Origin of the sequence: Streptacidiphilus alkalitolerans (genome assembly GCF_042511045.1) — a bacterium.
Lineage (GTDB): Bacteria > Actinomycetota > Actinomycetes > Streptomycetales > Streptomycetaceae > Streptacidiphilus > Streptacidiphilus alkalitolerans.
Map to the genome: position 1 here is coordinate 1 of NZ_JBHEZX010000010.1, position 56527 is coordinate 56527.

The 56527-nt window shown below is 73.6% G+C and carries 48 protein-coding genes and 2 tRNA genes (1 of these 50 cut by a window edge); 30 read left to right on the top strand and 20 right to left on the bottom strand.

The genetic code is table 11. The features are described from left to right. Positions 1–6: 6 nt before the first annotated feature. A complete protein-coding gene (locus ACEZDG_RS22370) occupies positions 7–2241 on the bottom strand; it encodes a DEAD/DEAH box helicase (RefSeq protein ID WP_380512376.1) in 2235 nt (744 codons plus the stop codon). Positions 2242–2613: 372 nt separating this feature from the next. Here ACEZDG_RS22370 and ACEZDG_RS22375 point away from each other — a divergent pair, with 372 nt between their 5' ends. Further along, positions 2614–3333: a ferritin-like fold-containing protein gene (locus ACEZDG_RS22375; protein ID WP_380512378.1), complete on the top strand. Its 720-nt coding sequence runs from the start codon at positions 2614–2616 to the stop codon at positions 3331–3333. Between the two features lie 2 nt (positions 3334–3335). Here the strand turns inward: ACEZDG_RS22375 and ACEZDG_RS22380 are convergent, their stop codons facing one another. From ACEZDG_RS22380 to ACEZDG_RS22390, 3 genes are all read right to left on the bottom strand, one after another. Then, positions 3336–3614, bottom strand: a complete 279-nt coding sequence (locus ACEZDG_RS22380; protein ID WP_380512380.1) for a hypothetical protein — start codon at positions 3612–3614, stop codon at positions 3336–3338. Positions 3615–3855: 241 nt separating this feature from the next. Continuing rightward, positions 3856–4083: a DUF3107 domain-containing protein gene (locus ACEZDG_RS22385; RefSeq protein WP_380512382.1), complete on the bottom strand. Its 228-nt coding sequence runs from the start codon at positions 4081–4083 to the stop codon at positions 3856–3858. Between the two features lie 107 nt (positions 4084–4190). Further along, positions 4191–4850 carry a TetR/AcrR family transcriptional regulator gene (locus tag ACEZDG_RS22390; RefSeq protein ID WP_380512384.1) on the bottom strand — a complete coding sequence of 220 codons (660 nt, stop codon included), beginning with the start codon at positions 4848–4850 and terminating at the stop codon, positions 4191–4193. 231 nt (positions 4851–5081) lie between these two features. On the opposite strand from ACEZDG_RS22390, the gene ACEZDG_RS22395 reads away from it, so the two are divergent. Further along, complete coding sequence (locus ACEZDG_RS22395; RefSeq protein WP_380512386.1) at positions 5082–6044, top strand: alpha/beta fold hydrolase; 963 nt, start codon at positions 5082–5084, stop codon at positions 6042–6044. Here the strand turns inward: ACEZDG_RS22395 and ACEZDG_RS22400 are convergent. After that, on the bottom strand, positions 6035–6496 hold the full coding sequence (locus tag ACEZDG_RS22400) for a hypothetical protein (RefSeq protein WP_380512388.1): 462 nt from the start codon (positions 6494–6496) through the stop codon (positions 6035–6037). The two genes, ACEZDG_RS22395 and ACEZDG_RS22400, sit on opposite strands and share 10 nt — an antisense overlap. A gap of 313 nt (positions 6497–6809) precedes the next feature. On the opposite strand from ACEZDG_RS22400, the gene ACEZDG_RS22405 reads away from it, so the two are divergent. The 4 genes from ACEZDG_RS22405 (at position 6810) to moeZ (ending at position 12056) form a co-directional block, all read left to right on the top strand. Continuing rightward, complete coding sequence (locus tag ACEZDG_RS22405; RefSeq protein ID WP_380512390.1) at positions 6810–8648, top strand: DUF3492 domain-containing protein; 1839 nt, start codon at positions 6810–6812, stop codon at positions 8646–8648. Next, positions 8645–9724 carry a hypothetical protein gene (locus ACEZDG_RS22410; RefSeq protein WP_380512392.1) on the top strand — a complete coding sequence of 360 codons (1080 nt, stop codon included), beginning with the start codon at positions 8645–8647 and terminating at the stop codon, positions 9722–9724. The genes ACEZDG_RS22405 and ACEZDG_RS22410 overlap by 4 nt, the downstream gene beginning before the upstream one ends. A gap of 98 nt (positions 9725–9822) precedes the next feature. Continuing rightward, positions 9823–10737, top strand: coding sequence for an NAD-dependent epimerase/dehydratase family protein (locus ACEZDG_RS22415; RefSeq protein ID WP_380512394.1), 915 nt, complete (start codon positions 9823–9825; stop codon positions 10735–10737). A 140-nt stretch (positions 10738–10877) separates the two neighbouring features. Beyond that, the gene (gene moeZ, locus ACEZDG_RS22420; protein ID WP_380512395.1) at positions 10878–12056 is read left to right on the top strand and encodes an adenylyltransferase/sulfurtransferase MoeZ; all 1179 of its coding nucleotides are present in this window, start codon (positions 10878–10880) and stop codon (positions 12054–12056) included. Between the two features lie 55 nt (positions 12057–12111). On the opposite strand, the gene ACEZDG_RS22425 is transcribed toward moeZ, so the two are convergent. Continuing rightward, the gene (locus ACEZDG_RS22425; protein ID WP_380512397.1) at positions 12112–14757 is read right to left on the bottom strand and encodes a flippase-like domain-containing protein; all 2646 of its coding nucleotides are present in this window, start codon (positions 14755–14757) and stop codon (positions 12112–12114) included. 238 nt (positions 14758–14995) lie between these two features. Here ACEZDG_RS22425 and ACEZDG_RS22430 point away from each other — a divergent pair, with 238 nt between their 5' ends. The 4 genes from ACEZDG_RS22430 (at position 14996) to ACEZDG_RS22445 (ending at position 23743) form a co-directional block, all read left to right on the top strand. Further along, positions 14996–15379 (top strand): MGMT family protein, encoded by a 384-nt coding sequence (locus ACEZDG_RS22430; protein WP_380512399.1) that lies wholly within the window; start codon positions 14996–14998, stop codon positions 15377–15379. 135 nt (positions 15380–15514) lie between these two features. Then, complete coding sequence (locus ACEZDG_RS22435) at positions 15515–18928, top strand: ATP-dependent helicase (RefSeq protein WP_380512400.1); 3414 nt, start codon at positions 15515–15517, stop codon at positions 18926–18928. Positions 18929–18990: 62 nt separating this feature from the next. Beyond that, positions 18991–22371, top strand: coding sequence for a UvrD-helicase domain-containing protein (locus ACEZDG_RS22440; protein ID WP_380512402.1), 3381 nt, complete (start codon positions 18991–18993; stop codon positions 22369–22371). 187 nt (positions 22372–22558) lie between these two features. Next, entirely contained in the window at positions 22559–23743 is a 1185-nt protein-coding gene (locus tag ACEZDG_RS22445; RefSeq protein WP_380512404.1) for a PP2C family protein-serine/threonine phosphatase, read from the top strand. A gap of 22 nt (positions 23744–23765) precedes the next feature. Here the strand turns inward: ACEZDG_RS22445 and ACEZDG_RS22450 are convergent, their stop codons facing one another. Beyond that, the gene (locus ACEZDG_RS22450; protein WP_380512405.1) at positions 23766–24782 is read right to left on the bottom strand and encodes an endonuclease/exonuclease/phosphatase family protein; all 1017 of its coding nucleotides are present in this window, start codon (positions 24780–24782) and stop codon (positions 23766–23768) included. 89 nt (positions 24783–24871) lie between these two features. Between ACEZDG_RS22450 and ACEZDG_RS22455 the strand changes: the two genes are divergently transcribed. The 5 genes from ACEZDG_RS22455 (at position 24872) to nudC (ending at position 31534) form a co-directional block, all read left to right on the top strand. After that, entirely contained in the window at positions 24872–25468 is a 597-nt protein-coding gene (locus ACEZDG_RS22455) for a PadR family transcriptional regulator (RefSeq protein WP_380512407.1), read from the top strand. Continuing rightward, positions 25468–26229: an ABC transporter ATP-binding protein gene (locus ACEZDG_RS22460; protein ID WP_380512410.1), complete on the top strand. Its 762-nt coding sequence runs from the start codon at positions 25468–25470 to the stop codon at positions 26227–26229. Before ACEZDG_RS22455 ends, ACEZDG_RS22460 begins: the two co-directional genes overlap by 1 nt. Then, on the top strand, positions 26226–29075 hold the full coding sequence (locus ACEZDG_RS22465) for an FtsX-like permease family protein (RefSeq protein WP_380512412.1): 2850 nt from the start codon (positions 26226–26228) through the stop codon (positions 29073–29075). The genes ACEZDG_RS22460 and ACEZDG_RS22465 overlap by 4 nt, the downstream gene beginning before the upstream one ends. Before the next feature lie 72 nt (positions 29076–29147). Beyond that, on the top strand, positions 29148–30569 hold the full coding sequence (locus ACEZDG_RS22470) for a dipeptidase (protein WP_380512414.1): 1422 nt from the start codon (positions 29148–29150) through the stop codon (positions 30567–30569). A 2-nt stretch (positions 30570–30571) separates the two neighbouring features. Continuing rightward, on the top strand, positions 30572–31534 hold the full coding sequence (gene nudC, locus ACEZDG_RS22475; protein WP_380512823.1) for an NAD(+) diphosphatase: 963 nt from the start codon (positions 30572–30574) through the stop codon (positions 31532–31534). A gap of 63 nt (positions 31535–31597) precedes the next feature. Here nudC and ACEZDG_RS22480 read toward each other — a convergent pair whose 3' ends face one another. Beyond that, positions 31598–32104, bottom strand: coding sequence for an ATP-binding protein (locus ACEZDG_RS22480; protein ID WP_380512416.1), 507 nt, complete (start codon positions 32102–32104; stop codon positions 31598–31600). A gap of 204 nt (positions 32105–32308) precedes the next feature. Between ACEZDG_RS22480 and ACEZDG_RS22485 the strand changes: the two genes are divergently transcribed. Next, on the top strand, positions 32309–33091 hold the full coding sequence (locus ACEZDG_RS22485; protein ID WP_380512418.1) for a GntR family transcriptional regulator: 783 nt from the start codon (positions 32309–32311) through the stop codon (positions 33089–33091). Between the two features lie 74 nt (positions 33092–33165). On the opposite strand, the gene ACEZDG_RS22490 is transcribed toward ACEZDG_RS22485, so the two are convergent. Next, on the bottom strand, positions 33166–33420 hold the full coding sequence (locus ACEZDG_RS22490; protein WP_380512419.1) for a mycoredoxin: 255 nt from the start codon (positions 33418–33420) through the stop codon (positions 33166–33168). A 176-nt stretch (positions 33421–33596) separates the two neighbouring features. Between ACEZDG_RS22490 and ACEZDG_RS22495 the strand changes: the two genes are divergently transcribed. The 4 genes from ACEZDG_RS22495 (at position 33597) to ACEZDG_RS22510 (ending at position 37210) form a co-directional block, all read left to right on the top strand. Further along, a complete protein-coding gene (locus ACEZDG_RS22495) occupies positions 33597–35867 on the top strand; it encodes an ATP-dependent DNA helicase UvrD2 (RefSeq protein ID WP_380512421.1) in 2271 nt (756 codons plus the stop codon). A gap of 165 nt (positions 35868–36032) precedes the next feature. Then, on the top strand, positions 36033–36365 hold the full coding sequence (locus ACEZDG_RS22500; RefSeq protein WP_380512423.1) for a hypothetical protein: 333 nt from the start codon (positions 36033–36035) through the stop codon (positions 36363–36365). 135 nt (positions 36366–36500) lie between these two features. After that, entirely contained in the window at positions 36501–36851 is a 351-nt protein-coding gene (locus ACEZDG_RS22505; RefSeq protein WP_380512425.1) for a WhiB family transcriptional regulator, read from the top strand. Positions 36852–36889: 38 nt separating this feature from the next. After that, complete coding sequence (locus ACEZDG_RS22510; protein WP_380512427.1) at positions 36890–37210, top strand: hypothetical protein; 321 nt, start codon at positions 36890–36892, stop codon at positions 37208–37210. Positions 37211–37285: 75 nt separating this feature from the next. Here ACEZDG_RS22510 and ACEZDG_RS22515 read toward each other — a convergent pair whose 3' ends face one another. Both ACEZDG_RS22515 and ACEZDG_RS22520 read right to left on the bottom strand, forming a co-directional pair. Beyond that, the gene (locus ACEZDG_RS22515) at positions 37286–38635 is read right to left on the bottom strand and encodes an ABC1 kinase family protein (RefSeq protein ID WP_380512429.1); all 1350 of its coding nucleotides are present in this window, start codon (positions 38633–38635) and stop codon (positions 37286–37288) included. Next, positions 38632–39792, bottom strand: coding sequence for a ThiF family adenylyltransferase (locus ACEZDG_RS22520; RefSeq protein ID WP_380512431.1), 1161 nt, complete (start codon positions 39790–39792; stop codon positions 38632–38634). The genes ACEZDG_RS22515 and ACEZDG_RS22520 overlap by 4 nt, the downstream gene beginning before the upstream one ends. A 297-nt stretch (positions 39793–40089) precedes the next feature. On the opposite strand from ACEZDG_RS22520, the gene ACEZDG_RS22525 reads away from it, so the two are divergent. Beyond that, positions 40090–40662, top strand: coding sequence for a M48 metallopeptidase family protein (locus tag ACEZDG_RS22525; RefSeq protein ID WP_380512825.1), 573 nt, complete (start codon positions 40090–40092; stop codon positions 40660–40662). 13 nt (positions 40663–40675) lie between these two features. On the opposite strand, the gene ACEZDG_RS22530 is transcribed toward ACEZDG_RS22525, so the two are convergent. Then, positions 40676–41245, bottom strand: coding sequence for an NUDIX hydrolase (locus ACEZDG_RS22530; RefSeq protein ID WP_380512433.1), 570 nt, complete (start codon positions 41243–41245; stop codon positions 40676–40678). Continuing rightward, positions 41242–42720: a zinc-dependent metalloprotease gene (locus tag ACEZDG_RS22535; RefSeq protein WP_380512435.1), complete on the bottom strand. Its 1479-nt coding sequence runs from the start codon at positions 42718–42720 to the stop codon at positions 41242–41244. Before ACEZDG_RS22535 ends, ACEZDG_RS22530 begins: the two co-directional genes overlap by 4 nt. A gap of 216 nt (positions 42721–42936) precedes the next feature. On the opposite strand from ACEZDG_RS22535, the gene ACEZDG_RS22540 reads away from it, so the two are divergent. The 4 genes from ACEZDG_RS22540 to ACEZDG_RS22555 all read left to right on the top strand — a co-directional run bounded on the left by ACEZDG_RS22540 (position 42937) and on the right by ACEZDG_RS22555 (position 45956). Further along, positions 42937–44121 carry an NAD-dependent epimerase/dehydratase family protein gene (locus ACEZDG_RS22540; RefSeq protein ID WP_380512436.1) on the top strand — a complete coding sequence of 395 codons (1185 nt, stop codon included), beginning with the start codon at positions 42937–42939 and terminating at the stop codon, positions 44119–44121. Between the two features lie 43 nt (positions 44122–44164). After that, a complete protein-coding gene (locus tag ACEZDG_RS22545; RefSeq protein WP_380512438.1) occupies positions 44165–44599 on the top strand; it encodes a molybdenum cofactor biosynthesis protein MoaE in 435 nt (144 codons plus the stop codon). A gap of 82 nt (positions 44600–44681) precedes the next feature. Further along, the gene (locus ACEZDG_RS22550; RefSeq protein ID WP_380512440.1) at positions 44682–44846 is read left to right on the top strand and encodes a hypothetical protein; all 165 of its coding nucleotides are present in this window, start codon (positions 44682–44684) and stop codon (positions 44844–44846) included. Between the two features lie 42 nt (positions 44847–44888). Beyond that, positions 44889–45956 carry a YlbL family protein gene (locus tag ACEZDG_RS22555; protein ID WP_380512441.1) on the top strand — a complete coding sequence of 356 codons (1068 nt, stop codon included), beginning with the start codon at positions 44889–44891 and terminating at the stop codon, positions 45954–45956. Positions 45957–46003: 47 nt separating this feature from the next. On the opposite strand, the gene ACEZDG_RS22560 is transcribed toward ACEZDG_RS22555, so the two are convergent. Further along, positions 46004–46558, bottom strand: a complete 555-nt coding sequence (locus ACEZDG_RS22560) for a PPA1309 family protein (protein ID WP_380512442.1) — start codon at positions 46556–46558, stop codon at positions 46004–46006. A 192-nt stretch (positions 46559–46750) separates the two neighbouring features. Here ACEZDG_RS22560 and ACEZDG_RS22565 point away from each other — a divergent pair, with 192 nt between their 5' ends. The 4 genes from ACEZDG_RS22565 (at position 46751) to ACEZDG_RS22580 (ending at position 51573) form a co-directional block, all read left to right on the top strand. Then, positions 46751–49039 carry a UPF0182 family protein gene (locus ACEZDG_RS22565; RefSeq protein WP_380512444.1) on the top strand — a complete coding sequence of 763 codons (2289 nt, stop codon included), beginning with the start codon at positions 46751–46753 and terminating at the stop codon, positions 49037–49039. Between the two features lie 39 nt (positions 49040–49078). Next, positions 49079–49152, top strand: a tRNA-Met gene (locus ACEZDG_RS22570). Between the two features lie 105 nt (positions 49153–49257). Next, positions 49258–49331, top strand: a tRNA-Met gene (locus ACEZDG_RS22575). A gap of 295 nt (positions 49332–49626) precedes the next feature. Next, positions 49627–51573 carry a tetratricopeptide repeat protein gene (locus ACEZDG_RS22580; protein ID WP_380512445.1) on the top strand — a complete coding sequence of 649 codons (1947 nt, stop codon included), beginning with the start codon at positions 49627–49629 and terminating at the stop codon, positions 51571–51573. Between the two features lie 12 nt (positions 51574–51585). On the opposite strand, the gene ACEZDG_RS22585 is transcribed toward ACEZDG_RS22580, so the two are convergent. The 3 genes from ACEZDG_RS22585 to hisN all read right to left on the bottom strand — a co-directional run bounded on the left by ACEZDG_RS22585 (position 51586) and on the right by hisN (position 53610). Beyond that, entirely contained in the window at positions 51586–52008 is a 423-nt protein-coding gene (locus tag ACEZDG_RS22585) for a Fur family transcriptional regulator (protein WP_380512447.1), read from the bottom strand. A gap of 66 nt (positions 52009–52074) precedes the next feature. After that, positions 52075–52737 (bottom strand): DedA family protein, encoded by a 663-nt coding sequence (locus ACEZDG_RS22590; protein ID WP_380512449.1) that lies wholly within the window; start codon positions 52735–52737, stop codon positions 52075–52077. An 81-nt stretch (positions 52738–52818) separates the two neighbouring features. After that, positions 52819–53610 carry a histidinol-phosphatase gene (gene hisN / locus ACEZDG_RS22595; protein ID WP_380512451.1) on the bottom strand — a complete coding sequence of 264 codons (792 nt, stop codon included), beginning with the start codon at positions 53608–53610 and terminating at the stop codon, positions 52819–52821. An 80-nt stretch (positions 53611–53690) separates the two neighbouring features. Between hisN and ACEZDG_RS22600 the strand changes: the two genes are divergently transcribed. Beyond that, the gene (locus ACEZDG_RS22600) at positions 53691–54176 is read left to right on the top strand and encodes a MarR family winged helix-turn-helix transcriptional regulator (RefSeq protein WP_380512453.1); all 486 of its coding nucleotides are present in this window, start codon (positions 53691–53693) and stop codon (positions 54174–54176) included. On the opposite strand, the gene ACEZDG_RS22605 is transcribed toward ACEZDG_RS22600, so the two are convergent. The 3 genes from ACEZDG_RS22605 to aroA form a co-directional block, all read right to left on the bottom strand. Then, on the bottom strand, positions 54157–54480 hold the full coding sequence (locus ACEZDG_RS22605; RefSeq protein ID WP_380512827.1) for a DMT family transporter: 324 nt from the start codon (positions 54478–54480) through the stop codon (positions 54157–54159). The two genes, ACEZDG_RS22600 and ACEZDG_RS22605, sit on opposite strands and share 20 nt — an antisense overlap. 83 nt (positions 54481–54563) lie before the next feature. Next, entirely contained in the window at positions 54564–55607 is a 1044-nt protein-coding gene (rsgA, locus tag ACEZDG_RS22610) for a ribosome small subunit-dependent GTPase A (protein ID WP_380512455.1), read from the bottom strand. A gap of 9 nt (positions 55608–55616) precedes the next feature. Then, positions 55617–56527: the 3' portion of a 3-phosphoshikimate 1-carboxyvinyltransferase gene (gene aroA, locus ACEZDG_RS22615; protein ID WP_380512457.1), read on the bottom strand. 427 nt of this gene lie beyond the right edge of the window; the window shows 911 of its 1338 coding nt (coding positions 428–1338); its start codon lies off the right edge, out of view — the gene reads right to left on this strand; its stop codon occupies positions 55617–55619.

Consider the following 56527-nt stretch of genomic DNA (forward strand, 5'->3'; position numbering starts at 1 on the left):
CTGCGGTTAACGCAGGCCCCGGGCCTCGGCCGCGGCGGTGGCCGCCGCGGCGTCGGCGAGGCGCTCGCTGCGACGGCGGCGGCGCGGTACGGCGTCGCCCGCCTCGGTCGGCGCGGCGGTCGCCGCGACCGCCGTGCGGCGCTGGCGCGGAGCCGGGACCTCGGCCGGGGTGGGCACGCCGACGGCGGAACCCTCCGGCCGGCCGGCCCGGCGCCGGGTCCGCGGAGCGGGCGCGGTGGCCTGCGGGGCCTCCGCGACCTGGCTGTTCACGGCGACCGCCGTGGCGGCGGCCTCCACCACGGTCGCGGCCGGACGGCTGCTCCGGCGGCGGCTGCGCGGGGCGGGCGCCTCGGCCGGGGTCTCCACCGGGGCCTCGGCGGCCACGGCGGCCTGGACCGGGACGTCGAGCGGGGTCTCGGCCGGAACCTCGGCGCTGACGCCGCCACGACGGCGGCGGGTGCGCGGGGCGGGGGCCGGGGCCGGCTCGACGGTCTCGGTCACCGCGACCGGGACGGAGGCCGGAACCTCGTCGACGGCCTCAGCGGCCTCAGTGACCTCGGTCACGATCACCGGGGCCTCGGCGGTGCCGCGCTCGGCACCGCCACGGCGGCGGCGACGGGTGCGCGGGGCCGACTCCTCGGCACCGGTGTCGGCCTGCGCCTCGGCGGTGATCTCCACCGTCCCGGCCGCGGTGGCCACGGCCGGCAGCTCGCCCTCGCCGGAGCGGGTGCGGCGGCGCTGGCGCTCACGGCGCGGACGCTGCTCCTCGGCCGGGGCCTCGGCGGCAGCCGCCGGACGGCGACCGTCCCCGCGACCGGCCTCGGTCCGTCCGGCGCGGCCTGCGGGACGCGCGTCCCGGCCGCCCGCGCCGCGGGGGGCGCGTCCGCCGGGCTCGCCCAGGTCCTCGATCACCTCGGCGCCGAGGCCCGCACGGGTGCGGTCGGCGCGCGGCAGCACGCCCTTGGTGCCGGGGGCGATGTGCAGCAGTTCGAACAGGTGCGGCGAGGTCGAGTAGGTCTCCTCGGGCTCGGCCAGACCCAGCTCGAGCGCCTTGTTGATCAGCGCCCAGCGGGGGATGTCGTCCCAGTCGACCAGGGTCACGGCGGTGCCGGACGCCCCCGCGCGGCCGGTCCGGCCGATGCGGTGGAGGTAGGTCTTCTCGTCCTCGGGGCACTGGTAGTTGATGACGTGCGTCACACCGTCGACGTCGATGCCGCGGGCGGCCACGTCGGTGCAGACCAGCACGTCCACCTTGCCGTTGCGGAAGGCGCGCAGCGCCTGCTCGCGCGCCCCCTGGCCGAGGTCGCCGTGCACCGCGCCGGCCGCGAAGCCACGGGTGGTGAGCTGCTCGGAGACGTCGGCGGCGGTGCGCTTGGTGCGGCAGAAGATCATGGCCAGGCCGTGGCCCTCGGCCTGCAGGATCCGCGAGACCAGCTCCACCTTGTCCATGGAGTGGGCCCGGAAGGCGTGCTGCTTGACCGAGGCGACGGTGGCGCCGGTGTCGTCCGGGGCGGCGGCCCGGATGTGCGTCGGCTGGGTCATGTAGCGCCGGGCCAGGCTGATCACCTGGCCGGGCATGGTGGCCGAGAACAGCATGGCCTGCCGCTTGGTCGGCAGCATGGTCATGATCTTCTCGACGTCGGGCAGGAAGCCCAGGTCGAGCATCTCGTCTGCCTCGTCCAGCACCAGGATGCGGACGGCGGAGAGGTCAAGCTTGTGCTGCCGGGCCAGGTCGAGCAGTCGGCCGGGGGTGCCGACGACCACGTCGACGCCCTTCTGCAGCGCCTCGACCTGCGGCTCGTAGGCCCGGCCGCCGTAGATGGCGAGGACCCGGACGTTGCGGACCTTGCCGGCCGTCTGCAGGTCGTTGGTGACCTGGGTGCACAGCTCGCGGGTCGGGACGACGACCAGGGCCTGCGGCGTCGACGGCAGGTCCGCGGGGGTGCAGCGGCCGGCGTCCACGTCGGCGGAGACCCGCACGCGGTCGATGATGGGGAGCCCGAAGCCGAGGGTCTTTCCAGTGCCGGTTTTGGCCTGGCCGATGACGTCATGGCCGCTCATGGCGACCGGGAGGGTCATCTCCTGGATCGGGAATGCATTGATGATGCCGACGGCCTCGAGGGCCTCTGCGGTCTCGGGAAGGATCCCGAGCTCTCGGAACGTAGTCAGGGCGATGCCTCTTCCGGTGTGTGCGGCCTGGCGGGGGGCGGCCGGGCGTCCGTACGTCGCGTACGTGCGCATTGACCGCAACCGGCTACCTCGCGGCCGTCCCGCGTGCCGGATCGTCGTCGCGCGGACTCGTTCGTCACGCGCGGGCGGGCGGCACTGCGGACAGCCATTGATGGGAGGTCCGGCGCGGGACCGCGAAGGTGCGGTCTGCGGCGGCCCTCGCTCGGCCACTGCGGGCCCTTCGTGTGTCCGTCCCCGGATCGGAAGGGCTGGGTCGGTCGGAGCCGATCGTTCCACCGACCGGGCATCCGCATTCGTGAGGGCCGGGGCGGGCTGCCATGGCAGCGCATACGCCGGTCCTCACTACCACCATACCCTCAAGCGAATGATCGAACATCTGACGCGGACCACAGTGTGCCAACTGTGACGGATAAAGTGCCGCGTATGGAGACTCCTCAGGACGGCCCGGGCGACACCATCGGTGACTGGGACAGCTGCTCGGCCGACCCGCAGTACCGCGCCGCCGTCCTCGACCTGCTGGGGGCGCTGGCGTACGGGGAGCTCAGCGCGTTCGAGCGGCTGGCCGAGGACGCCAAGCTGGCCCCGAGCCTGGAGGACAAGGCGGCGCTGGCCGGCATGGCCGCCGCCGAGTTCCACCACTTCCGGCAGCTGCGCGACCGGCTGACCGAGATCGGCGCGGACCCGACCGAGGCGATGCAGCCCTTCGCCGAGCCGCTGGACGCGTTCCACCGGCTGACCGCCCCGGCCGACTGGCCGGAGAGCCTGGTCAAGGCGTATGTCGGGGACTCCATCGCGTCCGACTTCTACCGCGAGGTGGCGGTCCGGCTGGACAGCGACACCCGCGACCTGGTGCTGCGGGTGATGGCCGACACCGGGCACGCCGGATTCGCGGTGGAGAAGGTGCGGCAGGCGATCGAGGCGGACCCGCGGATCGGCGGGCGGCTGGCGCTGTGGGGCCGGCGGCTGATGGGCGAGGCGCTGAGCCAGGCCCAGCGGGTCGTCGCCGAGCGGGACGCGCTGTCCAACCTGCTGGTCGGCGGGGTGGAGGTGCGCGGGTTCGACCTGGTGGAGGTCGGCAAGATGTTCAACCGGATCACCGAGGCGCACACCCGCCGGATGGCGGTGCTGGGCCTGGCCTCCTGAGATCAGGCGTGGTGCGGGTGCTGCACCGCCTGTGATCGGCGGTCCGGGCGGGCCAGCAGCGACACCAGCAGGCAGGCGCCGAGGGCCGAGATCGGAACGGTCGCGTACAGGTGCCCGGCGCCGAGGACGGCGTGGCCGAGACTCCCGGTCAGCAGCGCCGCGCACAGCGCGGTCAGCACCGTGATCCCGCGGTGGGCGGTGAACAGCCGCGGCAGCAGCAGCGCGGCGGCGCCCCCGACGGCCAGTCCGACCAGTGCGAACGCGAGCAGTTCCAGCAGCATCAGGTTGCCTCCTCCCGGTTGAGCGGATCCTTTCCAGGAGGTACCCAGGGTTGGCCCCGGGCATGCGGAACGTACCGTTCTGCGTTGATTCCTGGCCGGATTCCACCCGCGGGACGGACCTGCGGTGCGACTCGCGCGGGCGTCGGCTAGGGGAGCGGCGAGGGGAGAAGCCGGGGAACGAAACGTGCCCCGCCCCCGCCGGAGCGGGAACGGGGCACCTTCGAAGGGCGCTGCTACGACGTCAGATCGCGCCGAAGCCGACCTTGCGCGCCGTCTGCTCGCCGATCTCCACGTAGGCGAGGCGCTCGGCCGGAACCAGGACCTTGCGGCCGTGCTCGTCCGTGAGCTTCAGCAGCTTGGCGCTGCCGTCGAGCGCGGCAGCGACCGCGCTCTCGACCTCATCGGCAGACTGCGAGCTCTCGAGAACGATCTCCCGAGCCGCGTTCTGCACGCCGATCTTGACCTCCACGGCTACGTCCCTCCGGCCCCTCAAGGCGTTGCTTGTTCTTCCACGCGCGGATGATCGCGCCGTACGGGGCCAACCTTAGACCGAGCGGCAGCCGCCGCGGTCCGGCTTCAGTGGGCGGCCGTGTCGCCACCGTGCATGGGGAAGCCCTTGAGGCCGCGCCAGGACAGGCTGGAGACCAGCCGGACCGCCTCGTCCTTGGGAATGCTGCTGCCCTGGGCGAGCCAGAAGCGGGCGGTGATCTGGCACAGGCCGCAGACGCCGACGGCGAGCAGCATGGCCTCCTCCTCGGGGAGGTCGGTGTCCTCCGCGATCACCTTGCTGACCAGGGTCGCGGTCGCCCGGGTCACCGCCTCGACGCGCTCGCGCACCGCGCTCTCATTGGTCAGGTCCGACTCGAAGACCAGCCGGAACGCGCCGGACTCGGCCGCGACATAGGCGAAGTACGCCTCGGTCGTGGCCAGCACCCGGAGCTTGTTGTCGGTGGTGGCCTCCAGCGCGGTGCGGATGGCCTCGACCAGGGCGTCGCAGTGCTTGTCCAGCAGCGCCAGGTAGAGCTCCAGCTTGCCGGGGAAGTGCTGGTACAGCACGGGCTTGCTGACACCGGCGCGCTCGGCGATGTCGTCCATGGCAGCGGCGTGGTAGCCCTGGGCGACGAACACCTCCTCGGCGGCACCGAGCAGCTGGTTGCGTCGGGCGCTCCGCGGCAGGCGACCGGTTGCGGTCTTGCCTGTGCGCGGGCGCTCGTCCGTGTCCTGAACAGCCGTCACGGTGCTCCTCACTCACGGTTGGGCGGGTGATGCCTAGGCCGCCATCCTACTTGTCGGTAATCCTCTGCGCCGCAGGTCGCCGAAAGAAAGTCCAGCCGATGTGTTGTGGAAATCTGACAACACAGGTCGGAGCATTAACTGTCTTCTTGGTGTATATCGCGCAATTCGACGGCGACGCGCGGTGGCTCGGCGGTGTCCGCTCCGGCAGCCTCCGCTCGTAGCATCGTGGGTATGAGCAGCGGACTGAGTGAGATGCCCGAGACAGTGATCCCGGACGAGATCCCGGCCGGAGCGGACGCACCGGGCCTGCGGGACCTGGCGGTACCGGGATGCGACCTGCACATCGCCGCGATGCCGCCGGAGCGGGCCGGGCTGCCGCCCGCCGTCTTCGTGCACGGCCTCGGCGGCTCCACCCAGAACTGGGCGCTGCTGATGGAACGCCTGGCCGGGGACGTCGACGGGCACGCGGTCGACCTGCCCGGCTTCGGCCAGTCCCCGCCGCCGGACGACGCCGACCTCTCGGTCACCGCGCACATGCGGGCCGTCGTCGACTACCTGGAGCTGGCCGGACGCGGCCCGGTGCACCTGTTCGGCAACTCGCTGGGCGGCGCGGTGGCGACCAGGCTGGCCGCGCTGCGCCCGGACCTGGTCCGGACGCTCACCCTGATCTCGCCGGCCCTGCCGGAACTGCCGCCGCAGCGCACGGCGCTGCCGACCGGACTGCTGGCGGTGCCCGGCATCCCGGCCGCCTTCACCCGGCTGACCCGGAACCAGCCGGTGGAGCAGCAGACCGAGGGCCTGCTCGACCTCTGCTACGGCGATCCGGGCCAGATCGACGCCGAGCGGCGGAGGCAGCTGGTGGACGAGTACCAGCGCCGGATGGCACTGCCGTACACCATGGACGTGCTGGCCAGGACCGCGCGCGGAATCGTCAGGGCCTACACCGAGCGCGGGCCGCAGACGCTGTGGCGGCAGGCGGAGCAGGTCACCGCGCCGGTGCTGCTGGTGTACGGGCTGCGGGACAAGCTGGTCTCGTACCGGATGGCCAGGCGGGCCGGGCTCGCCTTCCGGGACTCCCGGCTGCTGGTCCTGCCGGAGGCCGGGCACGTGGCGATGATGGAGTACCCCGAACTGGTCGCGGGCCAGTTCCGGGAGCTGCTGGCGGGGGTGGCGCGGGTGGCCGCTCAGCCGTAGACGGCGTGGCAGGCGGTGTCCTGGGCGCTGCCGAGGGGCCACCGCCCGAGCTGTTCGCCCAGGTCACAGGGGGTTGCCCGGCGGTGCGGCGGCTTCGGGGCCGGTGCGGGGAGCGCCCGGGGGTGCCGCCCGCCGCGGACCCCGGCGCTACCGGGGGCGGGACGGCGCGTGGTGGTGTGCGGCGCGGGGACCGGGGGCCCGGTCGCGGGCCCGGCGGCGGGGTCGGCGGTGGAGCCGGCGACCGCCAGGGTGAGCACCGGGGGCGCCTCGGTCGGCAGGACGAAGGACGGGCCGGCGGCCGGGGTTGGGGCCGGGGCCGGGGTGGTGCGGGCCCCCGCGCCGGGCGGCGGCACCGGCGGCCACGGTGTCGCCGCGGTGCAGCCGCCGACCAGGGGGCCGAGGCAGAGCAGGGCCAGCGCGGCCCAGGGCGACCGGGCGGGTGTGCGGGCCATGGGCACCTCCTGCAGCAGCCAACGAGCGAGGGGCGCCGGGGTCACCGGGGGCCGCGCCGCGGGCAGGACGACGGCGAGGGCGGCGGCGAGGGCCGTGGGCAAGCACAACGCCGCAGCAAGCCGGGGGTTCCGGGGGTTCACTCCTTCGGGTGGCATGCGGCCGGATGGTCGAGTGGGTGTCAGTCCCTGCACGTAGTTTCGTCCCGTCGGGCCGAACAGACGTCGGGGGAGTGCCGGTCGGAAGCGACCGCACACAGCACATCGTCGGCTCCGCCCCCACCCAACCATCGTTCTACGGCTCCTGGAGGTCTCCATGCGCATCGCATTGCTCACCGAGAGTGGCTTCCCCACTGCCGAGAGTGCCGAAGGCGGCTGGTGCGACCGGCTCACCCGAGGACTTCCCGAGCACGAGTTCGAGATGTACGCCCTGGGGGCCTCCCGGCGCGAGGCCAGGCCCGAACCGCTTCCGGACCGGATCTCCGCGCTGCTGCCGAGCACCCCGGTCGCCGCCGTGCTGCACGGCCGGGCCCGCCGCCGGGCGCTGCGGGCCTACCGGGCCCTGATCCGCTCGCTGGTGGTGCCCGGAGCGGGGACCGAGTTCGGCCCGGCCCTGTACGCGCTGGCCGACGCCGGGCGCGGCGGCGGCCTGCCCGCGCTGCTGCGGTCCGGCGCGGCGTTACGGATCCTGGAAAGCAGTTGGCAGGCGCCGGGGGCGATCGGTGCCGCCGGATCCGGCGCGGCGGTGGAACCGCAGGTCAGGGATGTGCTGGTGGCGGCCGACCTGCTGGCGTGGAATCTGCGCGCCCTCTCCGCCCCCTGGTACGGCACGGAGCAGGACCCCGGCCGTGACCACTGGTGGTCGCCCGGCCGGCTGCCGGGGCGGGCCGCCGCTCCGGCCGGCCTCGCCGCGGTCGACCTCTGCCACGCCGTCGGCGGGGGCCCGGCGGCGCTGCCCGGCCTGCTGGCCAAGCACTTCTACGGAATACCCCTGATCATCACCGAGCACAGCCTCCACCTGCGCGAACGCGCTCGCGGCTACCGCGACGCGCCGTACCGGCGACCGGTCCGGGCGCTGCTGCTCACCTTCTTCCGGCTGCTCGCCCGCGAGGCGTACCAGCAGGCCGGGCTGATCACGCCCGGCAGTTCCTACGACCAGCGCTGGCAGATCCACTGCGGCGCGGATCCGGCGACCGTCCGGGTCGTCTACGAGGGCACCGCGGAGGCCGAACGTCCCGCCGCCGGGGCCGAGCCCGAGGTGCCGACGCTGGTCTGGAACGGGCCGATCGATCCGTACGGCGGTCTGGAGACCATGCTGCGGGCCCTCGCCGAGCTGCGGGAGAGCCACCCCGCGGCCCTGCTCCGGGTGCACGGTTCGGCTCCGACCGGGGCCGAGCCCTATCTGCGGCACTGCCGTGAGCTGGTCGGAAAGCTGTTCCCCGAGGAGCCGGAGGCAGTGGTCTTCGAAGCGACGGACCCGTCCGGCCGCGCCGAGCGGCCAGGGGCGGTGCACGAGCGCGGCAGCGTGATCGTCTTCTCGGGCACCCGGGGGGCCGCGCCCCGGCTGATCGCCGAGGCGATGCTGAGCGGACGCCCGGTGGTCGCCACCGACGTCGGCGCGGCCAGGGAGGTGGTCGGCCCGACCGGGCTGCTGGTCCCGGCGAGCGACCCGCGGGCGCTGGCCACGGCCTGCGCCGCGCTGCTCGGGGACGAGGAGCGGCGGGCCAGGCTCGGCAACGCCGGCCGGCTGCGGGCCCGGGAACTGTACGCGGTCGAGCCCTCGGCCGGGGCCTTCCGCGGGCTCTACCTGGAGCTGGTCTCCCGCTGGCCGCAGCCGGAGCCGGCCCGGGGCGGGTCCTCGGCGCGGCGGCCCTTCGGCCGAACCGCCGAGGCCTGGGTGGCGGCGGAGGCCGCGGTGGCGCCCCGGCGCGGGCCGGTCCGGCTCGCCGACCTGCACCGGACCTCGCCGCAGCGCGGACAGCTCGGCGCCGAGCTGCGGCGGACCGACACGGCCGGCCCGGAGCAGCTCAGGACCGAGCAGCTCAGGACCGAGCCGCTCAGGGTTGAGCCGCTCAGGGTTGAGCCGCTCAGAGCGGAGCCGGTGCGGACGGCGGTTCCGGTCGGGGCGGTCGCCGAGGAGGCGGGTGCCGGATGAGCGGGAGCCGCGGCGCGGCCCCGCCCGCTCCCCCCGTACCCCAGCCGTCGCAACCGCCGCCGCCGACCGCGGACCCGGTGCACGATCTGCTGGTCCGTCACCTCCCGCTCTGCGAGGCAGCGGTGCACCCGCTGGAGATCGCCGCCGAGCTGGAGGCGGCGGGCATCGGCCCCGGCACCGCCGGGCGCTACCGGCACGCCGATGTCTTCTCGCTGGCCGAGGAGCTCTACGCCCGGGTGCCGCGCCGCGGCTCCGGGCCGCGCACGCCGCCGCCGGAGAGCCCCTGGCGCCGCCGTGCCGTCCCGGCGCTGGGGATCGGGCTGTTCTTTCTGCTGCCCTGCGCCGCCCTCTGGCTGGCCCGGGCGACCGGCGGCGCGCAGCGCGGGTTCGGCGTCGAGCTGACCGTGGTCGGGCTGCTGGCCCTGGTCGCGGCCGGCAGTTCGGGCCGGGGCCACCCGTTCCCGGCCAGGTTCGGCTTCGCGCTGGGCACGGCCGTGCTGCTCGGGCTGAGCGTGACCGGCGGCGCGAGCCTCCCGGTCGCCGCCGCGCTGGCCTGCTCGGTCGGGTCGGCCGAGTGGTGCGCCCGCTGGTTCCGGCACATCGGCTGGGGCCACCTGGGCGCGGCCCGTTCGCAGGCCGAGTTCCGAGAACGGATGCGGCCGGTGCTTCCGGTCGCCCTCGCCCTGCACCTCACCGCCCTGTCGGCGCTGACCTTCGCCGCACTGGCCCTGCAGCGCGGACGCGGCGCCGACGGCGGCCTCGCCGCGGCGGTGGCCGGGGCGGACGGCACCGCCTGGGCCGCGCAGGAGTGCGCCGGGGCGGTGCTGCTGCTGGTGCTGCTGCTCTGGCGCTGCGGACGCCGGCAGGACGCGCTGGCCGCGCTGCTCTGCACCCCGGCCGCGGTGGGTGTGGCGGCGGCCGCGGTCGGCGCCGGGGCGCCCTGGCAGCAGGCAGGCGACCCCGCCCTCGGCAGCGCGCTGCTCTGGGGCTTCGGGACCACCGCGGCGCTGCTGCTGCCCTACGCCTGGGCGGTGCTGCGCCGTCCCGGATCCCACCGGGCGACGCCCCCCGACTGAACCCCCCTTACCCCCACCCCTTTTTGTCCCCACACCCTTTTCCACTCCCTCTGTACATCGCGGGTCGTTCACTGGCCCGCTCAAGGAAGGACCGCACCATGAGGGTGCTGCTGCTGGGCGCCGATGGATTCATCGGCCGCCGTGTTGCCGACCGCCTTTTCGCCGACTCCGAGCTGCAGGTGACCGTGCTCGGCCGGCGGGACACCGCCGACATCCGCTTCGACCTCGCCGCCGGCAGCCCGGGGGCGCTGGCCAGGTTCCTGGACGCGGTGATGCCGCGGGTGGTGGTGAACTGCGCCGGGGCCACCTACGGCAGCCCGCGCGACCTGGTGCGGGCCAACACCCAGGCGGTCGCCACGGTCTGCGAGGCGATCCGGCGCAGCCACGACCCGGCCAGGCTGGTCCATGTCGGCTCGGCCGCCGAGTACGGCCCGGTGCCGATCGGGACCTCCACGGCGGAGGCCTCGGAGCCCCGTCCGCTCGGCCCCTACGGCGTCACCAAGCTGGCCGGGACCGAACTGGCGCTGTCGTCGGGCCTGGACGCGGTGGTGCTGCGGATCTTCGACGCGGTCGGCCCCGGGGTGCCCGCGGGATCGCTGTTCGGCCGGCTCTCGGAGAGCCTGCGCCGGGCGCTGGAGCGGGGCGAACCGCAGGTCCGCTCGGCCGACCTGTCGGCCTTCCGCGACTTCGTGGACGTCCGCGACGTGGCCAGGGCGGTGCAGGCGGCGGCGGTGTCCGCGGCCACCGGGGTGATCAACATCGGCGGCGGCAACGGGGTCAGGATGCGCGACGCGGCGCACCTGCTGGTCCGTGCCTCGGGCTTCGACGGACGGCTGATGGAGGAGACCCGCAGCCCGATCCCCGGCGCGGACGGCGGGACCGAGCGTCCCGGCGAGGTGCTGTGGCGGCAGGCGGACATCCGCACCGCGCGGGAGCGTCTTGGCTGGCGGCCCCGGGTCCCGCTGGAGGAGTCCCTCGCGGACATCTGGATGGAGACCGCCTGCCGGGTGTGACCCGGTGCGACCCGTGGTTCCGGTGGTGCCCGCCCGTCTCACCAGCCGTCTCGTACCTCGGACCGGAGGGGCTGGAATAGCGGCGGGCGTGGCACTGTTGGCCGGAGAACCGTACAGAAACCCGATCACCGGAGTCCCCCGTGTCGCTGCCACCCCTGGTCGAGCCGGCCGCTGAGCTCACCGTGGACGAGGTCCGCAGGTACTCCCGCCACCTGATCATCCCGGACGTCGGGATGGCCGGGCAGAAGCGGTTGAAGAACGCCAAGGTGCTCTGCGTGGGCGCCGGCGGCCTCGGCTCTCCCGCGCTGATGTACCTCGCCGCGGCGGGTGTCGGCACCCTCGGCATCGTCGAGTTCGACACCGTCGACGAGTCCAACCTCCAGCGCCAGATCATCCACGGCCAGTCCGACATCGACCGGTCCAAGGCCGAGTCGGCCCGCGACTCGGTCCTGGAGATCAACCCCTACGTCAACGTCATCCTGCACGAGACCCGCCTGGACGTGGACAACGTCAAGGAGATCTTCGCGCAGTACGACCTGATCCTCGACGGCACCGACAACTTCGCCACCCGCTACCTGGTGAACGACGCCGCGGTGCTGCTCGGCAAGCCCTATGTCTGGGGCTCGATCTACCGCTTCGACGGCCAGGCCAGCGTGTTCTGGGCCGAGCACGGCCCCTGCTACCGCTGCCTCTACCCCGAGGCCCCGCCGGCCGGCATGGTGCCGTCCTGCGCCGAGGGCGGCGTGCTCGGTGTGCTCTGCGCTTCGATCGGCTCGATCCAGGTCACCGAGGCCATCAAGCTGCTCACCGGGATCGGCGAGCCGCTGGTCGGCCGACTGATGATCTACGACGCCCTGGAGATGCAGTACCGCCAGGTCAAGGTCCGCAAGGACCCCGACTGCGCGCTCTGCGGCGAGAACCCGACGGTCACCGACCTGATCGACTACGAGGCCTTCTGCGGCGTCGTCAGCGAGGAGGCCCAGGAAGCGGCCATCGGCTCCACCATCACGCCCAAGCAGCTCAAGCAGTGGCAGGACGACAACGAGGACATCTTCCTCATCGACGTCCGCGAGCCCGGCGAGTACGAGATCGTCAACATCCCGGGCGCGGTGCTGATCCCCAAGGGCGAGTTCCTGATGGGCGACGCGCTGGAGCGGATGCCGCAGGACAAGAAGATCGTGCTGCACTGCAAGACCGGGGTGCGCTCGGCCGAGGTGCTGGCGGTGCTGCACTCGGCCGGCTTCTCGGACGCGGTGCACGTCGGCGGCGGCGTCATCGGCTGGGTCAACCAGATCGAGCCGGCCAAGCCGACGTACTAGTCCGGCCGCAGCAAAGACGAAGGGCCCCGCCGGACGGCGGGGCCCTTCGTGCGTGCTACAGCGCCTGCTTGCGCTGGAGGAAGCTGAAGGCGATCCAGCCGGGGAAGACCGGGAGCCAGAAGGTCATCAGCCGGAACACGATGACCGCGGGCGCCGCCACCGTGCCGGGCAGTCCGCCCAGCGTGCTGAGCAGGGTGATCAGCGCCGCGTCGATGGTGCCGATGCCGCCGGGCACCGGTACCGCGGAGCCGGCCGCGTTGCCGGTCAGGTAGATCACCGCGATGGTGGCGAAGGGCAGCGAGCCGCCGAAGGCGCGGATGCTGGCGTCCAGGCAGGCCACGAAGGCCAGCGAGACCAGGATGATCCCGCCGAACCCGGTGGCCAGCTTGACCGGTGAGCGCACCAGGTCCAGCATCCGCGGGACCACGCCCAGGAACAGGCTGCGGACGTGCGAGGTGAGCCAGCGCCGCAGCGGCGGGATCGCGGCGGCCACCAGCACCAGCACGGCCGCGATCAGCAGACCGGCGATGACCGACCGGGACGAGGGGATGTCGGAGTTGTTGCCGGTCCCGCCGGCGATGAAACCGAAGCCCAGCAGCAGCAGGATGTGCATCCCGAGTCCGACCAGCTGCGACGCGCCCACGCTGGCCACCGCCTGGCCGGAGCGGATGCCGGCCCGCTGCAGGAAGCGGGCGTTCAGCGCCACCCCGCCGACCGCGGCCGGGGCCACCAGCTTGACGAAGGATCCGGCCACCTGCGCCATGAAGGTGCGCCAGAAGGGCAGGCGTTCCGGCACGAACCCGGTCAGGCTCATCGCCGCGCCCACATAGCTGAGCACCGAGGCCGCCAGCGCCACCAGCACCCAGATCCAGTTGGCGTGGGAGAGCGCGGTGACCGGGTTGTTGGCGATCAGCTGGCCGAGCAGCAGGTACGCGGCGAAGGCGCCGGCGATGACGGTGATCAGGGTCTTCGGCTTGAGCCGCTGCAGCCGGGCCGGGTGCACCGGGGCCTCGGGGACCACTTCCAGGATCTGCTCCCGGATCTGCCCGAGGAAGTCCTCGGCGTCGGGCACGTCCGCCAGCGCGTCCTCGACCTTGACCCCGGACTTGATCTGCTCCTCGCGGGCCGCGGCCACCTCGGCCTTGCGGTCCCGGTTGTGGTGCTTCAGGGCGATCCGGGTGGAGCGGTGCAGCCCGACCGGCTGCAGCAGCGGCAGCGCGCTGGCCGTGCGGGCGGAGCCGAGCACGGCGTTGGCCGAGGCGACGGCCCGCTCCGGGCCGACCCGCAGCGCCAGCGTGGTCAGCATCTGCGCCAGGTCCATCCGCAGGGTCAGCTCGCCGGAGGCGATGTCGCCGCCGGCCAGGTTGATCAGGCAGATTCCGCCGGTATTGGTGACCAGCAGGGATTCGGCGGTGAGCCGGCGGTGCGCGATCCTGCGGTCGTGCAGGGCCCTCACCGAGGCCCAGGCGTCGGCCAGCGCGGAGTCGGTCAGCTCGGCGTCGTCGGCGGCCTCCAGCGAGCGGCCCTCGACCCGCTCGTAGACCAGGATCACCGCGTCGGGGCCCAGCTCCGAGGTGGCGATCAGCTTGGGGGAGTGCGCGCCGGCCGCGTTGGCGGCGTAGGCGATCAGGGCCTCCTGCTCCAGGGCCTGCCGCAGCGACTGCGGGCTGGAGCGGACGGCAACGGTGCGCAGCTGGAGCCGTCGCCAGAGCCGGTAGAAGAAGCCGGTGGCCTGCTGCTCCCGGTCGATGACGTGCACGTCCAGCGGCGAGGCCGAGTCCTGGATCACCAGATAGCGGCGGGTGCCCTCGGGGCCGTCCGAGGAGCGGTGCGCGCTGAGCGGGGCGAAGCCGACCTTTCGCAGCCCCGCCAGCAGGTGTTCACCGGTGGGGCGGACGTTCGGGGTGCCGACGGCGTAGAGGGTGCCGTAGGCGACGCTGAGGCCCAGCAGGATCGTTGCTGCAATGGACAGCGGGGTGGTGTGGCCGCTGATCAGCTCGGAGAGGCTGTCCAGCAGCACCACGCTCCACAGCGCCACCCGCCAGCGCGGGCGGCTGGCCATGCCCACCGCGGTCATATAGGCGATGACCGGGGTCAGGTAGCCGTGCACCGGGTCGGTGACCGAGGTGGTGCCGAGGATCGGCACGGTCAGCGCCGCCGTGATCGACTCGGGGGCCGACTTCACCACCCAGAGGTCGACCGCCAGCGAGATGCCGTGCGCCAGCACCGCCGCCAGCACCCCGTCCGCGACCCGCAGGCCGTCCCGCTTGACCAGCCGCTCCACCGCGAAGGCCAGCGGCACGATCAGCACGGCGGCGGTGGAGACCACCCCGGTCAGGGTGGTCAGGAAGTCGGGGACCTTGGTGACCCCGCTGGCGATGTCGAGCTGCAGGCCGCTGGTGGTGGAGGTGGCGATGCTGGCCAGCACGAAGACGGCGGCGATGCCGAGGATGCCGAGCAGGAAGCGGATCAGGTCGGCCGGGCGGTGCACCCGGGCGGCGAGCAGCGGCTCGTCCACCGAGACGTGGGAACTGGCCCGGGTCTCGGCCGGCAGGGTGGATCCGGGCTGCTTGACCAGGTCGACCGTGGTGAGCGCCGCGGCCTCGTCGTTCAGTCGCCGCAGGCTGTCGTCGGACACGGCGTCGGGCATGGCTCCGGAGGCGTCCGCTGCCTGGTCGGCGCTCGCGCTTGATCCGGTCATCTGAAATGTGTGCCTTCTGGTTGCCTGTCACCGACCCTTCAAGGGTGGCATGGGTGGGGGACGCGTGTCGGACCGCGGTGCTCCGGTGCGGTGGAGTTCCTGTGCGGGTCCTGGCCGGATGCTACATTCCTCCGCCCGGGTGAGCGAGGAGGTTCCTGGACAGTGCCGTCCGTACGTGTCGGTGTCCGTCGGTGTCCCTCGGCGTCCGGAGCCCCTGGTGTCGGTGGGGTGGGACACAATGCCTCGGGTGAGTGATGACGACGGGTCGGACGTGGAACCGGGCGGGCTGCCGCCGTTCGCCGAACTGGTGCTGGAACTGACGGAGCGGATCCCCGCCGGGCTGGTGATGACCTACGGTGACGTCGCCGAGTTCCTGGAGCAGGGCGGCCCGCGCCAGGTCGGCCGGGTGATGGCGCTGTACGGCGGGTCGGTGCCCTGGTGGCGGGTGGTGCGGGCGGACGGCGCGCTGCTGCCGGGCCATGAGCTGCGGGCGCTGGAGCAGTACCGGATCGAGGGCACCCCGTTGCGGAGCGTGCGCGGCCGGGGTCCGGCCCGGGGCTCGGCGGCGGCCGAGGACCTGCCCCGGGTGGACCTGGCCAGGGCCCGCTGGGACGGCCGGTGACGGGGTCGGGGTGATTGCAGGGAACGGGGGACAACAGGGTGATAAACGGGGAGGATCGTAGGCTCGCGGTAGCGGGAGGCACCTGAGATCCCGTTCACCCCCTGCGTGTCCCTGTACCTCCCCTGGACCGGCCCCATGAATCCGCAGCCCGCCACCACCGTGCGCGGGGGCGCGTACCGTCTGGTGCGCGACCCGCTCGCGACCCCAGCGCCCCCCGTGCTCGACGCCTTCCAGCAGGCGGTCGTGGAGCACCGGGGCGGCCCGCTGCTGGTCCTGGCCGGGCCCGGAACCGGGAAGACCACCACGCTGGTGGAGGCGGTCACCCAGCGGATCGCCGAGGGGGTCGGGCCGGAGGAGATCCTGGTGCTGACCTTCAGCCGCAAGGCAGCCGTGGAGCTGCGGGACCGGATGACCGCGCGCAGCGGGGCCGGGGGCGTCGGGGGCGCGGGCGGTGTGCCGCAGGCCACCACGTTCCACTCCTTCTGCTACGCCCTGGTCCGGGCGCACCAGGACGCCGAGCTGTTCGCCGACCCGATCCGGCTGCTGTCCGGGCCCGAGCAGGACGTGATGGTCCGCGAACTGCTGGCCGGCGGCGCGGAGGACGCCCGCAGCGGCTTCGGCATCCGCTGGCCGGACGAGCTGCGGGCCTGCCTGACCACCCGCGGCTTCGCCGACGAGGTCCGCGCGGTGCTGGCCCGGGCCCGTGAGCTGGGCCTCGGCGAGGACGCGCTGCGCCGCTTCGCCGAGGGCGTCGGCCGCCCGGACTGGCACGCCGCCGCCGAGTTCCTGGCCCAGTACCTGGACGTGCTGGACGCCCAGGGCGTGCTGGACTACTCCGAGCTGGTGCACCGCGCGGTGCTGCTGGCCGAACGGCCCGAGGTCCGCGAGCAGCTGCGGCGGCAGTACCGGGTGGTCTACGTCGACGAGTACCAGGACACCGACCCGGCCCAGGTCCGGCTGCTGCGCGCGCTGGCCGGGGACGGCCGGGAGCTGGTCGTGGTCGGCGACCCGGACCAGTCGATCTACGCCTTCCGGGGCGCGGACATCAACGGCATCCTCGACTTCCCCCGGGACTTCCCGCAGGCGGACGGCCGCCCGGCGGCGATCCGGGTGCTGCGGGTGTCCCGCCGCTCCGGCGAGCTGCTGCTCGCGGCGACCCGTACGGTCACCCAGCGGATGCCGATGGGACGGCTCCCGGCCGCGGCGCTGGAGCAGCACCGCAGGCTGATCCCCAGCGGGAAGGGAGGCCGGGTCGAGGTCTACACCTACCCGACGCCGGGATCCGAGCTGGACAACATCGCCGACCTGCTGCGCCGCGCGCATCTGGAGGACGGCGTGCCGTGGAGCGAGATGGCGGTGCTGGTCCGGGCCGGCGGCCGGTCGATCCCCGGCGTGCGGCGGGCGCTGAGCTCGGCCGGGGTGCCGCTGGAGATCGACGGCGACGACCTGCCGCTGCACGCCGAGCCGGCGGTCGCGCCGCTGCTGGCCGCGCTCCGGGTGTGCGCGGTCGGCGCGGTCCGGGACCGGCACCGTACCGGCGCCGACCGGGAGGCGGCCCCCGACCCGGAACACCCGTCCGACGTGGAACCGTACGGGCAGGACCCGCTGACCACCGAGGTGGCGCACACCCTGCTCACCGGCCCGCTCGGCGGCCTGGACGGCGCCGACCTGCGCCGCCTCGGCCGCGCGCTGCGCGAGGAGGAGCGGGCGGCGCTGCGGCCCGGGCCGGAGCTCGCCGAGGCCGGGCCGACCCGTACCGTCCGGCCGGGCGAGGTGCTGATCCGGGAGGCGCTGGCCGAGCCGGAGCGGCTGGTCACCCTGGACCGCTCGTTCGCCGGGCGGGCGCTGCACCTGGGCCAGCTGCTGCGCAAGGTCCGCGAGATGATCGCCGGCGGTGCCTCCGCCGAGGAGGCGCTGTGGGCGCTCTGGGACGGCTCCGAGCGCTGGCGCCGCCGGCTGGAGACCGCGGCGCTGCGCCCCGGCAGCGGCGGGCGCAACGCCGACCGCGACCTGGACGCGGTCTGCGCCCTGTTCGAGACGGCGGCCCGGGCCGAGGAGCGGGTGAAGGGCCCGCGCGGCGCGCTCAACTTCCTGGCCGAGCTGGAGCAGCAGGACATCGCCGCGGACACCCTGTCCGGACGCACGGTCCGCCCGGACGCGGTGCGGCTGCTCACCGCGCACCGCTCCAAGGGCCTGGAGTGGCGGCTGGTGGTGGTCGCCGGGGTGCAGGAGGGCCTGTGGCCCGACCTGCGCCGTCGCGGCTCGCTGCTGGAGGCGGACCGGATCGGCCGGGACGGCCTGGCCGAGCCGCTCAGCCCCGGCGCGCTGCTGGGCGAGGAGCGCCGGCTGTTCTACGTCGCGGTGACCCGGGCCAAGGAGCGGCTGATCGTCACCGCGGTGAAGGCCCCGGCCGAGGACGGGGACGAGCCCTCCCGCTTCCTCCGCGAGCTCTACCGGGAGGGCAAGGACGGCAGCCGGGTCCCCGAGGTGACGGTCGAGGACGTGACCCACCGTCCGCGCCGTCCGCTCGCGGTGGCCGCGCTGGTCGCCGAGCTGCGGGCGGCCACGGTGGACCTGAGCCGGACCCCCGAGCTGCGCGAGGCGGCGGCCCAGCGGCTGGTCCGGCTGGCGGCGCTGACCGACGACGACGGCTTCCCGCTGGTGCCCTCGGCGCATCCGCAGCGCTGGTGGGGGATGGCCGATCCGACCGTGAACACCGTCCCGGTCCGCGACCCGGAGCAGCCGCTGCAGCTGTCCGGCAGCGCGCTGGAGTCGGTCAACTCCTGCGGCCTGCAGTGGTTCCTCGGCCGCGAGGTGCACGCGGAGCAGGCGTCCAGCGGGGCGCAGGGCTTCGGCAATGTGGTGCATGTGCTGGCCGAGGAGGTCGGCTCCGGGCGGACCCCGGCCGACCTCGGGGTGCTGATGGAGCGGCTCGACACGGTCTGGGACGCGCTGGCCTTCGACGCGCCGTGGAAGTCCGAGCAGGAGAAGGGCGAGGCCAGGGCCGCCCTGGAGCGCTTCCTGACCTGGCACGCGAGCGAGCGCGGCCGGATCCCGGTGGCCACCGAGCACCCCTTCGAGGTGGAGCTGAAGGTCGGCGACCACCTGGTCCGGATCCGCGGCAGCATGGACCGGGTCGAGAAGGACACCGCGACCGGCGCGGCCTTCGTGGTCGACTTCAAGACCGGCAAGCGCACGGTCTCCGGACCCGACCTGCTGACACACCCTCAACTCGGGGTCTACCAGCTGGCGGTGGACGAGGGCGCGGTGGACGGCCTGGAGGCGTTCGAGGGCGAGCACCCCGAGCCGGGCGGCGCGGAGCTGGTGCAGCTGCGGCAGGTGGCCGGCAAGGGCAAGGAGGACCGGCCCAAGGTGCAGTCCCAGCCCTCGCTGCGGGAGGACCCGGCCTGGATCGAGGGCCTGCTCGCCGAGGCCGCCGACCGCATCGTCAACGAGCGCTTCACCCCGACCGTCGGCCCCGGCTGCGACCACTGCTCCTTCCGCCGCAGCTGCACCGGCCACCCGGAGGGCCGCCAGGTCGTGGAGTGACGGAGCGGTCGGGCCGGGGATCCGGTCGGCGGCTGTCGGTGCCGACCGCTAGCGTTCCAGGGGTGAGTCCTGCCATCACCCACCCCGACCAGCTCAGGCTGCTCCTCGGCATCCCCTTCACCGAGGAGCAGCTCGGCGCGATCACCGCGCCGTTGGCGCCCGCGGTGATCGTGGCCGGCGCGGGTTCGGGGAAGACCACGGTGATGGCGGCCCGGGTGGTCTGGCTGGTCGGCACCGGGCAGGTACGGCCGGAGCAGGTGCTGGGGCTGACCTTCACCAACAAGGCGGCCGGGGAGCTGGCCGAGCGGGTGCGCCGGGCGCTGGTGCAGGCCGGGGTGGTCGACCTCGACCCGCTGACGGCGGAGGACGTGCTCGGCGAGCCGGAGATCTCCACCTACCACGCCTTCGCCGGGCGACTGCTCAAGGACCACGGGCTGCGGATCGGCCTGGAACCGGATGTGCGGCTGCTCGCCGACGCCACCCGCTACCAGCTGGCGGCCCGGGTGCTGCGCGCCGCCCCGGGCCCGTACCCGGCGCTGACCAGCGGATTCTCCACGCTGATCGCCGAGCTGCTGACCCTGGACGGGGAGCTGGCCGAGCACCTGGTCGAGCCCGACCGGCTGCAGGCCTTCGACACCGGCCTGATCGCCGAGCTGGCCCGGGCCAAACTCAGCAATGACGAGCTGCGCAAGGTCCCGCAGGCGGCGGCTGCCCGGCTGGAGCTCACCGACCTGGTCCGCCGCTACCGCCGCCGCAAGCAGGAGGCGGGGCTGATGGACTTCGGCGACCAGATCGCCGCCTGCGCCCGGCTGGCCCAGGGCAGCCCCGAGGTGGGCCGACTGCTCCGGGAGCAGTTCCGGGTGGTGCTGCTTGACGAGTACCAGGACACCTCGGTGGCCCAGCGGCTGCTGCTCGCCGGGCTGTTCGGTCAGAGCCAGCACTACTCCGGTGGCCATCCGGTCACCGCCGTCGGCGACCCCTGCCAGGCGATCTACGGCTGGCGCGGCGCCTCGGTGGCCAACCTGGACGACTTCCCCCGGCACTTCCCGGCCGCCGACGGCGCCGACGCGGCCCGCTACTCGCTCAGTGAGAACCGCCGCAGCGGCGGGCGGCTGCTGGAGTTCGCCAACCGCCTGGCGGCGCCGCTCCGGGAGATGCACGAGGGCGTGGCGGCCCTGCGCCCGGCCCCGGGCGCGGAACGGGACGGCTTCCTCCGCTGCGCCCTGCTGGACAGCTACGACCAGGAGGTGGCCTGGCTCGCCGACTCCATCGCCCACCTGGTCCGCACCGGGACGCCGCCGGGCCGGATCGCGGTGCTCTGCCGGGCCGGGCGCGAGCTGTTCCCCGACATCCATGCCGCGCTGGTGGCCAGGGACGTCCCGGTGGAGGTGGTCGGCCTGTCCGGGCTGCTGAACCTGCCCGAGGTCGCCGACCTGGTCTCCACCTGCGAGGTGCTGCAGGACCCGACCGCCAACGCGGCGCTGGTGCGGCTGCTGGTGGGCCCGCGCTGGCGGATCGGCCCGCGCGACCTGGCGCTGCTCGGCCGCCGTGCCGCCGACCTGGTCCGGGTCGGCCGGGGCGGGGACGACCAGGACCGGCTGGCCGGGGCCGTCGCGGGCACCGACCCGACCGAGGTGGTCTCGCTCGCCGACGCGCTGGAGACCTTTCTGTACCCGGACCCGGCCGGTGGGCCGGAGCTGCCCTTCTCCGACGAGGCAAGGGCCCGCTTCGCCCGCCTCGCCGCCGAGATACGGGAGCTGCGCCGGGCCCTCGCCGAGCCGCTGATGGACGTGCTGCACCGGGTGCTCGCGGTGACCGGCCTGGAAGTCGAGCTCTCGGCCTCCCCGCACGCCCTGGCCGCCCGGCGGAAGGAGACCCTGCACGCCTTCCTGGATGTCGCGGCCGGATTCGCCGACCTGGACGGGGACCCCTCGCTGTCCGCCTTCCTCGGCTTCCTGCGGGCGGCCCAGGAGTTCGACCGGGGCCTGGACAACACCCTCCCCGGCGGCGACGACACGGTGAAGGTGCTCACCGCGCACAAGTCCAAGGGACTGGAGTGGGACGTGGTCGCGGTGCCCGGCCTGGTCAAGGGGGTGTTCCCGGGCGAGAAGGGCCGCGAGCGCTGGACCAGCCGCCCCGAGGCGCTGCCGCACGCGCTGCGCGGCGACGGGGAGACCCTGCCCGGGACGCCGCCGTGGACCAGCGTCGGGATGAAGGCCTTCACCGCCGAGATGAAGGAGCACGCCGCCACCGAGGAACTGCGGCTCGGCTACGTCGCCTTCACCCGGCCCCGCGATCTGCTGCTGGCCTCCGGGCACTGGTGGGGGCCCTCGCAGAAGCGCCCGCGCGGGCCGTCCTCCTTCCTGCAGGAACTGCGCGAGTACTGCGAGAGCGGGGTGGGCGGCGAGATCGAGGCCTGGGCGGAGCCGCCGGCGGAGGGCGCGGAGAACCCCTCGCTGGCCCGCACCGCGGACCAGGTCTGGCCGCTGCCGCTGGACCCGGCGGCGCAGGCCGCTCGCCGCGAGGCCGGCACGCGGGTCCTGGCCGGCCTCGCCGCGGCCGCCGCGGCGCCGCTGCCGTCGTCGTCGGAGCCGCCTGCCTCGTCCGAGCCGTCCGAGCCGCTGGACGAGGAGCCGCCGCCGGACGACCTCTGGGACGAGGGGCCCTACGACGAGGCGTACGACGGGGCCGACGACGGCCCGCCGCCGCTGATCCCCGAGGACGCCCGCACGGTCGCCTCCTGGGACCGTGACCTGGAGGCCCTCTCCGGCGAGCTGCTGCGCGCCCGCCGTACGGTCAGGGACGTGCCGCTGCCGGCCTCGCTGACCGCTTCGCAGGTGCTCCGGCTGGCCGCCGACCCGGAGGGCTTCGCCCGGGAGCTGGCCCGGCCGATGCCGCGTCCGCCGCAGCCCGCGGCCCGCCGCGGCACCCGCTTCCACGCCTGGGTGGAGGCCAGGTTCGAGCCGCTGATGCTGCTCGGCGAGGACGAACTGCCCGGCGCCGAGGACGACGGGATCGAGGACGAACGGGATCTGGCCCGGCTCAAGGAGGCGTTTCTGCGCACCCCCTACGCCTCGCTCACCCCGTACCGGGTGGAGGCGCCGTTCCAACTGCTGCTGGGCGGCCGGGTGGTGCGTGGCCGGATCGACGCGGTCTACCGCACCGGGGACGGCGATTCCGGGGACGGCGGGTTCGAGGTGGTGGACTGGAAGACCAACCGTCAGCAGACCGCGGACCCGCTCCAACTCGCGGTCTACCGGCTGGCCTGGGCCGAGTCGGCCGGGGTTCCGCTGGACCGGGTTTCGGCGGCTTTCCTCTATGTACGCAGCGGAGACGTGGTGCGGCCGGATTCATTGCCGGGACGGGAGGAACTGGAGCGACTGGTGACCGGCATTACTCCGAATGGGCTGTCCATGGGTGTAGGGGCCACGGAAGATATGTGAAAGGACTGTGCAGCATGTCCTTTTCGTGCCTAATGTGGAGTCAGTAACCAGTCAACTTCGGCCTCTTGGGAGAACTGCCCAGAAACAGCCGGTCCTGCCCACTTTCAGCACAGCGCCCGCAGGAGAAACCACGTTGAGTGTTGCCGGAAGGTTCCGTCGTCCGACCAGTTGGAGCCGCGTCATATGGGTGCTGCCCTTTCTGGGCATCGCCCTGGTCCTCGCCCTCGACCACTCCAGCGGCAACCCCGATGTGACCTTCGAGCCCGCGCTGACCGCCGGGCCCGCGCTCGCCGCCGTCGTCACCAGCCGGACCTGGTACCCGCTCGCCGTCGGCGCGGTCACCGTGGGGGCCGCCTTCGGCCTCGCCGCCTACGACGACACCCTGGGCGAGTCGGTCCACTCGGCCAGCGTCTTCGCCATCGTCCTGATCACCGTGATCGGCGCGACCAGCGTGCTGCTGCGCAACCGGCAGCAGAAGGCCCTCGCCGACGCCCGGCTGGTGTCCGAGGTGGCCCAGCGGGTGCTGCTGCGCTCGATCCCGGCCAGGATCGGCCCGGTGCGCACGGCGGTGCACTACGCCGCCGCGGCGGCGCACGCCAGGATCGGCGGCGACCTCTACGAGGTGGTGCAGACCCGCTACGGCGTCCGCGCGGTGATCGGCGATGTGCGCGGCAAGGGCCTCGGCGCGGTGGAGACGGCCGCCGCGGTCCTCGGCGCCTTCCGCGAGGCCGCGCACCAGGAGCCGCAGCTGGACCGGGTGGCCGGCTGGCTCGCCGACAGCCTGCACCGGGCCCTGCACGAGAACGACCACGAGGGCACCGAGGAGGAGTTCGTCACCCTGGCCCTGGTCAGCGTTCGTCCGGACCGGGTGGCGGAGATCGTCAACTGCGGCCACCCGTCCCCGCTGCTGCTGCGCGGCGGCCGGCCGGTCCAGGCGCTGGACCCGGCCTGGCCGGTGCCCCCGCTCGGGGTGCTCGAACCGGACGAGGTCGCCCCGCCGGTGCTGGAACTGCCGCTGCAGGACGGCGACCGGATGCTGCTGTTCACCGACGGGGTGATCGAGGCCCGCGACCGCTGGGGCGGCTTCTACCCGCTGGCCGAGCGCCTTCCCGACTGCGCCACCAGCGACGATCCGGCCCAACTGCTGGACCGGCTGCACCAGGACGTGCGCCGCCATGTCGGCCGCCAGCTCGGCGACGACGCCGCGATGCTGCTGCTGCAGTACGCGCCGCTGCTGCCGCGCCCTGCCGGGGAGGCGGCGGACTGCCCGGCGGGTCTAGGCCCCCCGCCGTCGGTGCCGTTCCGCAACGGCGACGGGCGGTTCGGCTTCATCGGCCACCCCCGCCGCAGCCCGATCGGCCGACCGCACTGACGCCGCGTCACCCGCTGGAGCGTCAGAGGTCCACCTCGACCACCAGCGGACGGTGGTCGGACACCCCCAGCACCGGGGTCCCGGTGCCGAGCACCGCGCTGCGCGGCACACCGACCGCCAGCACATGGTCGAACTGCACCGAGGGGCGGTGCGCGGGATAGGTGGGGGTCCTGGCCAGATCCCGCCAGCCCTGCAGCAGCGCCCGCTGCGGCAGCTGGGCCCGCTGGGCCGCCGGGCGGGGCCGCAGGTGCACGCCCCGGCGCGCCCGCAGCCTGCGCCGCTCGCGCCGGGCCTCACGCGCCTCCCGTCCGTGCGGGATCCCGCGCCAGCGCTCCGGGCCCAGCCCGTCCACCAGCGCGGCTCCGCCGAGGACGGTCCGCGGCACCGGGCCGATCAGATTGAAGTCCCCGAGCAGCAGGTACGGGGCGGGCAGGTCGGCGATCCAGCGGCGGATCCCGGCCAGCTGGCCCATGTTCCAGCCGGGCACGAACGACAGGTGCGCCGCGACCACGGTGAACGGGCCGCTGGGGCCCTCCAGCACGGCGGCGACCGCGGCTCTGGGCTCGTCCGGTACGGGGGTGAGCCCGCGCCGTCCGGCGACCTTCAGCGGCAGTCCGAACGGCGCCGGCGCGAACCGCCGGGTGCGCCACTGCCGCACCGGCAGCCGGGTGATCAGTGCGGTGCCGTAGGAGGGCAGTTCGGCCCGGGTGCCGATCTCGTCCGGGCCGTACACCTGGAAGCCGGGGACGCCGGGCTCGGGGATCCAGCCCGCGCCGGGGGCGGGCCGGCCGTGCAGGGCGGCGGCGAAGCGCCAGTCGTCGGCCCCGAGCGCCTTGGCGGCGACCGCGGTCTGGTCGACCAGGCCGGAACGCTCCTGGTAGCGGTCGACCTCCTGCATCGCCAGGACGTCCGCGTCGAGTGCGGCGACCGCCTCGGCGAGCGGGGCGGCCGGGTCGGCGGGGTAGGGGAGCGGACTGCCGTCCGGGCCGAGCGGCTGCCCGTGCAGCAGGTTGAAGGTCGCGATGCGGAGTTGGCTCACCCCCCGAACCTATAGCGCCGGGATGAACGGGCAGTACCGGGGAAAGCCGAGCTTGAAGAGCCCTTGCATACCGGGTATACATACTCAGTATGTCTATCCGTCACGGGCTGCTGGCGCTGCTCGAACAGGGGCCGCGCTACGGCTACCAGCTGCGGTCCGAGTTCGAGGCCCGCACCGGCGCGACCTGGCCGCTGAACGTCGGCCAGGTGTACACCACGCTCGGTCGGCTGGAACGGGACGGCCTGGTCAAGCCGCACGGCGAGGACGCCGAGGGCCATGTCTTCTACGCCCTCACCGACGCCGGGCGGATCGAGCTGCGGGAATGGTTCGACACCCCGGTGGACCGGAAGAGCCCGCCGCGGGACGAGCTCGCGATCAAGCTCGCCATGGCCGTGACCGTGGGCGCCCTGGAGGACTCCCAGGTGGACGTCGCCGCGGTGATCCAGGCCCAGCGGGCGCACACCATGGCCGCGCTCCAGGGCTGCACCCGGCTCAAGGCCAGGGCCCTCGCGGCGGTGGAGGGGCCGGCCGCGGAGAGCCACGACCTGGCCTGGCTGCTGGTCCTGGACCAGCTGATCTTCCAGGCCGAGGCCGAGATCCACTGGTTGAACAACTGCGAGACCCGCCTGATCAGGCATGCCGCAAGACCCGCCGCGAAGGCGGCCGTACGAGGGGAGCAGCAGTGATGAGCAGCACAGAGGAGCAGCGGACGGAGGCCGCCGACCGGGCGATCCTGCGTCTGCGGGGGGTGTCCCGGGTGCACGGCCAGGGCGCCGCCCAGGTGCACGCGCTGAGCGGGGTCGACCTGGCGGTACTGCCGGGCGAGTTCGTCGCGGTGATGGGCCCCAGCGGCTCCGGCAAGTCCACGCTGCTCACCCTGGCCGGCGGTCTGGACGGGGTCAGCTCGGGCCAGGTGCTGGTCGAGGGCCAGGAGCTGGGCGCGCTCTCACGGAAGAGCCTGGCCGCGGTGCGCCGGCGTTCGATCGGCTATGTGTTCCAGGACTTCAACCTGATCCCGGCACTGACGGCGGCGGAGAACGTCTCCCTGCCGCGCGAGCTGGACGGACTGCCGGCCCGCAAGGCCCGGGTCGAGGCGCTCGCCGCCCTCGCCGAGATCGGCATAGCCGACCTCGCCGACCGCTTCCCCGACGAGATGTCCGGCGGCCAGCAGCAGCGGGTGGCGATCGCCCGCGCGCTGATCGGCGACCGCAGGCTGGTCCTCGCCGACGAACCCACCGGCGCGCTGGACTCCAGCACCGGCGAGGCCGTGCTCGCGGTGCTGCGCGCCCGCTGCGACGCCGGAGCCGCGGCCGTGATGGTCACCCATGAGGCGGGCCACGCCGGCTGGGCCGACCGCGTGGTGTTCCTGCGCGACGGCAAGCTGGTGGACGAGACCGGACCGGCCCCGGTCGGGGCCCTGCTCGGCGGCCGGGGTGACACCCTGTGAGGCTCGCCGCCTGGCGGGTGGCCCTGCGTATCGCCCGCCGCGACGCGCTGCGCGCCAAGGGGCGCAGCGCCCTGGTCATCGCCATGATCGCGGTCCCGGTGCTCGGGGTCGCCACCGCCGACATCACCTACCGCAGCGCCGAGCTGAGCGCCCAGCAGTCCGCCGACCGGCGGATGGGCGCGTCCGTCGCGTACGTCAGCGCCAACGAGGTCGGCGTCCCGCTGCTGCAGGGCCCGGACCCGGACCAGGGCACCTCCCAGGACGACCAGAAGCTGACCGCGGAGCAGAAGGCGCGGACCCGGCAGCCGGTCGACCAGCTGCTCAGGCAGGCGCTGCCGCCCGGTGCCGGCACCGTCGTGTTCGACCAGGGCAGCTTCACCCGGGTCAGCACCAAGTACGGGGTGACCGACGCCGAGGTGTCCGGCCTCGACCTGTCCGACCCGGTGTTCCGGGGCATGGTGACGCTCCGTCAGGGAACGCTGCCGAACGCTCCCTTCCAGGTCGCGGCGACCTCGGCGTTCCTCTCCGACAGCGGTCTGCGCCTGGGCAGCACCACCACCGTGTCCGGCTCCACCCAGCCGCTGACGATCACCGCCGCGATCGAGTTCCCCGACGACCTCAGGAGCGACCGCCTGGTCGGACGGCCGCAGGACCTGGCCTCGGTGCTGCCCAAGCAGTCCACGGACCACAACTACAGCGGGGACTGGCTGGTCACCCTCCCCGGCGGGGCGGCCTTCAGCTGGGCCGACGTCCAGCGGACCAACCTGTTCGGCTTCAGCGTCGCCTCCCGCGCGGTGCTCGCCGACCCGCCGCCGGACAGCGAGGTCCCCTACTACGCCAATGGGAACGGGGGCGGGGGCGGCGGCCTCAACTCCGAGGCGGTGACCGTGGTGGCCACCGTGGTCGGGATGGCGCTGCTGGAGATCGTGCTGCTGGCGGGACCCGCCTTCGCGGTCGGGGCGCGGCGCTCCCGGCGCCAGCTCGGGCTGCTCGCGGCGGCCGGCGGCAACCGCTCCCACATCCGCAACGTGGTCCTCGGCGGCGGTGTGGTGCTGGGCGCCACCGGGGCGCTGATCGGCATCGTGGTGGCGGCGGCGGCCGTCGCCATCGGCCGCGGCGCCCTGGAGGACCTGGTCGGCAAGCGCTTCGGGGGGTTCACCCTGCAACCGCTCGACCTGGTCGGGATCGTGGCCGTGGGCCTGGTCACCGGGCTGCTCGCGGCGGTCGTCCCGGCGGTGCAGGCGTCCCGGCAGAACGTGCTGGCGTCGCTGACCGGCCGCGGCGACGTCAGGGCGCCGTCCAAGAAGCTCACCGTGATCGGCGCGCTGGTGGTCGTCCTGGGCACCGCGCTGGCGCTGCTCGGCGCGAGCGTCGGCGGCCAGACCGCCGCCATCATGGGCGGCTCGATGATCGCCGAACTCGGCCTGGTCGCCTGCATCCCGTTCCTGGTCGGGCTGTTCGGCCGGTTGAGCCGCTGGCTGCCGCTCGGCCCGCGGCTGGCGCTGCGGGACTCCACCCGGCACCGGGGGCGTACCGCGCCCGCTGTCGCCGCGGTGATGGCGGCGGTCGCCGGGGCGATCGCGGTGACCGCCTACCAGGGCAGCTCGGACGTCGAGTACCGGGCCGAGTACCAGGCGTCGGCCCCGCGCAACGCGGTCGTGCTGCAGCCGGAGTCCACGAACGGTGTGGTTTCCGGCACCGCCGACCGGACCGGCGCCCTGGCGCGGCAGAGCGCCGCGGTGGAGCAGAGCATCGCCGGGCTCGGCCCGCGCGGTGACGTCTACGCGGTGGGCGTCTCCGGCGCGGACTGCCTGGGCGACCACGACTGCGGCTATGTCGGGACGGTGCTCCCGGCCGACCGGGTCTGCCCGATCGACGCCCTGGACGCCAAGGGCAGTCCCGCGAAGACGTACAGCTCCGCCGAGATCAGGGCCATGGTCAAGGACGACCCCCGCTGCCGGCAGAACCGGTACGCGGTCTCCTACTCGTACTTCGGCTCCGTCGCCGCCGGTGACGCCACGGTGCTGCGCAACCTGGGCGGGAGCAGCGACCCGGCCGCCGTCGCGGCCCTCGCGGCAGGCAAGGTCCTGGTGGCCGACCCGCGCTACGTCGAGAACGGCAAGGTGGCGCTCAGCGTCGAGGTCACCGGCAACTCCCCGGCCTCCGGGGGCGCCGGGACCGACAGCAGCAGGACGATCAACGCCCCGGCGGTGTCCTACCACGCCGTGGCGGGGTCGCCCGGCGCCCTGATGAGCCCGGCCACCGCCCGGGCGCTGGGGCTGACGGCGGCGCCGGCCGGATCGGTCTGGCTGCCGGACCGGGCCACGGACTCCGCCGCCCAGCAGCGGGCCTCCGCGGCCGTGACCCGGATCGGCGACGCCACGGTGAACGTGGAGCGCGGCTACCAGGGCACCAACAGCGCGATCGCGATCATCCTCGCCCTGGTCGCCTCGGTGGTCGCGGTGGCGGCGGCCGGCATCGCCACCGGACTGGCGGCGGCGGACTCCCAGGCCGACCTGGCCACCCTGGCCGCGGTGGGGGCGGCGCCCAAGATCCGGCGCACCCTCTCCGGGTTCCAGTGCGCGGTGATCGCCACCATGGGGGCGATCCTGGGCGCGGCGGCGGGACTGGTGCCGGCCGCGGCGCTGTGGGGCGTCCACGCCTCCACCATGGCCACCACCTACTCGGCCTCGGACGGCAGCGTCTCCATCGGGGCGCCGACCACCCCGCTGGACGTGCCCTGGGGCACCATGGCGCTGGTCGTGGTCGGGCTGCCGCTGATGGCCTGGCTGCTGGCGGCAGGTTTCACCCGCTCCCGGGTGGTGCTGACCCGCCGTACCGGCTGAACGCCCTGAACCGGGTCCCTCCGGCCGGGGGGCCGGAGGGACCCGGTTCAGGTTCGAACTAGAGTCGTCACCATGACGACTTCCCCGGACAGCGCGGTCCGCGAGTTCATCGCCGAACACCGCCCTGCCTTCCTCGACGAGCTCGCGGACTGGCTTCGCATCCCTTCGGTCTCCGCCGACCCCGGTCGGGCGGGGGAGGTGCGCCGCTCCGCCGAGTGGCTCGCCGACAAGCTGCGGGCGACCGGCTTCCCGGTCGCCGAGGTGTGGGAGACCGCGAACGGCGGCCTGCCCGCCGTCTTCGCCGAGTGGCCCTCGGGCGACCCCGCCGCGCCGACCGTACTGGTGTACGGCCACCACGACGTCCAGCCCGCCGCCCGCGAGGACGGCTGGGCCACCGACCCGTTCGAGCCGGTGGTGACCGGCGGCCGGATGTACGCGCGCGGCGCGGCCGACGACAAGGGCCAGGTCTTCTTCCACACCCTGGGTGTCCGGGCCCATCTGGCCGCGACCGGCCGCAGTGCGCCCGCCGTCAACCTCAAGCTGCTGATCGAGGGCGAGGAGGAGTCCGGTTCGCCGAACTTCGGCGCGCTGATCCGCGAGCACGCCGACCGGCTGGCCGCGGATGTGGTGATGATCTCGGACACCGGCATGTGGGCCGAGCAGACCCCGACCGTCTGCACCGGTATGCGCGGCATGGTGGAGCTGCAGATCGACCTGACCGGGCCCGCGCAGGACATCCACTCCGGCTCCTTCGGCGGCGCGGTGCCCAACCCGGCCACCGAGGCGGCCCGGCTGGTGGCGCAGCTGCACGACGCCGACCGGCGGGTGGCGGTCCCCGGCTTCTACGACGGAGTGGTCGAACTCACCGAGCGGGAGCGGGAGCTGTTCGCCGAGCTGCCCTTCGACGAGGCCGAGTGGCTGGGCGTGGCCAAGTCCGGGGCCACCCTGGGCGAGCAGGGCTTCAGCACCCTGGAGCGGATCTGGGCCAGGCCGACCGCCGAGGTCAACGGCATCTGGGGCGGCTACACCGGGCCCGGCGGCAAGACCATCGTGCCGTCCTCGGCGCACCTCAAGCTGTCCTTCCGGCTGGTGGCGGGCCAGGACGTGGACAAGGTCCGCCAGGCGGTGACCGACTGGGTGGCCTCGGTGCTCCCGGCCGGGATCGGCCACCGGATCACCTTCACCGGCACCACCCGGCCCTGCCTGACCCCGCTGGACCACCCGGCGCTGCGGTCGGTGGTCCGCTCGATGGGCCGGGCGTTCGAACAGAAGATCCTCTTCACCCGCGAGGGCGGGTCGGGGCCCGCGGCGGATCTGCAGGACGTGCTGGGTGCGCCGGTGCTCTTCCTGGGTATCTCGGTTCCGTCGGACGGCTGGCACTCGGTGAACGAGAAGGTCGAACTCGACCTGCTGGCCAAGGGCGTGGAGACCTCGGCCTACCTCTGGGGCGACCTGGCCGAGAACTGGAACAACGGGGAGTTGGGTAGCGCGTGACCGTGCAGTCTCAGCAGTCGCAGGAACCCGCCGTGCCGTACCCGCCGCTCGCGCTGTCCCGCGCGGGTGTGGACCGGGCGGCGGAGCACCGGCAGGACGAACCCTGGCTGGCCGCCGCCTGGAGCCACCCGGACACCCGGGTGCTGGCGGTGGCCGAGGGCCAGGCCTTCGTGGTGGACACCGCCGCGGGCAGCGAACTGGTGCTGCTGGCCAGCTTCGAGGCGCCGGAGGGCGGCGAGCGCTACTTCCTCGGCACCGGCGAGGACGGGGTCGCGTACTTCGCGCTGGCGCTGCCCTCGCTGCCGGGTCGGCTGGACGGGGAGGCCCGTCCGGCCGGGCTGCGCGAGGTCGGCGCACTGCTCCAGGACCGGGACGCGGGGCTGCTGGTGCACGCGGTGGCCCTGGAGAACTGGCACCGCTCGCACCGCTTCTGCTCGCGCTGCGGGCACCCCACCGTCCCGGCCGCGGCGGGCCACGTCCGGCGCTGCACCTCCTGCGCGCACGAGCACTACCCGCGGACCGACGCCGCGGTGATCATGATGGTCACCGACGAGCAGGACCGGGCGCTGCTGGGCCGTCAGGCGCTGTGGCCGGAGGGGCGCTACTCGACCCTGGCCGGGTTCGTCGAGCCGGGGGAGTCGCTGGAGCAGGCGGTGGCCCGTGAGGTCGCCGAGGAGGCCGGCGTCGTGGTCGACCTGGCCACGGTCGAGTACGTCGCCAGCCAGCCCTGGCCGTTCCCGTCCAGCCTGATGCTGGGCTTCACGGCCCGGGCCGACCGGCGTGCGGGCGCGACCGAGATCACCGTCGACGGCGAGGAGCTCTCCGAGGCCCGCTGGTTCAGCCGCGAGGAGCTGCGGGCCGGGATGGAGAGCGGCGAGGTGCTGCCGCCCTCCGGGATCTCCATCGCCCGCCGACTGGTCGAACTCTGGTACGGCGGCCCGCTGCCGGAGTCCGCCCGCTGGTAGTCGTCGTACGGCACGGCCGTACGACTGGTGGTGCGGGAGCGCGTCGCGCGCCCCCTGTGTGCTTCAGGCGCCGTGTTCACCCGAAGGGCGGACACGGCGTCGGCGTGTCCCGACCTCCACCGGCTCGGCCGCCGCCAGCTCCTGCTCCTCGGCGGTGCCGCTCCAGCGCGGGTCGGGCGCGGTCGGCTGGAGGGTCAGCACACAGGTCACCGTCTTCCCGGTGAGCCGGACCACCACCTCCCAGCTGTCGGCGAGCAGCTCGACGATGGCCAGGCCGCGTCCGCCCTGGGCGTCCGCCCCGGCCTCCTTCGGCACGGGCAGCGAGGTGCCCTCGTCGGTGACCGCGATCCGCAGGCTCCGGCCGGTCAGGGCCAGGGTCAGGTCGACCGGCCCGCGGCCGTACAGCAGGGCGTTGGTGACCAGCTCGGAGACCAGCATCTCCGCACTGTCGATGAGGTCGGGCGCGCCCCAGGCCGCCAGCGCGGTCCTGGTGATCCGCCGGGCGTGGCGGACGTTCTGCGGGTCCGGGGGGAAGGAGGCGATCGCGGCCCAGGCTCTCCGGTTGTTCATCGTGGCTGCTCCGGCCGTGCGAGATGGCTGACGTACGGGTCTACCGCTGCGGCCGCCTCCGGGGCGACGGCAACGGCATTGCTGCATTCAGGGCATGGAAAGCGTTAGCACGCAAGTGGTTGGAATAGTTGGGATTGCTCCAATCTTGACTTATGTTGGCTGGTTTCTCGGATGCCGCGCAAGTGAAATGGCTACATTCACCTGGTGAACATTTCTCGTGGCCCGGGTCAGGCCCCCAAATACCAGCGACTGGCCGCGGATCTTCGTCGTCGGATCATGGCAGGTGAATGGCAGGCTGGCGAGGCCCTGCCGGTCGAGAGCGAGCTGGAAAGCCAATACGGTGTCGCTCGTAATACTGTCCGACTTGCGGTCGATGTGCTGGTCAATGAGGGGCTTCTGGTCCGGGTCCAGGGCAAGGGGACCTATCTCAAGGACCACCCGGTCCTGGACCACCACGCCTACCTGTCCCCGGCGGCCGGCGCCGCGGCGACACCGCTCACCCCTCCGTCGCTCTCGTACGCCCGGGAAGCGGAACGGGCGGGCCGGAAGCTCACCGCGGACTTCCAGATGCTGATCGTACGAGCGACCACCGACATCACCGACCGGCTGCGCATCGCCGCAGGTGAGGCCGTTGTGCTGCGTCGGGTGCTGCGGCACATGGACGGCGAGCCCTGGTCCATCGAGGAGAGCCACTACCCGGTGGCGCTGGCGGCCAGCACCGCGCTGATGGACCCCGACCCGGTGGCCGGCGGCGACGAGGTCGCGCTCGGGGCGGCCGGGCACGTGGAGATCGGCTGCGTGGACGAGCTGGCCGCGCGGATGCCGAACCCCGAGGAGGCGCAGTGGTTCCAGGCCGGGCCGGGTGTCCCGCTGCTGGTCCAGCTGCGCACCGGATTCACCGGGAAAGGCCCGATCCGGGTCACCGAGACCCGCTACTGCGCGGACCGCAATCGACTGGTCTACAGCCTCGGTGAACGGAAGGAATGAATTCCTGACAGAAAATGCCCCCATCGGAACGAATGTGTCCGTGGGGGCATTTCATTTGCTTCGGGTGCCGTACGTCAGACGCCGGCGGCCTTCTTCACCTGGGCCAGGCTCGGGTTGGTCATCACGACCTGCTCGCCGCCCTCGGGGACCACCAGCACCGTCGGCACCACCTGGTTGCCGCCGTTGACCTTCTCGACGAACGCGGCCGACGCCGGGTCCTCCTCGATGTTGACCTCGGCGTAGCCGATCCCCTCGCGGTCCAGCTGGGACTTCAGCCGACGGCAGTAACCGCACCAGGTGGTGCTGTACATCGTGATCGTGGCGGGCATCGAGGATCTCTCCTTGGGTCGGTCCGGTCCGGTGGGCACTGCTGCAACGCCTGGCCGTGCCACGGAATTCCGTAGGCGTACGGGCAGCGGGCGGGAGGCGCACGAGAGGTATATCTACACACCGGAGCTGTGGACAACGGTGCCGGGCCGGCGGCCGGGCTTGAGAGGATGGGCCCATGCAGGCTCAGCTCCCGGGCGCCCAGCCCCTCCCCAGCGACGTCACCCGCCACGGCGACGCCGACGCCGTGCTCGCCGGTCTGGACCCGGAGCAGCGCGCCGTCGCCACCGCCCTCAGCGGCCCCGTCTGCGTCCTCGCGGGCGCGGGGACCGGCAAGACCAGGGCCATCACCCACCGGATCGCCTACGGCGTCCGCAGCGGCGTGATGCAGCCGCAGCGGGTGCTCGCGGTCACCTTCACCGCCCGGGCGGCCGGGGAGATGCGCGGGCGGCTGCGCCAGCTCGGCGCCGAGGGGGTCCAGGCCAGGACCTTCCACTCGGCGGCGCTGCGCCAGCTCCAGTACTTCTGGCCGCGGGTGGTCGGCGGCGAGCTGCCGCGGCTGGTGGAGCGCAAGATCCAGCTGGTGGCCGAGGCCGCCGCCCGCTGCCGGCTCCGGGTGGAGCGCACCGAACTGCGGGACCTCACCGGCGAGATCGAGTGGGCCAAGGTCACCCAGACCGTCCCCGAGGACTACCCCGCCGCGGTCCGCAAGGCCGGCCGCGAGGCCCCGCGGGATCCGGCCGAGATCCGCCAGGTCTACAAGGTCTACGAGGAGCTCAAGCGCGACCGCGGGGTGATCGACTTCGAGGACGTGCTGCTGCTCGCGGTGGGCGTGCTGGAGGACCGGGCCGAGGTCGCCGACCAGGTCAGGGCCCAGTACCAGCACTTCGTGGTGGACGAGTACCAGGACGTCTCGCCGCTGCAGCAGCGGCTGCTCGACCTCTGGCTCGGCCCGCGCTCCAGCCTCTGCGTGGTCGGCGACGCCAGCCAGACCATCTACTCCTTCACCGGGGCCACCCCCTCCTACCTGCTGGACTTCCGGCTGAAGCACCCGGACGCCACGGTGGTGAAGCTGGTCCGCGACTACCGCTCCACCCCGCAGGTGGTGCACCTCGCCAACGGCCTGCTGGCCCAGGCCCGCGGCCAGGCCGCACAGCACCGGCTGGAACTGGTCTCCCAGCGCGAGCCGGGCCCCGACCCGGCCTACACCGAGTACCAGGACGAGCCGACCGAGGCCGAGGGCACCGCCAAGCGGATCCAGGCGCTGCTCTCCTCCGGCGTCCGGGCCAGCGAGATCGCGGTGCTGTTCCGCACCAACGGCCAGTCCGCGGTCTACGAGCAGGCCCTGGCCGACCTCGGCATCGCCTACCAGCTGAAGGGCGCCGAGCGCTTCTTCGAGCGCCGCGAGGTCGGCAACGCGGTGACCCTGCTGCGCGGCGCGGCCCGCGGCAGCAGCGACCCGATGCTGGACCAGGCGCCGGAGGGCCTGGCCGGACAGGTCCGCGCGGTGCTGTCGACCGAGGGCTTCAGCGTCCAGCCGCCGGCCGGCGGCGGCGCGGTCCGCGAACGCTGGGAGTCGCTGGCGGCGCTGGTCCGGCTGGCCGAGGAGTTCGAGGCCGGGCAGCGGGCCGCCGGGCTGCCGGCCGGCCTCGCCGCCTATGTCGCCGAGCTCGGCGCCCGCGCCGCCGCCCAGCACGCCCCGGTGGTCGAGGGGGTCACCCTCGCCTCACTGCACTCCGCCAAGGGCCTGGAGTGGGACGCGGTCTTCCTGGTCGGCCTCACCGAGGGGATGCTGCCGATCACCTATGCCAAGACCGACGAGCAGATCGAGGAGGAGCGCCGGCTGCTCTACGTCGGGGTGACCCGGGCCCGGGCCTGGCTGACCCTGTCCTGGGCGCTCTCCCGCTCTCCCGGCGGCCGGGCGTCCCGCCGGCCCTCCCGCTTCCTGGACGGGCTGCGCCCGGGCTCCTCGACGCCGGGACGCGGGGTCGGCGGCGGCAGCCGGAGCACCGGAGCCGGAGCCGGGTCCGCAGTGGGCGGCCGGAGCCGGGCCAAGGCGCCGCTGAAGTGCCGGGTCTGCGACCGGGTGCTCACCGAGGCGGTGGAGCGCAAGCTGCGCCGCTGCGAGAGCTGCCCCTCGCACATGGACGAGGGCCTCTACGAGCGGCTCCGGGACTGGCGCGGCGGCCAGGCCAAGGCGCAGAGCCTGCCGGCCTACTGCGTCTTCACCGACGCCACCCTGGTCGCCATCGCCGAGGACGCCCCCGGTTCGGTCGCCGAACTGGCTGGAATCGCCGGAGTCGGCCGGGCGAAGCTGGACAAGTACGGGAGCGCCGTGCTGTCGTTGTGTCGTGGTGAGTCTCCTGCCGACTCCGATCCGGGCGAATCGGACGACATTCCGGACGACTGGGACGAGCACGGCGTTCCTGAGAACTCATTGGAAAAATAGTTTGCGCCCGCAGCGGGCGGCACACTAGCGTGCCGGAGACGGTCAAGGAAACGAGGCCGTCGCCGCCCCACCAGCACCACCAGTCACACCCGCACCACCAAGACAACTGACCATTGAGGCTCCCGGTTCGCCGGGTTCCGAGCACGCCGAGAGGAGGCGGACATTGTGAAGACAACCCTGATCAAAACGACTGGTCGGCCCATGACCGCCGCCTGCTTCGGCATGCCCGCCGCCGCTCTGTCCTTTGTCGCCCCCGCCATCCCCGGTTTCGGTGGCCTCGAAGGCAGCGATCTGTCCGCCCTGTGGACGATCACGCGAGGTGCCGGCATCCCGAGCGACCCGTCGGCACTCGTAGCAGCAGTCGGAGCCAATCGTGGCTACGTCTATGCAGCGGGTGCCGGAAACCACCAGCAGGTCCTGGCGCAGAACAGCAAGAAGTCGCAGCACCACGCAGAGCGGACCTTCCGCGGTCCTGAACCCTGGAGAGAACGAACCTGACCACGCGTCAGATCGCCTCCAGGGCCGCGGATCCCGTTCAGGGAATCGCGGCCCTTCTGTTTTGCCCAGCAGCCACGCGCAGCCAGTCCACGACCAGCAGGACCCCAGAGAGAGCACGAGGACAACGTGTCATCGGTGACCGCCCCGCCCAGCCCGACCGCCCCGCCCGCCCCACCCACCGAGCAGGCCCACCCCCCGGAGGTATCCCTTATGCAGATCACCGCGTACGACGACGCCGAGACCCTCGGCGCACCCATCCCCTGTCGTGCCCTCGACCCCGAGGTCTTCTTCGCCGAGACCCCGGCCGACGTCGAGTACGCGAAGTCCCTCTGCGGGACCTGCCCGGTCAAGGAGTCCTGCCTGCAGGGCGCGCTCGAGCGCCGGGAGCCCTGGGGCGTCTGGGGCGGGGAGCTCTTCGTCCAGGGTGTCGTTGTCGCCCGGAAGCGGCCCCGTGGCCGTCCGCGCAAGAACGAGGTCGTCGCATGACCGCCAGGCACAGCCCGGCGAACGCTCTCCTCCGGTCCGTGCGGGAAGCCGCAGCCGAGACCGACCGGGCCGCGAACGCAGCCTTCCATCCGTCCATCGATCCCTCGTCCGACAAGCAGGCCCTGATGTCCCTCACCACCAGCACCCCCGAAACCAGCCGCGGTACCGAAGCCGCGAGCAACCCCAGTAGGAGCCTCCACATGCAACTCATGCCCGAAGCCCTGGCCCGTGTCCATATGCAAGAACGCCTGCAGGAGGCGGAGCACGAACGGCTCATCCGTGCGCTCCGGCTCAAGAGCAAGGCCGAGCGAATGACCCTGCGCGCGCGCAAGGCGCTCGCCACCGTGGTCATGCAGTAACGAACACGTACACACATCACATCTGAGCAGGCCCGGAACCGTCACGGTTCCGGGCCTGCGGGCTGTCCGCAGGGGTCAGGCCCCGACCCAGTCCTCGGACTCGGCGAAGCCGGGCAGCCACTCCAGCAGTTCCGCGCGCAGCTGGGCGTTGGCGTCCAGCTGGCAGAGCACGCCGATGGTGCTCAGCGTCACCCGGTGTATCAGCAGGTACGACGGGGGCAGGTTCAGCTGGCGCCCCAGCGCGTACGCGGGGGAGCGGGGGTCGCCGACCCGGGCCGCCTGGGCCCGCATCCAGCTCCTGGTGAAGTGGAAGTCGTCGACCGCGGCGGGCTCGATGATCGGCAGCAGGTAGTCCAGCACCGCCGCCGGGTCCAGGGAGATCCCCGGCTTGACGAAGCCCTCCTGCCGGAGCATGTCCAGCACCCCGGCGGCGTCGTCGGACAGGGCCATCCGCAGCGCGGTCCCTATCGGCAGCGGCAGCCCCTCCGGTAGCCGGTCGACCGTGCCGAAGTCCAGCACGCCGAGCCGCCAGCCCTCGGCCGGGCCCTCGTCGACCAGCAGCCGGAAGTTCCCCGGGTGCGGGTCGGCGTGCAGCAGGCCGGTCCTGGCCGGTCCGGCGAAGAGGAAGCGGGCCAGCAGCTGCCCGGCCCGGTCCCGCTGCTCCCTGGTGCCTTCGCTGATCACCTCGGACAGCGGGATGCCCTCCATCCACTCGGTGACCAGCACTTGGTCGCCCTGGGCCACCACCCGCGGGACCGAGATGTCCCAGTCGTCGGCGAACTCCTCGGCGTGGACCCGCTGGGCCTGTGCTTCCAGGGCGTAGTCCAGCTCCTCGGTGACCCGGTTCCGCAGCTCGTTGATCAGCGGTTTCACATCGAGCCCGGGGATCAGCGGGCCGATCAGCCGGGCCACCCGGCCGAGCTGGGTCAGGTCCGAGAGCAGCGCGGCCCCCGCGCCCGGGTACTGCACCTTGACCGCGACCGTCCGCCCGTCGTGCCAGACCGCGCGGTGCACCTGGCCGATCGAGGCCGCCGCGGCCGGCTTGTCCTCGAACTCCTGGAAGAGGTCGCGCCAGTCCGAGCCGAGCCGTTCCGCGAGCGCGGCGTGCACCGAGGCGGCCGGCATCGGCGGCGCGGCCTCCTGGAGCTTGGTCAGCGCGGCCCGGTAGGGGCCGGCCACCTCCTCCGGCAGGGCGGCCTCGAACACCGACAGGGCCTGGCCGAATTTCATCGCCCCGCCCTTGAGCGAGCCGAGGGTGGCGAACAGCTGGTCGGCGGTGCGCTGCTGCAGTTCGGCGGTGACCTCCTCGGCCGGTCTTCCACCGAGGCGCTTGCCGAGCCCGAGGGTGGCGCGGCCGGCGAAGCCGAGCGGCAGCGCGGCGAGTTTGGCCGTGCGGACGACGGCCTTGCGCGGAAGATCGCTCACGCTTGCCTCCCAGTCGGTGGATCAAGGGTTGCCATCATTGTCCCCCCAGGGGATTCTCCGCCGGGTCGGGCACCGCCCGGCGCCGGGCTCCAGCAGCAGCCGCAGTCCGGGTGGGCCTCGAGCGGGCGGCGCCGCATCGAGCCGTCCAGCATGGACACCTCGGCCCACCCGCCCAGGCTAGGGGGTGATCCGCCGTCCAGGAACATCAGGCTGTGCAGGGCGGCGAGACCGGCCACGGTGGTGGCCAGAGCGCTGTCGCAGGCGGCGGACCCGGCGCCGCCGCCCGGGCGGCCGGAGCGGCCGGAGCAGTGCTGGGCCAGCAGCCGGGGCCAGGCCGGATCCTCGTCCGCGCGGTGCCGGGAGAGGCAGCCGCCGCAGGCCGAGCGGCCCGGCAGGACGAACGGGCCGACGGTGCCCAGGGTCTCCAGCACCCCGGCGTAGAGGTGCGGGATCCCGGCGTGCAGCAGCTCCCGGCTGAGCCCCGGGTCGGCCAGCAGCCCGGCCGAGTCGCCCCGGGGAGCGATCACCACCAGGTCGGGGGCGTGCTGCCCGGCGGCCCTGTCGTCCGGTCGTCCCGGCGCCGCGCGGCGGACCGCGGCCCTGGCCGCGGCGGCCCGGGGACGGCCGGTGTCGGCGACCAGCAGCCCGCAGGGGGAGGTGTCCTGCTCCAGCACGGTGCCGCTGTCGAGCACCTCGACCCGGCCCACCCCGGAAGCGGCGAGGACGGCGGCCACCGCGGCGCCCACCCGTCCGGCGCCTCTGACCTGGACCCTGGCGCGGCGCCTGGCCAGCAGCAGCGCGGGCGCGCTGCCCGGCTCCGGGCGGGCCAACGACAGCGCGGCCAGATCCGGGCCGAGCCGGGCCAGCTCGGCCGGCGGCAGCTCCAGCAGCGGCCGCCGGGCGGTGGCGTCGTCCAGGGCGCCGACCCGCTCCAGCTCGCCGAGCAGGGCCTCGACCCGCTCGCCGGGGATGCCGAGGCCGGCCGCGGCGGCGGCCAGCGACCCCCGTTCCCTGGTGCCGTCGAGCAGGTCCAGGAAGGCGTCGTCGGCGGGACCGGCGGACTCGACCACGGCCGCGTGCGCCCGCCCGACGCCGAACTGCAGCGTGTGGCGGTCACGCCAGGCCCGGCGCATGGCGGGTTTCAGACAGGGGCGCATGGTTCTCCTTGGTCCGAATCCGGAAGGGGGTCGTGACCGAGCATGCCCCCGTCGTCCCCGACGTGCGGAAAGTTATCCACAGCCTCGGGATGATGGTCGTACGAACCATGGAGCGACGAACCCCTGTGCTGTCCGGCTTGCCCGGAGATGTGCCCATATCCGGCCCTGGGGGCGGCGGTTGGGAGATTTCAATTCAGCCAGGAGGCAGGACTTCTGTCAGTGCCAGCAGGTAACGTCTGGCGCGTGGCAGCCGGACCGGATTCCCATCCCTCTGCGCCGCGTCGGCGTGCCTCGGAGCTGTCCGAGGACGGCCCGGCGGCGCAGCCCGTCGAGGTGCGCCGCAGCGCCCGGCGCAGCCGTACCGTCTCCGCCTACCGCGAGGGCGACCGCACGGTGGTGCTGATCCCGGCCCGGATGTCGGCGGCCGAGGAGAAGCGCTGGGTCGCCCAGATGCTGGACAAGCTGGCCGCCCAGGAGAGCCGGCAGATCCTCGGCGACGACGCCCTGGCCGCCCGCGGCACCGAGCTCTCCGCCCGCTACTTGGGCGGCCGGGCGGTCCCGGTGAGCATCCGCTGGGTCACCAACCAGAACACCCGCTGGGGCTCCTGCACCCCGGTCGAGGGCACGATCCGGCTGTCCCACCGGCTCCAGGGCATGCCCGAGTACGTGGTCGACTACGTGCTGCTGCACGAGCTGGCCCATCTGCTGGTGGCCGACCACGGGCCGCGGTTCTGGGAGCTGCTGACCGGCTACCCGCGCACCGAGCGGGCCCGCGGCTACCTGGAGGGCGTGGTCGCGGCGGCCCGGCTGCCGCACGTGCCGGGCCCCCGGACCGAGTCCGACCCCGAGAGCCTCGGCGGCTGCGGCTAAGGCGTATCCCCTCTCAGCCCAGCAGCTTGCGGGCCCGGGCGGTGAGGTCGCGGACCGAGCCGTCGGTCAGCGTCGGCAGCGTGTCGAAGCCGAACCAGCGCAGGTCCAGCGACTCCTCGCTGATCTGCTCCACCGCGTCGGCCGGGGCCAGCACCAGGTACTGGACGTCCAGGTGGGTGTTCTCCGGCTGGTCCCGGCCCGCGCAGCGGACCGCGTGCCGGTCCAGCTTCACCGGCATCGGATCGTCCGCGGGCTGCAGCAGCAGGCCGTCACCGATGCCGGACTCCTCCACCGCCTCCCGCAGCGCCGCCGCGGCCAGCGAGGCGTCCCCCGGCTCGCAGTGGCCGCCGAGCTGCAGCCAGAGCCCCACCTTGGGGTGCAGCGTCAGCAGCACCCGCCCGCGCTCGACGTCCACCACCAGCGCGCTCGCGGTGATGTGCGCCGGGCGGCAGGAGCGCCACACCCCGTCGGGACGCGCCTCCAGATGGTCGAGGTAGTCCCGCCGCAGCAGGTCCTCCTCGTCGTCGGGCGCGGACCAGGCCTTGAGCGTGCGGACGGCGTCCGCGTGCAGCGGGTCCCTCACGCCTTGCCCTCGTCGTCGTTCTTGTCGTCCTCGTCGTTCTTCTCATTGGCCGCGGCGGCCCGGCCGAGCATCTCGTCCAGCTTGGAGAAGTCGATCGCGTCCTCGCCCGCCGGGCTGTCGGCGCCGTGCACGAAGCCGTCCGGGTCGTCCAGGTCCTTGGCGGTGGGCAGCATGTCCGGGTGCTGCCACAGGGCGTCCCGCCCGTCGGTGCCGCGGGCGTCGCTGAGCGAGGCCCACAGCCGGGAGGCGTCCCGCAGCCGGCGCGGCCGGAGCTCCAGGCCGACCAGGGTGGCGAAGGTCTGCTCGGCCGGCCCGCCGGAGGCGCGGCGGCGGCGCAGCGTCTCGCGGAGCGCCGGGGCGTGCGGCAGGTGCGGGGCCGCCGCGGCGTGCACCACCGCGTCCACCCAGCCCTCGACCAGGGCGAGGGCGGTTTCCAGCCGGGCCAGCGCGGCCTTCTGCTCGGGGGTGTCCTCGGGCTGGAACAGCCCGCCTGACATCGCCTCCTGCATCGACTCGGGATTGCTGGGGTCGATCTGGCCGACCAGGTCCTCCAGCCGGCTCGCGTCGACCTTGATGCCGCGCGCATAGGCCTCGACCGCTCCGAAGAGGTGCTGCCTGAGCCACGGCACATGGTTGAAGAGCCGCTGGTGGGCGGCCTCGCGCAGGGCCAGGTAGAGCCGGATCTCGTCGGTCGGCACGGACAGGCCCTCGCCGAACGCGTCGATGTTCTGCGGCAGCAGCGCGGCCTTGCCGGCCGGGCCGAGCGGCAGTCCGACGTCGGTGGAGCCGACCACCTCGGCGGCCAGCGCGCCCAGCGCCTGCCCGATCTGGGTGCCGAACATCGCGCCGCCCATGCTGCGCATCACTCCGAGCAGCGGGCCCGCCATGGCCTGCATCTCCTCGGGGACCACACCGCCCATGGCGGTGGCGACCCGCTCGGCGACCGGGTCGACCAGTTCCTTCCAGGCGGGAAGGGTGGCCTCGATCCACTCGGCCCGGCTCCAGGCGACCGCGCTGCTCGCGCCGGACGGGAACGAGGTGGCGGAATCGAGCCAGAGATCGGCCAGCCGGACCGCCTCGGCGACCGCGGTCCGTTCCGACTCACCTACCGAACGGTCCTTCGAGCCGCCCTCGGTCTCCTGGACCACGGCCTGCCGGGCGATGTCCTTGGCGAGGTCCCAGTTCACCGGGCCCCCGTCGAAGGACAGCATCTGGCCCAGCTGCTGGAAGGCCGCGCCGAGGTCACCGGGGTTCATCGCCCCGAACAGGCCCTCCAGCGGGTTCCCCGAGCCGCCGGAGCCGCCGGGCATCCCGGGGATGCCGCCGAAGCCGAAGTTGAACGGGTTCGCCGGGCCGCCCGAACCGGAGCCCGAGCCCGAACCGGAACCCGAGCCCTTGCCGTCGGGCGTGTCGCCGTCCTTGCCGTCCTCCGGCTCCTCGGGGGGCGGGCCGAAGCCGAAGGGGAAGTCGCTCACGAGTTGCCTCGATCTCGTCGGCCGTCGCTCCGAGCGGCGGGAGGGTGCGCCCGAGGGCGGCGGAACGGGGCAGCGGGACGGGTGGATTCCGGCCTGAGCCGGGCACCGCCCGTGCCGGGTGCACCGCCACACCTCCGCCTCGGGCAGGATGGTCGATACGTGACACGTGCGTACGCATCACACGTACGCATCAAAATTAACCGTGAAGGAGAGCCGGTGAGTTCCCCACCTTCGCACGTTCGCTCTGGGCTGACCGCTGAGCAGGGCGGTCCGGAGGGCGCGGAGGAGGCCGTCCCCAGCCCCGAGACGGCCGCCCCCGCGGCAGCCGGTCCCGAGTACGACGGTCCGCCGCTGGTCGTCGCCGTGACCGGGGCCGCCTCCGGGGTCGGCGCGCTGCTGGCCGCCCGGCTGGCCGGTTCCTCCGCGGTGAAGCGGGTGCTGGCCATCGACGAGCGCCGGGGCGAGGTCACCGGGGTGCAGTGGCGGGTGCTGGACGTCCGGGACCCGGCGGTGGCCGAACGGCTGGCCGGGGTGGACGTGGTGGTGCACCTGGCCCAGGACCTGGGCATGACCGCCGATCCGAAGACCCGCAGCGCCTACAACGTCCGCGGCACCCAGACCGTGCTCACCGCCGCCGCCGCGGCCGGGGTGCACCGGGTGGTGCTGTGCACCTCGGCGATGGTCTACGGCGCGCTGGACGACAACGAGATCCCGCTGGCCGAGGACGCGCCGCTGCGCGCGACCGAGGAGGCGTCGCTGGTCGGCGACCTGCTGGAGATCGAACGGCTGGGACGCCGCGCGCCGATGGCGCACCCCGGCCTCTCGGTGACCGTGCTGCGCCCCGCCGTGGTGGTGGGACCCGAGGTGGACACCGTGCTGACCAGGCACTTCGAGGCCCCCCGGCTGCTGGTGGTGGCGGGCTCGCGGCCGTGCTGGCAGTTCTGCCACGTGGACGACCTGACCACGGCGCTGGAGTACGCGGCGCTCGGCCTGGTCGAGGGCGAGGTCACCGTCGGCTGCGACGGCTGGCTGGAGCAGGAGGAGGTGGAGGAGATCACCGGCATCCGCCGGATGGAGCTGCCCGCCTCGCTGGCCCTGGGCACCGCCGCCCGGCTGCACCGGCTCGGTCTTACCCCGGCCCCGGCCGGTGACCTGGCGTACACCATGTACCCCTGGGTGGTCTCCGGCAGCCGGCTGCACGAGGCCGGCTGGCGTCCGGTGCACACCAACGAGGAGGTGCTCGGCCAGCTGCTGGCCCAGGTGGCGGGCAACCACGCGGTGGCCGGACGGCGCCTCGGCGGCAAGGACGCGGCGACCACGCTGGGCGCGGCCGGCGCCACGGTGGCCCTGGTCGGCACGGCGGCGCTGGTGCGCCGGGCCCGCAAGCGGAGGAGGATCTGAGACCGCAGGTTGACCTGTACGCGCTGTCGGCCATGATGGTCCCATGAAGGATGCCGCCGCCCCGATCCGCCTGCTCGCGCTCCGCGAGACCCCGCTCTCCCTGGACGAGGTGCACGCCGCCGTCGGCGACGACCACGCCGGGGGGACGGTGCTCTTCGTGGGCACCGTGCGCGACCACGACGGCGGCAAGGCCGTCACCGCTCTGGAGTACAGCGCCCACCCCACCGCCGAGGCGGAGCTGCGCCGGGTCGCCGAGAAGGTCGTCGCCGACTTCCCGGTCGTCGCGCTGGCCGCCGTGCACCGGGTCGGCGAGCTCACGATCGGCGAGACGGCCGTGATCGTGGCGGTCTCCTGTGCGCACCGCGGCGAGGCGTTCGAGGCCTGCCGCAAGCTGATCGACGACCTGAAGCACACGGTGCCGATCTGGAAGCACCAGCGGTTCGCCGACGGCGAGGAGGAGTGGGTCTCCTCCTGCTGAGGAGGCGTGACGCGCACGGCTCTGTGATCGTTGAACCGATGAGCGGATAGTCTGCTCATAGGCACGATGAGCTGGAGCAATCATGAGTGTGCTCGCCTGGGGGATCATCCCGCTGGTCGCAGGTCTGTTCGCCGCCGTCTGGGTGTCCTGGTCGGCCCGTACCCGTACCACCGGTGACGGCGCCTCACTCGCCGGGCACCAGCGCTTCCGTGAGGCAATGGAGCGAAGCAGCGGCCCGAAGCAGTAGTCCGGCGGGCGGGGGTCCGATCACGTCCCGTACTGTCGTGCCATGCCACGCCGGTCAGCGACGATGCTCGCCTCCACGATCCTGCTCATAGCGCTGGTCTGCGCCGTCGCACTGATCAAGGTGCCCTACGCGGAGATGAGTCCGGGGCCGACCTACAACACGCTCGGCAGCCAGAACGGCAAGAAGGTGATCACCATCACCGGCCGCGCCACGTACCCGACCACCGGGAACCTCAACATGACCACGGTCGAGGTGACCAGCGCGGACTACGAGCTGAACCTGGTCGAGGCGTTCACCGGCTGGCTGCGGCACGACGACGCGGTCATCCCGCACGGCAACCTCTACCCGGACAACCAGACCGAGCAGCAGTCGGAGCAGCAGAACGCCGAGGACTTCACCGCCTCCCAGGACAGTGCCAAGGCCGCCGCGCTGAAGCAGCTTGGCATCCCGGTGGGCAGCGCGGTGGTGGTCTCGGCGGTGGTCGCCAACAGCCCCTCGGTCGGCAAGCTGCACGCCGGTGATGTGATCACGGCCGTGGACGGGACCCCGGTCAGCACCCCGGAGCAGGTGGCGCCCCTGGTCACCAAGCACACGCCGGGCCAGGACGTGGTCTTCACGATCGAGCCGCCGAAGAAGGACGGCACGCCCAGCGGCACCCGGCAGCAGGTCACGGTGACCACGGCGAAGAACCCGGACACCGGGAAGGCGATGGTCGGCATCCAGCCCGGGACCGAGCACACCTTCCCGTTCACCATCGACATCAACCTGGGTGATGTGGGCGGCCCGAGCGCCGGGCTGATGTTCTCGCTCGGCATCGTCGACAAGCTGCAGTCGACCAATCTGACCGGCGGAAAGTTCGTCGCCGGGACCGGCACCATCGACGACAACGGCAAGGTCGGCCCGATCGGCGGTATCTCGATGAAGATCATCGCGGCTCGCCGGGCCGGGGCCGAGTACTTCTTCACCCCCTCGGACAACTGCGCGGAGGCCGCCGCGGACACCCCGAAGGGGCTGCGGCTGGTCAAGGTCGACACGCTGGCCCAGGCCGTGACCGACCTCGCCGCGATCCGCGCCGACAAGGCCGCGGCGCTGCCCGTCTGCGGCAAGTAGCAGCGCGCGCGGGCAGCGCCGGAGGGCCGGTCGGGCTCGGGGACTGCTCAGGCGAAGGTGGTGAGCAGCGCCTCGGCCAGCCCGGGCACCAGCGCCGGGCCGGTCAGCACCTCGCGCGCGGAGTCCTTCTGGCGCAGCCGCAGCGCGGTCTCCCTGGTGCCGTCGCGCAGCACCGCGACGGTCATCCGGACCTCCTGCCGCTCCGGGTGCTTGGCCACCCAGGCGCCGAGCTCCTGCTCGGAGGCGCCCTCCGGGAGCTTGGCCTCGGCGGTCGGCGGCAGGATCAGCCGCTCGACCACCAGGGCGCAGCCGGCCACCGCGTCCGGCCAGGCGATGGTGCCGAGGAACTTGTCCAGGGGAGTGCCCTTGGGGACCTCGTCCTGCTCGATCGGGGTGAACTCGTTGCCGGTGCCGCCGGGCTCCAGCCCGAGCTGACGGGCCAGGCCGGGCTCGGTCTTCAGCAGCGCGGCGGTGTCCACCAGGGCGAACAGGCGTGCGGGCTGGTCCCAGCCGAGGCCGGAGGCGTACTCGTCGATCTCGAGCACGGCGCGGGTGATCGGGCGGGCGGCAGGAGGAAGGCTCTCCTGAAGGGGTTCGGACATGGCATCCATCCTCACATGTCCCGGAACCAGTCCCGCACCCGTGCCGTACCGGTCCCGAACCCGTGCCGAACCTGTTCCGATCGGCCGCCGGGAACTCGGAAGAGGGCATATCAAGTTGCATCTGCGGGGGACCCGGCCTCGGCGCCCCCGCGAAAGATCCAGTCCCTTGGGGTGCGTGCGGTGGTATTCCAGATGCCGGATCGCGGCGGCTCCCAGCAGCCGCGCGGTCCACGCCTGCGCACCGGCCTGCCCGGACGCGGCCGGGGACTGCTGCTGCGCGGCTGTTTTGTGGTCCTGGTGCTGCTGGCCCTGGCCTTCGCGGGCTCGGCGGTCCGGGCCGACCAGGACTGGTACCGCTCGGTCGGCTACGGCGGTGTCTGGAGCTCGGTGCTGCGGACCAGGGTGTTCCTGTTCCTGGCCTTCGGCCTGCCGACGGCCCTGCTGGTGGGCCTGAACGCCTGGCTGGCGTACCGGCTGCGCTCACCGCTCAGCGCGATGTCCGAGGAGCAGCAGAGCCTGGAGCGCTACCGGGCCGCCATCGGACGGCACCGCGGGCGGATCCTGGCCGTCGTCGCCCTGGTCCCCGGCCTGGTCGCGGGCGCCGCCGCGAGCGGGGCCTGGCAGACCTGGCTGGCCTACGACCACAGCACCCGCTTCGGCACCGTGGACCCGCAGTTCCACCGGGACCTGTCCTTCTACGTCTTCCAGCTGCCCTGGTACCGGTTCCTGGTCGACTTCGGCTTCACCGTGCTGGTGGTCACCCTGGCCGGCACCGCCCTGGTGCACTACCTGTACGGGAGCATCCAGGCGCAGGCCAGGGGGCGCCGGTTCTCCTGCGCCGCCAAGGGCCACCTGGGGCTGCTGCTGGGGCTGTTCGTCGGCCTCAAGGCGGTGGCCTACTGGCTGGACCGCTACAGCCTGGCGGTGCAGGGCGGCAGTCTCGGCGCCGCGGACAACTGGACCGGCCTGCGCTTCACCGACGCCGCCGCGGTGCTCCCGGCGAAGACCATCCTGTGCTGCGTCGCGGTCATCTGCGCCCTGCTGTTCCTGCTGACCCCGCTGCGCCGGAGCTGGACCGTGCCGATGATCGGCCTGGGCCTGATGGCCTTCTCCTCGGTGCTGATCGGCGCGGTGTACCCGGCGATCGTGCAGCAGTTCCAGGTCAGGCCGAACGAGAAGGCCAAGGAGCGGCCCTACATCCAGCGGAACATCACCGCCACCAGGGCCGCCTTCGGCATCGCCGGGACCAGGACCACGGACTACCCGGCGCCCCGTACGGCGGCCGGTGAGGCGCCCCGGACCGACGCCGGCGACGCGGTGGCGGCCGGGGCGACCGCACTGGCCGGCCTCAGCCTGCCGGCCCCCGCCGTCGCGGTGCGCACCACCGCCGCGAGCGCGGCCAAGCAGCGGGTGGAGGCGGTGGCCCCCTGGCTCACCGTCGACGGCGACCCCTACCGGGTCTCGGTGGACGGCCGCAGCGAGTGGGTCGTGGACGGCTACACCACCAGTGACGACTACCCCGGCGCCGCGCGGACCACGATGGGCTCGGGCGCCGACGCCGGGCAGCTCAACTACGTCCGGGACTCGGTCAAGGCCACCGTGGACGGCAGCACCGGCGCGGTCGCCCTGTACCAGTGGGACCGGACCGACCCGGTGCTGAGCACCTGGATGAAGGCCTTCCCGGGGACGGTCCGCCCCTACGCGGCGATCAGCCCCGAGCTGAAGGCCCGGCTGCGCTACCCCAAGGACCTGTTCACGGTCCAGCAGCGGATGCTGGCGACCTATCACGTCACCGACCCGGCGGCCTTCTACCGGGGCAGCGACGTCTGGCGGATTCCCGCCGATCCGACCGGCACCGGCACAGGGCCCCAGGCCCCGGCCTACCTGTCGCTGCGGATGCCGGACCAGAGCAGCGCCACCCTCGCGCTGACCGGCAGCTTCGTGCTGGACGGCCGGAACGGCCTGGCCGCGCTGATGGCGGTGGACTCCACACCGGGGGCCGACTACGGCACGATCCGGGTGCTCGACCTGCCCTCCGGCAGCACCACCCCCGGACCCGCCCAGGTCCAGGCGGCCTTCGGCTCCGACCCGGTGGTGGCACCGCAGTTGGCGCTGCTCCGGGAGACCGGCGGGGCCGCCCCGGTGTACGGCAGCCTGCTGGCGCTGCCGGTCGACGGCGGGGTGCTCTACCTGGAACCGGTGTACGCCCGCGGGGCGGTCGGCGCCCATCCGCTGCCGGAGAAGGTGCTGGCGCTGTTCGGCGGCAAACCGGCGATCGCCTCCGACCTGCCGACTGTGCTGTCGGAGGTGCTCGGCACCCCGGGCGGCGGGGCCCTGGCCACCAGCCTGCAGCAGGCCCAGCAGGCGTACCGGGACGGCCAGGCCGCGCTGGGCAGCGGCGACTCGGCCGGCTACGAGGCGGACCGGCAGCGGCTGGAAGCGGCCCTGCGGGCCGCCCTCGCCGCCGGAAGCGCCCGGTAATTCTGCAGGTCAGCCCGTGCTATGGTGAGGACACAACGACGCGGGGTGGAGCAGCTCGGTAGCTCGCTGGGCTCATAACCCAGAGGTCGCAGGTTCAAATCCTGTCCCCGCTACTCCTTGTCGGAAGGCCCGGTGCAACTGCGCCGGGCCTTCTGCATGTCCGTCAGTTATGGATTTGCCTCGCCTGTCGGATCTGATCTACAGTGAGGGCACAACGACGCGGGGTGGAGCAGCTCGGTAGCTCGCTGGGCTCATAACCCAGAGGTCGCAGGTTCAAATCCTGTCCCCGCTACTTCATGTCGGAAGGCCCGGTGCAGACGCACCGGGCCTTCCGCATGCGTGTCGTCCGCGCGAATCCCGGTACCAGTGGGGAGACTGGGGCCCAGGAAAGCTGCGTTGCAAGGTTGATGTGTCGCGAAATCGACAAAGCGCTGAAGTAACCCCCGCAGCTGGGGTATACCAGGTGTACGCGGGTTGCGGGTGGTGCGACGATGATTCCCATGGGGGACGGTGCGGGGCCGAAAAGCGGCCTTGAGCTCCGATGCGTTGCAGGGATGCCCAGGAATCCGGCGGACGCAGGAGTCGACATGTCGGTAGTCGCTGGAGGAGTGGCGGGCGTCGATCAGGACGATCCGCAGAAGGGTCGTCTGCCGCTGCAACGCGTCCCGAACGAGGGCGCGCCCGCCGCTGACGCCACGTCACCCGGCCTGGAGGCCCCGGCCGTCGACCGGACCCGCGCCGCCGGGAGCGGCCGCGCCGACAACGACCCGACCGACGATCCGACCGGCGACCCGGCTGACGACCCGGCTGATGACCCGGCCGGCGAGAACGACGGGACCGCCCCATACCGGACCTTCGAGTCGGCGCTCGAGGCGCAGGAGGAAGCCGCCCTGGAGGCGCGCTACCGCCTGGCCGCCGAGGAGGACCCGCAGGCGGGCAGCCTGCTCGGCGCGCTGCTGCTGCGCCGCGGCGACCTGGACGACGCCGAGCCGTACCTCCGCCGCGCCGCCGCGTCCGGGATCAGGGCCGGGGCCAACAACCTCGGGGTGCTGCTGCACCAGCGCGGCCACCGGGAGGAGGCGGCCCAGTGGTGGCGCACCGCGGCGGTCGCCGGGAGCGCGCCGGCCGCGCACGCCCTGGGGCTGCACCTGCGCGACCACGGCGACGAGCCCGGCTCCGAGTACTGGCTGCACCAGGCCGCCGAGCAGGGCCACACCGGGGGCGCCTACGCCCTCGCCGACCTGCTGGAGCACCGCCGCGACCCGGACCGGGCCGAGCGCTGGTTCCGTACCGCCGCCGAGGCCGGGCACCGGGAGGCCGCGTACCGGCTGGGCCGGCTCAGGGAGGCGGCCAACGACGGCGACGGCGCCGAGCCCTGGTACCACCAGGCGGCGGCGCGCGGCCACGCCAGGGCGGCGCTGCGGCTCGGCATCCACCTGGAGCGCCGGGCCGACCGGGAGGGCGCAGCCCGCTGGTACCGGCAGTCCGCGCAGGGCGGCGAGCCCCGTGCCGCCTGCGCCCTGGGCTTCCTGCTGCGCGACGCCGGGGACGAGGTCGGCGCCGCCGACTGGTGGCGTGAGGCCGCCGACGCGGGCGACGGCAACGCCGCCAACGCGCTGGGCGCGCTGCACGCCGCCTGGGGCGAGGGCGAGATGGCCGAGCAGTGGTACCGCACCGCGCTGGAGGCCGGTGACCACAACGGCGCCTTCAACCTCGGCCTGCTCTGCGCCGCGGACGGCCGCGAGGCCCAGGCCGAGCAGTGGTACCGGCGCGCCGCCTACGCCGGGCACCGGGAGGCCAGCAACGCGCTGGCGGTGATGCTGCTGCAGCGCGGGGACACCCCCGGGGCCGAGCCCTGGTTCTCCAAGGCGGCCGAGGCCGGCAGCGTGGACGCCGCCTTCAACCTGGGCATCCTGCACGCCGGCCGCGGCGAGCAGCACCATGCCCAGGAGTGGTACGCCCGGGCGGCCGGACAGGGCCACGCCGAGGCGGCGCTGCAGCTCGCCGTCGCCAAGGAGCGCAGGGGCGACACCGACGCGGCGGCGGTCCGCTACCGCCAGGCCGCCGGACGCGGCTCCGCCGAGGCGGCGTTCCGGCTCGGCGTGCTGCTGGAGCGCGGCGGGTCCGAGCGCGACTCCGAGGACGTGGACCGCTGGTACGGCGTGGCCGCCGAGGCCGGCCACAACCGGGCCCAGGTACGGGTCGGGGTCAGGGCGGCCGAGCGCGGCGACACGGCGACCGCCGAGCACTGGTACCGCCGGGCGGCCGAGGGCGGCAGCCGCAGCGCGGCCTTCAACCTCGGGCTGCTGCTGGCCCGGGAGGGCGGCGAGGCCGAGGCGATGCTCTGGTACACCCGCGCGGCGGACGCCGGACACGGTCGGGCGGCGCTGCGGCTCGGCCTGATCGCGGCCGGACGCGGGGACCTGGCCACGGCGCGGAACTGGTGCGAGCAGGCGGCCCAGCACGGCCCCGGGGGCGTGACCGAGCGCGCCGAGCGCCTGCTGGAAGCGCTGCGCGCCGACCTCAGCGCCTAGGGTTCGGGAACCTCAGAGAGAACGGGCGGTGCAGTCCGGGCAGAGGCCCCGGTAGGTGACCTCGACCGCGGCGATGGTGAAGCCGAAACGTTCCGCCGCGGGCAGTGCCGCGATCGGGTCGCCGCTGGGGTGGACGTCCCGGATCGCGCCGCAGGACGAGCAGATCAGGTGCTGGTGCGCATGGTGGGCGTTGGGGTCGTAGCGCTTGGCGCGGCCGTCGCTGCTGACCTCCAACACCTCGCCGAGGGTGACCAGTTCGCCCAGGGTGTTGTAGACGGTGGCCCGGCTGATCTCCGGAAGCAGCTCCACCGCCAGCGCGTGGATCTCGTCGGCGGTGAAGTGGACGTGGTCCCCGTCGAGGACCTGGGCCACGACCCGGCGCTGCGCGGTCAGCCGCCAGCCACGGTCGCGGAGTCGTTCCAGCAGGTCACTCATGCAGCAGAGGGTATCAGGGGCCCGGAGCGAGTTCGAGATTGGTGTCCGTACTGAATTGGACCAGGTCTAATGTTGGGAGGAGCTGGCGACCGGCTCCGGCTCCTCCTCGAAGCGCGCGCCGGCCCGCTTCTCGGCCCGGTGCTTGAGCAGCAGCAGCCCGGCGACCGCGACCACGATCACGCCCACGAGGATCCAGCTGGCCAGGCTGGCGTAGTGCTCGACCCGGTGCCAGCTCGCCCCGGCGAAGTAGCCGAGCAGCACGAAGCCGGAGGCCCAGACCGCCCCGCCGAGCACGTTCCAGGTGGCGAAGGTCCGGTAGCGCATGTCGGAGACCCCGCACAGCCCCGGCACCAGCGCCCGCAGCGCCGCGGCGAAGCGTCCGGCGAAGACCGCGCGACCGCCGAGCCGCTGGATCATGTCCTTGCTCTGCCGCACATGGGCGGGCTTGATCAGCCGGTGCGGGATCCGGTTCAGCAGGCTGTCGCCCCAGCGCTTGCCGACCGCGTAGCCGATGCTGTCACCGAGCACCGCGCCGACGGCGGCCACCAGGATCACCACCCACAGCTGGTTGCTGCCGTTGTAGGCGGTCACCCCGCCGATGACCACGGCGGTCTCTCCGGGGATCAGGAAGCCGAGGAAGACCGAGGACTCCAGTGCGGGCAGCAGGAACACCGCGAGCAGCACCAGGGTGCCGTTGAGCGCCAGTAGATGGTCGCTGATCCAGGACACCGATGAATCTCCTCGGACAGGAAGGTAAAGGTACGTTCAAACCGTACCTGGGCAACGACACCCGAACGGCGGAGGTTCCACTCAGCCCAGTCGCTGCAGCAGCTCGCCGTGCAGCAGGCCGTTGGACGCGGCGGCGTTGCCGCTGCGGACGCCGGGGATGCCGTCAAGGCCGGTGAAGCGCCCGCCCGCCTCCTCCACGATCACGCAGGTCGCCGCCATGTCCCAGATGCTCAGCTCGGGCTCGGCGCAGATGTCCACCGCGCCCTCGGCGACCAGCATGTACGACCAGAAGTCGCCGTAGGCGCGGGTCCGCCAGCAGCTCCTGGTGAGGTCGAGGAAGGCGGGCAGCCGGTCCCGCTCCTCCCAGCCGCTGAGCGAGGAGTACGCGAAGGAGGCGTCCTCCAGCTGGGAGACCTCGGAGACCTGGATCCGGGTGGCCCGGGTCAGGCTGCGCCCGGTGAAGGCGCCGGTGCCCTGCCCGGCCCACCAGCGCCGGTTCAGCGCGGGCGCGGAGACCACGCCGACCACCGGGTGCTCGCCGCCGGGGCCGAGCTCCATCAGCGCGATCAGGGTGGCCCAGACCGGGACGCCGCGGATGTAGTTCTTGGTGCCGTCGATCGGGTCGATCACCCAGCGGCGCGGCCCGTGGCCGGTGCTGCCGTACTCCTCGCCCATCACCGCGTCCCGCGGCCGGGACCGCTTGAGGTCGCCGCGCAGCAGCTCCTCGACCGCCCGGTCCGCGTCGCTGACCGGGGTGAGGTCCGGCTTGGTGTCGATCTTCAGATCGAGCGCCTTGAAGCGGTCCAGGGTGACCGAGTCCGCGCGGTCGGCGAGAACATGGGCGAGGCGGAGATCGTCGCGGTAGTCGGGCATGTGCTGCACAGTAACGATCAGAAGCGGGCAGGGCCAACGTTGTCCGGCGTTCCCGGACCGGTCGGTCTAGGGTGGCGCCCATGACTGAGGGTGCCCAGGACGGCGTGCAGGACCGGGAACTGGTCACCTGGTGGGGGCTGGTGGTCGAGGCGTACGCGCGGACCGCGCCGCTGCTGCAGGTGGGCCCGGTCGGCGGGGTGGACCTGCCCGGGCCCTGGTTCGAGGTGCTGCTGCGGCTGCTGCGCACCCCGGGCGGGCGGTTGACCATGACCCGGCTGGCCCACGAGGTCGCGCTGACCAGCGGCGGCTTCACCAAGCTGGCCGACCGGATGGTGGGCGCCGGGCTGATCGAGCGTCAGGCCTCGTTGGAGGACCGCAGGGTCAGCCACGCGGTGCTGACGGCCGAGGGCCGGCGGATCGCCGAGGAGGCCCAGCAGCTGCATGTCGCCGCGCTGCGGGAGCACTTCCTCGGCCCGCTGGGGGAGCAGCGCGCGGGGCAGCTGGCCGCGCTGATGCGGGTGCTGCGGGACGCCAACACCGTCCCGGTCAGTGGGTCGAGCCGCTGAGCTGCAGGCCGACCACGCCGACCAGCACCAGGCTGATCGAGACCAGCTTGAGCACGGAGACCGTGTCGCCCAGCCAGACCATCCCGTAGATCGCCGTCCCGGCCGCGCCGATGCCGGTCCAGACGGCGTAGGCCGGACCCACGTGCAGGCTCTTCAGGGCGACGGACAGCAGCCCGAAGCTGCCGATCCCGAACAGCGCGAAGCCGATGGTCGGCCAGAGCCTGGTGAAGTTCTCGCTCAGCTTCAGGCACACGGCGAATCCGGTTTCCAGCAGTCCGGCGACGATCACCAGGAACCAGGCCACGGGTCCTCCCACGGGGTCGGGTCCACCCATGGTGGGACAGATTCGGCGGTTCGGCGAGTCCTCGGCGGTCCCTGGTGTCCCACTCAGTCGCCCTCGCGGCTGTCCTTGGTGGAGAGCAGCCGGCGCAGCGAGTAGAGCCGGGCGGCGTCGGCGTGGCCCTCGGCGACCCAGGCGTCCAGGGCGCAGTCGGGCTCGTCGTGGCTGCAGGCCCTGGGGCAGCCCTCGGTGCCGGGGACCAGGTCGGGGAAGGCCAGCACCACCCGGGCGGGCTCGATGTGGGAGAGGCCGAAGGAGCGGAAGCCGGGGGTGTCGATCACCCAGCCGGGCTCGGCGCCCCGCGCGGCCCCCGGCGCGGGCGGAAGCCGCAGCGCCAGCGCCGAGACGGTGGTGTGCCGGCCACGTCCGGTCACCGCGTTCACATGGCCGGTGGAGCGCTGGTGCTCCGGGACCAGGGCGTTGACCAGGGTGGTCTTGCCGACGCCGGAGTGCCCGATGAAGACCGTGGAGAGGCCGCGCAGATGCTCGCGCACCCGTTCGGCCCCCTCGCCGGCCAGGTCGTCCCTGCGGGTGACCACGTGCTCCACGCCCAGTGGGGCGTAGATGTCGAGCAGCGGCTCGGGCGCGGCCAGATCGGCCTTGGTCAGCACCAGCAGCGGCACCAGCCCGGCGTCGTACGCGGCGACCAGGCAGCGGTCGATCAGCCGGGCCCGGGGCTCCGGGTCGGCCAGGGCGATCACGATGGCCAGCTTGTCGGCGTTGGCGACCACGATCCGCTCGTACGGGTCGTCGTCGTCGGCGGTGCGGCGCAGCACCGAGGCGCGCTCCTCCACCCGGACGATCCTGGCCAGCACCCCGGGCTCGCCGGAGAGGTCGCCGACCAGGCCGACCCGGTCGCCGACCACCACGCCCTTGCGGCCCAGCTCGCGGGCCTTCATCGCGGAGATCTCGCGCTCGCGCTTGGTCCCCGCCTCGACCAGGCAGGTGTAGCGGCCCCGGTCGACGGTCAGCACCATGCCCTCGGCGGCGTCCTCGTGGGTGGGCCTGGTCCTGGTGCGCGGGCGGGAGCCCTTGCGGGAGGGGCGGGCCCGGATGTCGTCCTCGTCGGAGTCGTTGTCGTAGCGGCGCATCGCGGGCGGTCAGCCCTTCGCCGGGGTAGCGCGCAGCATGGTGTCCCAGAGGCCGGGGAAGTCGGGCAGGGTCTTCGCGGTGGTGCCCACGTTCTCCACCAGGACGCCCGGCACGACCAGGCCGATCACCGCGGCGGCGGTGGCCAGCCGGTGGTCCTCGTAGGTGTGGAACACGCCGCCGTGCAGCGGGCGCGGGTTGATCCGCAGGCCGTCCTCGGTCTCGGTGACGTCGCCGCCGAGGCCGTTGATCTCGTCGGCGAGGGCCCGCAGCCGGTCGGTCTCGTGCACCCGCAGATGGGCGATGCCGCTGAGGTGGGACGGGGAGTCGGCGAGGGCCGCCAGCGCGGCGAGCACCGGGGTCAGCTCGCCGACCTCGTGCAGGTCGGCCTCCAGGCCGTGCACCGCGCCGCCGCCGGTGAAGCGCAGGCCCTCCGGGGTGGGCTCGCAGCCGCCGCCCATCCGGGTGAGCAGCTCGCGCAGCTGGTCGCCGGGCTGGCTGGTGCGCTCCGGCCAGTCGCGGACCAGCACCGAGCCGCCGGTGACCAGCGCGGCGGCCAGGAACGGGGCGGCGTTGGAGAGGTCCGGCTCGACCACGGTGTCCCGGCCGAGCAGGGCGCCCGGGCTGACCCGCCAGACGTCCGGCTCGCCGCCGTCCTCGGGCGCGTCCACCTGGGCCCCGGCGGCCCGCAGCATCTCCACGGTCATCCGGATGTGCGGCAGCGACGGCACCGGGGCGCCGGAGTGCCGCACCTCCACACCCTGTTGGAACCGGGGCCCGGAGAGCAGCAGCGCGCTGACGAACTGGGACGAGGAGGAGGCGTCCACGGTGACCGTGCCGCCGACCAGGCCCCCGGTGCCGTGCACGGTGAGCGGGAGCGCGCCGCGCCCTTCGTCCTCTATCCGCGCGCCCAGGGCGCGCA

Coding starts and splice junctions, on each gene's coding strand:
- ACEZDG_RS22370 (WP_380512376.1), bottom strand. CDS start 2,241: ATGCGCACGTACGCGACGTACGGACGCCCGGCCGCCCCCCGCCAGGCC.
- ACEZDG_RS22375 (WP_380512378.1), top strand. CDS start 2,614: ATGGAGACTCCTCAGGACGGCCCGGGCGACACCATCGGTGACTGGGAC.
- ACEZDG_RS22380 (WP_380512380.1), bottom strand. CDS start 3,614: ATGCTGCTGGAACTGCTCGCGTTCGCACTGGTCGGACTGGCCGTCGGG.
- ACEZDG_RS22395 (WP_380512386.1), top strand. CDS start 5,082: ATGAGCAGCGGACTGAGTGAGATGCCCGAGACAGTGATCCCGGACGAG.
- ACEZDG_RS22400 (WP_380512388.1), bottom strand. CDS start 6,496: ATGGCCCGCACACCCGCCCGGTCGCCCTGGGCCGCGCTGGCCCTGCTC.
- ACEZDG_RS22405 (WP_380512390.1), top strand. CDS start 6,810: ATGCGCATCGCATTGCTCACCGAGAGTGGCTTCCCCACTGCCGAGAGT.
- ACEZDG_RS22410 (WP_380512392.1), top strand. CDS start 8,645: ATGAGCGGGAGCCGCGGCGCGGCCCCGCCCGCTCCCCCCGTACCCCAG.
- ACEZDG_RS22415 (WP_380512394.1), top strand. CDS start 9,823: ATGAGGGTGCTGCTGCTGGGCGCCGATGGATTCATCGGCCGCCGTGTT.
- ACEZDG_RS22425 (WP_380512397.1), bottom strand. CDS start 14,757: ATGACCGGATCAAGCGCGAGCGCCGACCAGGCAGCGGACGCCTCCGGA.
- ACEZDG_RS22430 (WP_380512399.1), top strand. CDS start 14,996: ATGCCTCGGGTGAGTGATGACGACGGGTCGGACGTGGAACCGGGCGGG.
- ACEZDG_RS22435 (WP_380512400.1), top strand. CDS start 15,515: ATGAATCCGCAGCCCGCCACCACCGTGCGCGGGGGCGCGTACCGTCTG.
- ACEZDG_RS22455 (WP_380512407.1), top strand. CDS start 24,872: ATGTCTATCCGTCACGGGCTGCTGGCGCTGCTCGAACAGGGGCCGCGC.
- ACEZDG_RS22460 (WP_380512410.1), top strand. CDS start 25,468: ATGAGCAGCACAGAGGAGCAGCGGACGGAGGCCGCCGACCGGGCGATC.
- ACEZDG_RS22470 (WP_380512414.1), top strand. CDS start 29,148: ATGACGACTTCCCCGGACAGCGCGGTCCGCGAGTTCATCGCCGAACAC.
- ACEZDG_RS22480 (WP_380512416.1), bottom strand. CDS start 32,104: ATGAACAACCGGAGAGCCTGGGCCGCGATCGCCTCCTTCCCCCCGGAC.
- ACEZDG_RS22490 (WP_380512419.1), bottom strand. CDS start 33,420: ATGCCCGCCACGATCACGATGTACAGCACCACCTGGTGCGGTTACTGC.
- ACEZDG_RS22495 (WP_380512421.1), top strand. CDS start 33,597: ATGCAGGCTCAGCTCCCGGGCGCCCAGCCCCTCCCCAGCGACGTCACC.
- ACEZDG_RS22520 (WP_380512431.1), bottom strand. CDS start 39,792: ATGCGCCCCTGTCTGAAACCCGCCATGCGCCGGGCCTGGCGTGACCGC.
- ACEZDG_RS22545 (WP_380512438.1), top strand. CDS start 44,165: ATGAAGGATGCCGCCGCCCCGATCCGCCTGCTCGCGCTCCGCGAGACC.
- ACEZDG_RS22550 (WP_380512440.1), top strand. CDS start 44,682: ATGAGTGTGCTCGCCTGGGGGATCATCCCGCTGGTCGCAGGTCTGTTC.
- ACEZDG_RS22555 (WP_380512441.1), top strand. CDS start 44,889: ATGCCACGCCGGTCAGCGACGATGCTCGCCTCCACGATCCTGCTCATA.
- ACEZDG_RS22560 (WP_380512442.1), bottom strand. CDS start 46,558: ATGTCCGAACCCCTTCAGGAGAGCCTTCCTCCTGCCGCCCGCCCGATC.
- ACEZDG_RS22565 (WP_380512444.1), top strand. CDS start 46,751: ATGCCGGATCGCGGCGGCTCCCAGCAGCCGCGCGGTCCACGCCTGCGC.
- ACEZDG_RS22580 (WP_380512445.1), top strand. CDS start 49,627: ATGTCGGTAGTCGCTGGAGGAGTGGCGGGCGTCGATCAGGACGATCCG.
- ACEZDG_RS22585 (WP_380512447.1), bottom strand. CDS start 52,008: ATGAGTGACCTGCTGGAACGACTCCGCGACCGTGGCTGGCGGCTGACC.
- hisN (WP_380512451.1), bottom strand. CDS start 53,610: ATGCCCGACTACCGCGACGATCTCCGCCTCGCCCATGTTCTCGCCGAC.
- ACEZDG_RS22600 (WP_380512453.1), top strand. CDS start 53,691: ATGACTGAGGGTGCCCAGGACGGCGTGCAGGACCGGGAACTGGTCACC.
- rsgA (WP_380512455.1), bottom strand. CDS start 55,607: ATGCGCCGCTACGACAACGACTCCGACGAGGACGACATCCGGGCCCGC.